Origin of the sequence: Bacillus sp. NPDC077411, from assembly GCF_044543425.1 — a bacterium.
In the GTDB taxonomy this organism is placed as follows: Bacteria; Bacillota; Bacilli; order Bacillales; family Bacillaceae_G; genus Bacillus_A; species Bacillus_A bruguierae.
The window spans coordinates 29,272-78,829 of record NZ_JBITWA010000018.1 but is presented as its reverse complement, the minus strand read 5'-3'; the positions used below and the strand labels follow the sequence as shown (position 1 = coordinate 78,829).

At 35.8% G+C, this 49,558-nt stretch carries 49 protein-coding genes and 3 pseudogenes; 11 read left to right on the top strand and 41 right to left on the bottom strand.

All coding sequences use genetic code 11. From position 1 onward, the window contains the following. Positions 1-387 precede the first annotated feature (387 nt). Entirely contained in the window at positions 388-807 is a 420-nt protein-coding gene (locus tag ACIGHG_RS19945) for a hypothetical protein (protein WP_396550167.1), read from the top strand. Between the two features lie 406 nt (positions 808-1,213). Here ACIGHG_RS19945 and ACIGHG_RS19940 read toward each other — a convergent pair whose 3' ends face one another. From ACIGHG_RS19940 to yqeK, 3 genes and pseudogenes are all read right to left on the bottom strand, one after another. Continuing rightward, positions 1,214-1,777, bottom strand: a complete 564-nt coding sequence (locus ACIGHG_RS19940) for a GNAT family N-acetyltransferase (protein ID WP_396550165.1) — start codon at positions 1,775-1,777, stop codon at positions 1,214-1,216. Between the two features lie 6 nt (positions 1,778-1,783). After that, positions 1,784-2,023 (bottom strand): annotated as a pseudogene (locus ACIGHG_RS19935) (aminoglycoside phosphotransferase family protein); the annotation flags it as partial. Between the two features lie 116 nt (positions 2,024-2,139). Beyond that, on the bottom strand, positions 2,140-2,751 hold the full coding sequence (gene yqeK / locus ACIGHG_RS19930) for a bis(5'-nucleosyl)-tetraphosphatase (symmetrical) YqeK (protein ID WP_396550163.1): 612 nt from the start codon (positions 2,749-2,751) through the stop codon (positions 2,140-2,142). Between the two features lie 274 nt (positions 2,752-3,025). Here yqeK and ACIGHG_RS19925 point away from each other — a divergent pair, with 274 nt between their 5' ends. Continuing rightward, complete coding sequence (locus tag ACIGHG_RS19925; protein WP_396550161.1) at positions 3,026-3,580, top strand: undecaprenyl-diphosphatase; 555 nt, start codon at positions 3,026-3,028, stop codon at positions 3,578-3,580. 292 nt (positions 3,581-3,872) lie between these two features. Here ACIGHG_RS19925 and ACIGHG_RS19920 read toward each other — a convergent pair whose 3' ends face one another. The 4 genes from ACIGHG_RS19920 to ACIGHG_RS19905 all read right to left on the bottom strand — a co-directional run bounded on the left by ACIGHG_RS19920 (position 3,873) and on the right by ACIGHG_RS19905 (position 7,861). Further along, positions 3,873-5,351 (bottom strand): serine hydrolase domain-containing protein, encoded by a 1,479-nt coding sequence (locus ACIGHG_RS19920; protein ID WP_396550159.1) that lies wholly within the window; start codon positions 5,349-5,351, stop codon positions 3,873-3,875. A gap of 6 nt (positions 5,352-5,357) precedes the next feature. Then, positions 5,358-5,870, bottom strand: a complete 513-nt coding sequence (locus ACIGHG_RS19915) for a hypothetical protein (RefSeq protein WP_396550157.1) — start codon at positions 5,868-5,870, stop codon at positions 5,358-5,360. Then, positions 5,867-6,208 carry a PadR family transcriptional regulator gene (locus ACIGHG_RS19910; protein WP_396550156.1) on the bottom strand — a complete coding sequence of 114 codons (342 nt, stop codon included), beginning with the start codon at positions 6,206-6,208 and terminating at the stop codon, positions 5,867-5,869. The genes ACIGHG_RS19915 and ACIGHG_RS19910 overlap by 4 nt, the downstream gene beginning before the upstream one ends. Before the next feature lie 339 nt (positions 6,209-6,547). Continuing rightward, positions 6,548-7,861, bottom strand: a complete 1,314-nt coding sequence (locus tag ACIGHG_RS19905) for a hemolysin family protein (RefSeq protein ID WP_396550154.1) — start codon at positions 7,859-7,861, stop codon at positions 6,548-6,550. Positions 7,862-8,655: 794 nt separating this feature from the next. Here ACIGHG_RS19905 and ACIGHG_RS19900 point away from each other — a divergent pair. Then, on the top strand, positions 8,656-10,137 hold the full coding sequence (locus ACIGHG_RS19900; protein ID WP_396550153.1) for a C69 family dipeptidase: 1,482 nt from the start codon (positions 8,656-8,658) through the stop codon (positions 10,135-10,137). Between the two features lie 183 nt (positions 10,138-10,320). Here ACIGHG_RS19900 and ACIGHG_RS19895 read toward each other — a convergent pair whose 3' ends face one another. The 13 genes from ACIGHG_RS19895 to ACIGHG_RS19835 all read right to left on the bottom strand — a co-directional run bounded on the left by ACIGHG_RS19895 (position 10,321) and on the right by ACIGHG_RS19835 (position 23,196). After that, positions 10,321-10,818 carry an 8-oxo-dGTP diphosphatase gene (locus ACIGHG_RS19895; protein ID WP_336474024.1) on the bottom strand — a complete coding sequence of 166 codons (498 nt, stop codon included), beginning with the start codon at positions 10,816-10,818 and terminating at the stop codon, positions 10,321-10,323. Between the two features lie 60 nt (positions 10,819-10,878). After that, entirely contained in the window at positions 10,879-11,667 is a 789-nt protein-coding gene (locus tag ACIGHG_RS19890) for a class I SAM-dependent DNA methyltransferase (RefSeq protein WP_336474025.1), read from the bottom strand. Beyond that, complete coding sequence (locus tag ACIGHG_RS19885) at positions 11,651-12,328, bottom strand: nucleoside deaminase (protein WP_336474026.1); 678 nt, start codon at positions 12,326-12,328, stop codon at positions 11,651-11,653. Before ACIGHG_RS19885 ends, ACIGHG_RS19890 begins: the two co-directional genes overlap by 17 nt. Before the next feature lie 28 nt (positions 12,329-12,356). Beyond that, entirely contained in the window at positions 12,357-13,148 is a 792-nt protein-coding gene (locus ACIGHG_RS19880; RefSeq protein WP_336474027.1) for a phosphotransferase family protein, read from the bottom strand. A gap of 163 nt (positions 13,149-13,311) precedes the next feature. Further along, complete coding sequence (locus ACIGHG_RS19875) at positions 13,312-14,028, bottom strand: histidine phosphatase family protein (protein ID WP_396550149.1); 717 nt, start codon at positions 14,026-14,028, stop codon at positions 13,312-13,314. 622 nt (positions 14,029-14,650) lie between these two features. Continuing rightward, positions 14,651-14,833, bottom strand: a complete 183-nt coding sequence (locus ACIGHG_RS19870) for a small acid-soluble spore protein H (RefSeq protein ID WP_336474094.1) — start codon at positions 14,831-14,833, stop codon at positions 14,651-14,653. A gap of 143 nt (positions 14,834-14,976) precedes the next feature. Then, positions 14,977-16,920 (bottom strand): AMP-binding protein, encoded by a 1,944-nt coding sequence (locus ACIGHG_RS19865; protein WP_336474029.1) that lies wholly within the window; start codon positions 16,918-16,920, stop codon positions 14,977-14,979. Positions 16,921-17,184: 264 nt separating this feature from the next. After that, positions 17,185-18,726 (bottom strand): acyl-CoA carboxylase subunit beta, encoded by a 1,542-nt coding sequence (locus ACIGHG_RS19860; protein WP_396550147.1) that lies wholly within the window; start codon positions 18,724-18,726, stop codon positions 17,185-17,187. 2 nt (positions 18,727-18,728) lie between these two features. Beyond that, on the bottom strand, positions 18,729-19,517 hold the full coding sequence (locus ACIGHG_RS19855; protein ID WP_396550145.1) for an enoyl-CoA hydratase: 789 nt from the start codon (positions 19,515-19,517) through the stop codon (positions 18,729-18,731). A gap of 4 nt (positions 19,518-19,521) precedes the next feature. After that, positions 19,522-20,433 carry a hydroxymethylglutaryl-CoA lyase gene (locus ACIGHG_RS19850; protein ID WP_396550143.1) on the bottom strand — a complete coding sequence of 304 codons (912 nt, stop codon included), beginning with the start codon at positions 20,431-20,433 and terminating at the stop codon, positions 19,522-19,524. A gap of 21 nt (positions 20,434-20,454) precedes the next feature. Further along, positions 20,455-20,670, bottom strand: a complete 216-nt coding sequence (locus ACIGHG_RS19845; RefSeq protein WP_090911426.1) for an acetyl-CoA carboxylase biotin carboxyl carrier protein subunit — start codon at positions 20,668-20,670, stop codon at positions 20,455-20,457. A 28-nt stretch (positions 20,671-20,698) separates the two neighbouring features. Next, entirely contained in the window at positions 20,699-22,036 is a 1,338-nt protein-coding gene (locus ACIGHG_RS19840) for an acetyl-CoA carboxylase biotin carboxylase subunit (RefSeq protein WP_396550141.1), read from the bottom strand. 14 nt (positions 22,037-22,050) lie between these two features. Beyond that, entirely contained in the window at positions 22,051-23,196 is a 1,146-nt protein-coding gene (locus ACIGHG_RS19835; protein WP_336474034.1) for an acyl-CoA dehydrogenase, read from the bottom strand. A 372-nt stretch (positions 23,197-23,568) separates the two neighbouring features. Here ACIGHG_RS19835 and ACIGHG_RS19830 point away from each other — a divergent pair. Together ACIGHG_RS19830 and ACIGHG_RS19825 are read left to right on the top strand one after the other, a co-directional pair. Then, a pseudogene (locus ACIGHG_RS19830) lies at positions 23,569-23,886 on the top strand (alpha-helical endospore appendage domain-containing protein); the annotation flags it as partial. Positions 23,887-23,997: 111 nt separating this feature from the next. Continuing rightward, a complete protein-coding gene (locus ACIGHG_RS19825; RefSeq protein WP_396550169.1) occupies positions 23,998-24,420 on the top strand; it encodes a proprotein convertase P-domain-containing protein in 423 nt (140 codons plus the stop codon). Between the two features lie 476 nt (positions 24,421-24,896). On the opposite strand, the gene ACIGHG_RS19820 is transcribed toward ACIGHG_RS19825, so the two are convergent. The 12 genes from ACIGHG_RS19820 to ACIGHG_RS19765 all read right to left on the bottom strand — a co-directional run bounded on the left by ACIGHG_RS19820 (position 24,897) and on the right by ACIGHG_RS19765 (position 34,780). Next, positions 24,897-25,550, bottom strand: coding sequence for a TetR/AcrR family transcriptional regulator (locus ACIGHG_RS19820; protein ID WP_396550138.1), 654 nt, complete (start codon positions 25,548-25,550; stop codon positions 24,897-24,899). 22 nt (positions 25,551-25,572) lie between these two features. After that, the gene (locus tag ACIGHG_RS19815) at positions 25,573-26,592 is read right to left on the bottom strand and encodes an ABC transporter permease (protein ID WP_396550136.1); all 1,020 of its coding nucleotides are present in this window, start codon (positions 26,590-26,592) and stop codon (positions 25,573-25,575) included. Further along, the gene (locus ACIGHG_RS19810; protein ID WP_396550134.1) at positions 26,589-27,320 is read right to left on the bottom strand and encodes an ABC transporter ATP-binding protein; all 732 of its coding nucleotides are present in this window, start codon (positions 27,318-27,320) and stop codon (positions 26,589-26,591) included. The genes ACIGHG_RS19815 and ACIGHG_RS19810 overlap by 4 nt, the downstream gene beginning before the upstream one ends. Positions 27,321-27,575: 255 nt before the next feature. Next, the gene (locus ACIGHG_RS19805) at positions 27,576-27,968 is read right to left on the bottom strand and encodes a GtrA family protein (protein WP_396550132.1); all 393 of its coding nucleotides are present in this window, start codon (positions 27,966-27,968) and stop codon (positions 27,576-27,578) included. 480 nt (positions 27,969-28,448) lie between these two features. After that, on the bottom strand, positions 28,449-28,658 hold the full coding sequence (locus tag ACIGHG_RS19800) for a hypothetical protein (protein ID WP_336474040.1): 210 nt from the start codon (positions 28,656-28,658) through the stop codon (positions 28,449-28,451). Positions 28,659-28,776: 118 nt separating this feature from the next. Next, positions 28,777-29,370: a DUF2441 domain-containing protein gene (locus tag ACIGHG_RS19795; protein ID WP_396550130.1), complete on the bottom strand. Its 594-nt coding sequence runs from the start codon at positions 29,368-29,370 to the stop codon at positions 28,777-28,779. Between the two features lie 308 nt (positions 29,371-29,678). Then, on the bottom strand, positions 29,679-31,100 hold the full coding sequence (locus ACIGHG_RS19790) for a sensor histidine kinase (RefSeq protein ID WP_396550128.1): 1,422 nt from the start codon (positions 31,098-31,100) through the stop codon (positions 29,679-29,681). Continuing rightward, the gene (locus ACIGHG_RS19785) at positions 31,101-31,814 is read right to left on the bottom strand and encodes a response regulator transcription factor (RefSeq protein ID WP_396550126.1); all 714 of its coding nucleotides are present in this window, start codon (positions 31,812-31,814) and stop codon (positions 31,101-31,103) included. It abuts the gene before it with no gap. A 182-nt stretch (positions 31,815-31,996) separates the two neighbouring features. Then, on the bottom strand, positions 31,997-32,347 hold the full coding sequence (locus tag ACIGHG_RS19780; protein ID WP_336474095.1) for a YxeA family protein: 351 nt from the start codon (positions 32,345-32,347) through the stop codon (positions 31,997-31,999). 22 nt (positions 32,348-32,369) lie between these two features. Further along, positions 32,370-33,101: an ABC transporter permease gene (locus ACIGHG_RS19775; protein ID WP_396550124.1), complete on the bottom strand. Its 732-nt coding sequence runs from the start codon at positions 33,099-33,101 to the stop codon at positions 32,370-32,372. A 12-nt stretch (positions 33,102-33,113) separates the two neighbouring features. Continuing rightward, positions 33,114-33,866, bottom strand: a complete 753-nt coding sequence (locus tag ACIGHG_RS19770) for an ABC transporter permease (RefSeq protein WP_396550122.1) — start codon at positions 33,864-33,866, stop codon at positions 33,114-33,116. Continuing rightward, entirely contained in the window at positions 33,863-34,780 is a 918-nt protein-coding gene (locus ACIGHG_RS19765) for an ABC transporter ATP-binding protein (RefSeq protein ID WP_336474046.1), read from the bottom strand. Before ACIGHG_RS19765 ends, ACIGHG_RS19770 begins: the two co-directional genes overlap by 4 nt. Positions 34,781-34,934: 154 nt before the next feature. On the opposite strand from ACIGHG_RS19765, the pseudogene ACIGHG_RS19760 reads away from it, so the two are divergent. Continuing rightward, positions 34,935-35,124 (top strand): annotated as a pseudogene (locus ACIGHG_RS19760) (Tn3 family transposase); the annotation flags it as partial. Positions 35,125-35,537: 413 nt separating this feature from the next. Here the strand turns inward: ACIGHG_RS19760 and ACIGHG_RS19755 are convergent. Continuing rightward, on the bottom strand, positions 35,538-35,987 hold the full coding sequence (locus ACIGHG_RS19755; protein ID WP_090911444.1) for a DUF6376 family protein: 450 nt from the start codon (positions 35,985-35,987) through the stop codon (positions 35,538-35,540). An 873-nt stretch (positions 35,988-36,860) separates the two neighbouring features. Here ACIGHG_RS19755 and ACIGHG_RS19750 point away from each other — a divergent pair. Beyond that, on the top strand, positions 36,861-37,295 hold the full coding sequence (locus tag ACIGHG_RS19750; RefSeq protein WP_336474047.1) for a hypothetical protein: 435 nt from the start codon (positions 36,861-36,863) through the stop codon (positions 37,293-37,295). Between the two features lie 151 nt (positions 37,296-37,446). On the opposite strand, the gene ACIGHG_RS19745 is transcribed toward ACIGHG_RS19750, so the two are convergent. Further along, positions 37,447-37,581 (bottom strand): YuzL family protein, encoded by a 135-nt coding sequence (locus ACIGHG_RS19745; protein ID WP_336474048.1) that lies wholly within the window; start codon positions 37,579-37,581, stop codon positions 37,447-37,449. A 183-nt stretch (positions 37,582-37,764) separates the two neighbouring features. Between ACIGHG_RS19745 and ACIGHG_RS19740 the strand changes: the two genes are divergently transcribed. Further along, positions 37,765-38,271, top strand: coding sequence for a DinB family protein (locus tag ACIGHG_RS19740; RefSeq protein ID WP_336474049.1), 507 nt, complete (start codon positions 37,765-37,767; stop codon positions 38,269-38,271). A 90-nt stretch (positions 38,272-38,361) separates the two neighbouring features. Here the strand turns inward: ACIGHG_RS19740 and ACIGHG_RS19735 are convergent, their stop codons facing one another. Continuing rightward, complete coding sequence (locus tag ACIGHG_RS19735) at positions 38,362-39,174, bottom strand: leucine-rich repeat domain-containing protein (RefSeq protein WP_396550119.1); 813 nt, start codon at positions 39,172-39,174, stop codon at positions 38,362-38,364. A 279-nt stretch (positions 39,175-39,453) separates the two neighbouring features. Then, positions 39,454-40,176 carry an SDR family oxidoreductase gene (locus ACIGHG_RS19730; protein ID WP_396550117.1) on the bottom strand — a complete coding sequence of 241 codons (723 nt, stop codon included), beginning with the start codon at positions 40,174-40,176 and terminating at the stop codon, positions 39,454-39,456. A 244-nt stretch (positions 40,177-40,420) separates the two neighbouring features. On the opposite strand from ACIGHG_RS19730, the gene ACIGHG_RS19725 reads away from it, so the two are divergent. The 3 genes from ACIGHG_RS19725 to ACIGHG_RS19715 all read left to right on the top strand — a co-directional run bounded on the left by ACIGHG_RS19725 (position 40,421) and on the right by ACIGHG_RS19715 (position 42,516). Further along, complete coding sequence (locus tag ACIGHG_RS19725) at positions 40,421-41,182, top strand: M28 family metallopeptidase (protein ID WP_336474051.1); 762 nt, start codon at positions 40,421-40,423, stop codon at positions 41,180-41,182. Between the two features lie 118 nt (positions 41,183-41,300). Beyond that, complete coding sequence (locus ACIGHG_RS19720; protein WP_336474052.1) at positions 41,301-41,492, top strand: hypothetical protein; 192 nt, start codon at positions 41,301-41,303, stop codon at positions 41,490-41,492. An 82-nt stretch (positions 41,493-41,574) separates the two neighbouring features. Then, positions 41,575-42,516: a zinc metalloprotease gene (locus ACIGHG_RS19715; protein ID WP_336474053.1), complete on the top strand. Its 942-nt coding sequence runs from the start codon at positions 41,575-41,577 to the stop codon at positions 42,514-42,516. Between the two features lie 294 nt (positions 42,517-42,810). Here the strand turns inward: ACIGHG_RS19715 and ACIGHG_RS19710 are convergent, their stop codons facing one another. The 5 genes from ACIGHG_RS19710 to ACIGHG_RS19690 all read right to left on the bottom strand — a co-directional run. Continuing rightward, positions 42,811-43,425 carry a response regulator transcription factor gene (locus tag ACIGHG_RS19710; protein ID WP_336474054.1) on the bottom strand — a complete coding sequence of 205 codons (615 nt, stop codon included), beginning with the start codon at positions 43,423-43,425 and terminating at the stop codon, positions 42,811-42,813. Beyond that, positions 43,394-44,983, bottom strand: a complete 1,590-nt coding sequence (locus ACIGHG_RS19705; protein ID WP_396550114.1) for an ATP-binding protein — start codon at positions 44,981-44,983, stop codon at positions 43,394-43,396. Before ACIGHG_RS19705 ends, ACIGHG_RS19710 begins: the two co-directional genes overlap by 32 nt. 181 nt (positions 44,984-45,164) lie before the next feature. After that, positions 45,165-47,135: an FtsX-like permease family protein gene (locus tag ACIGHG_RS19700; protein WP_396550112.1), complete on the bottom strand. Its 1,971-nt coding sequence runs from the start codon at positions 47,133-47,135 to the stop codon at positions 45,165-45,167. Positions 47,136-47,158: 23 nt separating this feature from the next. Beyond that, entirely contained in the window at positions 47,159-47,914 is a 756-nt protein-coding gene (locus ACIGHG_RS19695) for an ABC transporter ATP-binding protein (protein WP_336474057.1), read from the bottom strand. Positions 47,915-48,648: 734 nt separating this feature from the next. Next, the coding region (locus tag ACIGHG_RS19690) for a M20/M25/M40 family metallo-hydrolase (RefSeq protein ID WP_396550108.1) at positions 48,649-49,558 on the bottom strand (910 nt) is incomplete at its 5' end.

Here is a 49,558-nt window from a genome sequence, read left to right as displayed (position 1 = left end):
CAAAAACGCCATCCTTTCCTATGATTCTACAGAAAGAATAGCGTATTTTTTCATTTTAGGGGGAATTTTGTTTTGTTAGCTTGATAGCGATGGGATACCGCCAGCAAATTGAAAAAACCCCACACTAAGATCATGTCGAATCAAAAACGATATCTTTAGAAAAGGGAATTTGCAAGGAAAATAGGCCTCTTTGTATAAAGTGAAACTTCCATCAGTGGAGAGTTTTTTCATCTCCCACTGATGGTTAGTTGAACCAATCGGGGTCTTACTGTCCGTTAATACGGGATAAATAAAATTTATTTTACGAAAGATAAAAAATATATGTGGAATATGTATTCAAGGAGACTATGAAATCATAACTAAACATCAAGAACTGGAGGGTATTAATTGAAACTTTCAAAGCATTTATTATTTCTTCTCTTAACAACAATTGTATTTTCTAATCCCATCTGTTTCTCTAAAGCATTCGCCAGTGAACTTGAAAATGTTACAATAGACAAGGTTACTACTTTCCCCTACAGTATTAAAAACGGTTGGATATTCCTCCCTAAAACAGCTGGAACTCTAACTGTTAGTATTACAGCTAAAAATGCCAAAAGGATTAAATTTTATTTAATTCCGACAGGAACAGCAACTTATAATCAAAGAAAGTTAATTGGGATTTCTGAGGGTAAGAATGGTAAATTTTCATTTAAGTGGAACTTTAAAGAGGATCAAAATATTTTTCATCATTTCGCAGTGGAAGCAATAAATTCAAAAAATCAAGTAGCTACTACAGGTGTATTATTTAGTGTTACTAATGAATAAAAGGAGGGAAATCCCTCCTTTTATTTATCTGCTTTCTTTGTGAAAATAGGAGGTATTGTGCTTAATAAATCAGTTGGTTCTCCCTCATTTGCAGTGTTTTTCATGTATCAACCATGGATAAGCCTCGAAAATTATTATCAAAAATTCCTTGTCCCTCTTTATTCACACAATTTAATTGTTCAAAATTATAATCACTAGTAAATTCCCTGTTAATAGACCCTTTCTAGTGTCCTCTAAAAATGTTAATATTTTTTCGCACTTAAGTTGCTCGCTTATACATACTCAACCAATTGTTGTTACCTTGTACACTCAAAAATTGGACCTCTAGAAAAAATGAATACTCCCATCTAAAATGATATAAATCCAGATTAATGGTGATGTAGCACTACCTCAAAATACACCCTACTCATTTACTAAATATTATTGGCATATCATCAATACATCTTTTCCAAATCATATGATCATACCCATTACCCCAATAATCCTTCATTAAATAATCAGGTTCTCCAAATTTCCCCTTCCATACCTTCTGTGCATTTGTATATCCGCTATCTAAACAAAATTCTTGAATCCCCCTGCTTAACAAGGTAAGAAACATTGTATTTAAAAGTAGTTTTCCTATACCACGCCTTTGATAATGTGGATGTACAAACACGGTTCCTATCTCAGGTAAATCTTTTAATACTTTATTTGTGCAGCTGTTAATGAGTTCACTAGCTGGTCCATATTCAATTGTACCAATAACTTTGTTGCAATTTGTATCTGTAGCTATCAAAAAATATCGATTTTTTCCATTGCTATCAAAGTCACATTTCAAATATTCTTTCTTACTTTCAATTTCATTTTCTATATCATCCAGTAGTTCCGATAAACCTTCTCTAGCAAACGTATCTTTAATAGTTGTACTAAAAAATTGATTTAGCTCTTCAATGTCTTTCATTCGCGGTCTTCTTATCTCAACATTGCACATCGAAAGTCACTCCTCAGTTCTCCAAAGTTTTTTCATCGTTTGTCCTATAATAGTCGTTGCTTTTTCTTCATTTTCTATATGCGCAAGTGACATACCAGGTTTTATATATTCTAATAATAAAAATTCATAGTCAGAATCTGAATCAAGTAGTGGCACTACTCCTTCTCCTTGAAAATAACGAAGCGCTTCTATTTCGTTGTCCAATTCCTCATATGGTACACCGAGTTTTAACACAACTTCTTGTCCATTTTTCTTTCGAGCCCTTGAATCGTACTTGGCAGATTTTCAATCCATTGCTGCCCTCGTTCTCCGTGAACATCTTGTATGGTCGTTTTGAAAGATGAAGGTATGTGTAACATCGTTTACTCAACTTCTAGTTTCACTTTTAGATCAAAATAAGCATCCTCCAACCATGGATGAATAACTTTTAAATTCTCTCTTCGCTCCCATAAGTATGAAATGTATGCAAAACAAGCGTGTTCTAATGATTGCTCTAATGCTTCTTTTATTTCTACAATATATGGGGGTGTCCCGTTTTGATCCCATTCAATCTTATCTGCAACAAATAACACCATATCTATAGGTGTCGCATTTTTCCTTAATGTTGTATGACAGCTAATTGCATCTAATATTCCCTCATTGTTCACTTTGAAAATATCTTCTGCAATTCTTCTTGATATTTTCTGATGAATAATCATCGGAAGTATTCTTTCTTCTTGTAACACCTCAATTTGCATTTTTTCTGCTACTTGAATACGTTCATCATTTGGGATAATGGCACTAATATCATGGAGATAACCAGCAATCGCTGCTTCTTCTTCATCTAATCCAAATCTCTTGGCAATTCTTTTTGCTTCATTCGCGACCCTAACAGAGTGCTCATATGTGTGAGGTTTATTATATTGTTCTAGTATATGTTGAATATCTAGCTCCCAATCTCCTGTTAAAGAAATAGAGTGTATCATTTGGTTCATTCTATAATCCCCCTTAAAAATGCTTGTAATTATTTAGTTTTTATTCTAGAAATATAAAAAAATCCCTTCTCATTACGGTACATGAAATTTTTAAATAAAAATTATATAAAGCCATGTACACACTAACAAATGTATTTTTCTTTTTATTTGCTACAAAAAATAGAACTCCTATGTCATTTATTTTTACAATCCGTCCTTTAAACAATAATCAGTAATTGATATTATGTAAAAATAGAGAAATGCTTTATCAAATGTTAGGATGTGTTTTTATTCAATGGTTTTACAGTCTATCGATTATGAAATCTTTCAGTGGATCAACTCGTATGTTTATAAATACCCTTTTCTAGATAAAATGATGATTTTTTTCGCCGAGTATGCCCAGTACATTTTAATTGTTGCATTACTCGTTTTATGGATTACAAATAAAGAAAATAGAGTGACAGTATTTCAAGCTTTATTCGCATGCTCCTTAGCATTTACTATAAATAGAGTGATTGAACTGTTTTTCTATCGCGATCGACCATTCGTCTCGCATCATATTAAACAATTAGTTGATCACGCTGCAAATTCTTCTTTCCCGAGTGATCATGCTACAGCTGCTTTCGTAATTACTGTAACAATTTGGCTATGTAGTAGAGGAAATACATTTATGTGGATTATTTTTGGAATGGGTATTGCTTTTTCAAGAATTTGGGTTGGTGTACATTATCCTCTAGATGTATTGGCAGGGATGATCCTTGGAGTATGTACTGCACTACTTGTCCACTATCGAATTATGAAAATGAATCTTATAAACAAAATAACAAGTTATTCCTTATTTCAAAAATAGAAGCTGTTAGAAAATCTTAAGTAGTTCCGATAATGTGAAGTAATAACTAAATAATAGTGTCAACTCCCCCCCACTTAAACGCTAACACGTTTTGAAGTGGGGGCTTGAAAAAAGCCCTGGTTGTCTAGCCTCGGTCTTTCATGGACTCCGCTCGTAGGTTGCATACCCAAGTTTCTGAACATAGACTTATATGATGTAAAGCCCGCTATAATAGGATTTTGTACCCTTAGCGTACAATTTTTTACTTTCGGTGATGTGACCCCTGATAGAGGTCCAAAGGGACAATTCCTATTTAACTCATAGAAATTGTCCCTTTGGTTATTGAGCGTTCTTTTGATTGTTTAAATGAAATATATATTGATAATAAACCGTTCAAAGTTAAGAAGGTAACCATGATTCTAGTAAGTAGTGCAATATCAGCAGCAAATATTTTTATCGAATGCCATGGAGATCCTGTACTATAAATTAGTAATGGAATAATAGTAATAGATATAATTAAAAGTATAATTCCAGAGATACGCCATAAGCTTCTTTTACGAATCTTTCCTGATTTAACCTTTACTAATTGATAAATAAACATTATAAAAAGTAAGCATAATATTCCTATCATGGTCAGTTGTATAATAGGGTTGTATTTAGGTACATCAACAGGCTCTTTCCCATTTAAAATATTGATAATCCCTTGTTTCAGGTGTATAAGTGCCTCTTCTTCTAAAATATGATTTTTATTAGTAAGAATCACACCTCCCCAACCCGTTTCTGGTATAAAGAATACTTCTGCATGTGAGTCAGAAGTTGAACCTGAATGCCATAGCATTTCTTCTTTAGAATTTGGACTTGAGATTCTTACACCAAGACCATAATATCGATTTTCACCTGTTTGAACATAAGGCGATAAATAAAGGTTCATAGTATTTTTGCTTAAAAAATTGTTACTCTCGCGCTGACTAAGCAATGTAATATACTGGACCATATCTGTCGCACTTGCAGTTATGTATCCATATGGTGCTCCTCCATTATCATATGTTACTGAACTTTTTCGAGGGATCCCTAACCAAGACTGATATCCGGCTAAATATCCTTTTTCATATGCCGTATCATTTTCAGCTGCGGCACTCTTCATACCTAATGGTAAAAACACTTTTTGTTCCATGTATTCAGAGTATGGTTGATTGGTAACTTCTTCGATCAGAGTAGCAAGAATTAAGAAATTGGCATTACTATATTGATGCTTTTCTCCTGGTACGGCAGTCAGCTTAACTTTCGATAAACTTTCTACATTTTTCTTTATAGCACCCAAATCTTTAGATTCTCTATCTGATATAGATAAGCCAGAATAAGTACTTATCCCACTTGTTTGTGTAAGTAAATGTTTAATTGTTATTTGGGATGCTGCTTTTTTATCTTTAAGTGTAAACCATGGAATATACTTTTGGACCGGATCATCTAAATGAACGGTACCTTCTTCAATTAATCTCATTATGGCTAAGCCTGTTAATGATTTACTTATCGATCCTATTGTAAAGGGAGTTTCAGCGGTTACTTTTTCTTCAGATTCTCCCGTTACACCCCATGACTTAGAATAAAAAATATCATTCTTATGAACAATAGCAATAGAAGCTCCTGGAATTCGATGTTCTTCTAAAAATTTTTCGACATAGCTGTCTATAGTACTTTTAATATCTTGTTCGGCGAATACATGCGAGGTTGGTAAAAACAAAATAAACACATTAAATAATAAGCATACAATTGTAGCTTTTAGCATTTTCATTTTATTTCACCTGTTTAAATTTATTTTTCGTATATAAAACATTACAAACACGGAAACTAACAAAGAAGTAGAAAGGCTAATGAACATTAGTAAGAAGTTCCACCATGAATTATCTGATATCTGATAAAAGATATTATAATCGAACAAACTGTTAGTATTTAGTGGGTTAAAGGATTCTGTTAAAAACATTGACAGTATTAGTTGCAAACCGAGATAAGTAACAATTAAAGTAAATAGCCCTATTGAAAATAAAATTCCCGTTCTACCTTTGGATTTTCGTATGTTTTTTATTTCAGAATGAAGATCTATTCCATTAACCTCTAAAAAATCTTTGACAAATGTTGTTGCATCTCCTAATTCATTTATGCTATTTAGGCCGTGTTCACGAGATTCTTGAATATGCTCTAAAAGCTGCTGTTTAATATTCTTTCTGTGTTTTGAACTTATTTGATATTGCTTTAACTCATCGAGAACTTCGCTTAAAAATTGTTTTTCTTCGATGGTCAATTTAATATTCATTCCAATTGATCTCCTTTCAAACCATTTTGAAGTAGGGATTTTATATCCTTTTGTAATTCTAACCACTCATTGATTTTTTTTTGAAGATACAATTTCCCTTTTTCATTTATTTCATAATAAACTCTAACCTTGCCATTTTCCGTCATTTCACGGTAAGTATTAACCCATTCTTGGTCTTTGAGCTTAGTTAGAATAGGATAAATGCTGCCTACTCCTTTCAATTTTAAATTGTGTTCTTCTAATTCCTTCATAATTTCATAACCATAGCTTTTTTCCTTTGACAAAATAGATAACACACACATTTCTAAATGACCTTTAATTAAACTTGTTCTATCCATAGGATAAATTTAACAAAATATATACTTCTTTCAAGTATATATTTTAAATAAAAGTAAAATAGAATAAGGATCGAATATAAGTATTGATAAAAGCTTCCCTTTAATGATCCTTTTTGAGAGATGATACATAAGGATACCATCCACATTTTAACGAAAATATAAGCTAAGCAAAATCCGGCTCATTTTTTTCGTTTTGGAGAACAACCAAATTTTTAAGTTGATGGAGATTTATAGTGATCCCTGTATAGTTAAAAAGACATATAAAATACGCTCTCTTCTCCTATAACTCTTTCTTGTAAATTTAAGAACCATAACTTCTCCATAAATAAAAAGCAGCAACTATACAGTTGCTGCTTGCTCAATTTTTTTTGTTATTTCTACACTTTTGATTTGATGGGCATCTTTAGAAAGAACCTTAAATTCATATTCTTCACTTTTTATGGTCTGTCCTTCTTTGATATCATAATTCTGCATCATAATCCAACCACCAATCGTGTCAACATCCTCATCATTCATATGTAATCCTAGCAAATCGTTTAATTCACTAATGAGTACCTTACCTTCTACTAAGAAATGCTGTTCATTCATTTGCTGAATGGGCGGATGTTCATCTTCGTCATATTCATCACGAATTTCTCCTACAATTTCTTCTAGAATATCCTCAATGGTTACAATACCAGCTGTACCGCCATATTCATCATACAATACAGCCAATGGAATACGCTTCTTTTGCATTTGCAGTAAAAGATCATGTATCGGAATACTTTCAATAGCTTCTATTACTGGACGTGTATACGAGTGGATCGAATCGGATTCTTTAGCTTCTTTATTCAGGTAACGAATAAAGAAGTCTTTCACATTCACTATCCCAATGATTTCATCTTTGTCTTCTCCAAATACAGGATAACGTGTGTACTTTTCATGACGAATTATTTTTATATGATCTGCTAAAGAATTATCTACATGTAGCCCTATAATTTCCGTTCGAGGGACCATAATTTCTTTAGCAATACGATTATCAAATTCAAAAATATTATTTACATATTTATACTCAGCTTGATTAATTTCTCCGCGCTCATAACTTTCAGAGAGAATGAGTCGTAATTCTTCTTCTGTATGAGCCACATCATGCTCTGATGCTGGTTTTAAGCCAAATAGTCCTGTTATCATCCTTGCGGAGCCATTTAACAATCGTATAAATGGGTACATGATTTTGTAGAACCAGATAAGCAGAGGCGAAAGTAATAAAGTAACCTTTTCAGCCTTTTGAATCGCGAATGTTTTTGGTGCTAATTCTCCTACTACAACATGTAAGTACGTCATGATAATAAAGGCAATTCCTAAAGATAATAAACTTGTAATGTAAGGATTGATATTCCATTTATCAAATAAAGGGTGTAAAAGTCTTTCAATGGTTGGTTCACCTAGCGCACCTAGTCCCATCGCTGTCACTGTAATCCCCAATTGGCAAGCTGACAAATATTCATCCAGGTTTGTGGTCACTTTTTTAGCCGCCAGCGCACCCTTCTTTCCTTCTAATACAAATTGGTCAATCTTTGATCCTCTTACTTTTACTATGGCAAATTCTATTGCAACGAAAATTGCTGTAAAAGCGATTAAAACCACTACCATGATTAAACTTAATATGTTCAACTAATCCCCTTAGCTTCCCTGAAACTAAAGGATCCACCTCCTGATAATTTTTTCTCATTCCCTTAATACTGCTGTATACAACCTAAAATATTATTGTATATAGCTTAAATTCTCATAATTATTAGGGGTACTCTGAGAAAATTGAGGTAGTTCAGCCACCTATCCGAGTCACCATCCGATTCCAATAATGTTCCACCGCCTTGATTAAATTATCTATATGCTATCATGCAACATAAAGCGTCGTCAAACATTAAATTGTTTTTTTGAAAATTACATTAAATTCTAAGAAGCTTCTGTAATTCAAAGTTTTCACATCATAGATATACATAAAAAACCTTCATATTTATGTTGATGTCCCAAATAATTCTATTAGGGGTCCCAACGCATGCCCATCAACTTAAGAGCCCAAAAACACAAAAAAACGTTATCCTTTCTAAGCAAGCTAGATTATTAGAAAGGATATTTGAAACATAGCGGGATAAATTAAAATGATTTTATTGATCCATTCGTCCTCAGTAGAACTTTCCTCTTTATAGTCAGTCGTGAAAAATCTATTAATAAAGCACTTTTCTATTTTAATAATTTCGTTAGTTTTAGGATGAATAGAGCTTAGATACTTCATTGCCGATTTTATATCTCCTTGTAAACATAATGAATAAAATTCCTCTATTGAATAAATGATTTTGGACTAACTTTTTTCTATATGAACAATATGTGAAAGCGCTCACAAAATTATTATATTATGTTAGAATAATGATGAAATAAATCCAGAAATGTTAGAGGAGGAAGGCAAAATGAAGTTACATGGTATCAAAAAAGCAGGTGTAGCAGCAGCCATTACTACCTTAATAGTTGGAGGATTTGCTATTCCCGCAAGCGCTTGCACATCGGTTTTTGCAGGAAAAAAAGCAACCGTAGATGATTCGGTCATGGTTGCACGAAATGAGGACGTATCTAGTGCATGGTCGAAACACGTCAAGGTATTCCCTCGTAAAACACATAAATCAGGGGAAAAACTAAAATTTAAAACTGGACTAACAGTAGATCAACCAAAGGTATCCTATAAGTATATTGCAATACCAGACTGGGATCCTTCAAAAGGGCCTTTTGAAGAAGCAGGGATAAATGAATATGGAGTAGCTATTTCTGCTACAAATAGTGCTTATGCAAATAAAAAAGCAGAGGCATCTGACCCATTTGTGAAAAAAGGTGTTAGCGAATCGGTTATTCCAACCTTGATTTTACCACGTGTTAAAACAGCCCGTGAAGGTGCTGAATTACTAGGACAGTACATTGAAAAGTGTGGTTCTGCTGAAGCAAATGGCGTTGCGATCGCAGATAAGAATGAAATTTGGTACTTTGAGGTTGGAACAGGACATCAATGGGTAGCAGAAAGAGTACCTGATAATGCTTATTTAATTGTTGCAAATGGACTAAGAATCGATAATGTGAATCTTTCCGACACGAAAAACTTCATGGGCTCTAAAACATTAATTTCTCATGCAGTTGAAAAAGGCTTAATAACAAACAATGATAAAGATCATAATCAAAAATTTGATTTTGCTGGAACTTACGGTGATGTTGGTCAAAAATACAATACACGTAGAGAATGGTGGGGACAAAAGACATTTACTCCATCTATAAACCAAGGTGCTGAATTAACACGTTATCCATTATTTATGATTCCGGATCAGAAAATTACGCCAAAACAAGTGATGAAATTCTTGGGCTCTCATTATGAAGGTACTCCATATGATACTTCTACAAGTACAGGTAAAGATGAGCGTGCTGTTGGTGTAGATCGTACAGTGGAATCCCATGTTATTCAACTAAGATCTAATATGCCTGCTGATATTGCCAATGTTATGTGGCTTAGCCTAGCAAACCCGGAATATAGTGTTTATTTACCATTCTATCAAGGAACATATGACACACCAACTGCTTTTAAACTTGGTAATGACAAATATGATGATCAATCAGCTTACTGGGCTTTCCGTGCACCAGCTGCTTTAGCTGCAACAAACCCAGACACACTTGGAGTAGGATTGAAAAACTATTGGGGTAAATACGAGGATCAGTTATTTACAAAACAAAGTTCGGTTGAAAAAAAGGCTACAGAGCTTTATAAGGAAGACAAACAAAAAGCAATTAAATATTTAAATAAATATAGTAATGACACGGCTACAGATGCATTTACAAAAGCAAAACAATTAAGAAATGAATTAATTACGGATATTTCAAAAAAATCAAAAGACGTCTTCAACCCGGATTTATGATCTATAATCTATAAGAAATGAAGAAACTTTTGGGTCAGTCCTCACAGCTTTTAAGCTGCGGGACTGACCTCTTTTTTGATTGATCCATTCAGGCAATTATATAATAAGTTGATTTCCAATATTCACAAATAGGCTATCCCCCATCTTAGAGAGACGCTTAAAATGGGGAGTTTTCATTAAGAATTACACTTCATGCAGTAGCGATTGTTTATAATGTTTTTCCACCCTATTTAAAACAACATCACGCTCTTTGTCCCATACGGAATGCCACTCAAATGTTCCCGGTTCAAAGAATAGCGGAAACCTTTTTCTAAACCAATCTTGCATCGGTAAATGTAACGCATCTTTTCTATCTACCCATACTAATTCTCCTTCAGGCGGCTTTTCAAGTAGCTTTCCTTCAAAAGATGTTGCCAAATAATTAAACACCATATATCGCAACTTCGTGTTTGGCTCACAAAACTCGGTAATTCCTTTAAAGATGATGTCTTTTACGATTAAACCTGTTTCTTCATGTACTTCTCGGATCGCTCCATCTACAATACTTTCTGGAAAGTCGACTTTTCCGCCAGGAGCAATGTATCCTGGAAAACCTAAACGATCTGGTCGATTTATAAGTAAAACTTTATCTCCATCTTGCACCATACACATCGTTAACATTTTGCATTCAAAATGACTCATCAAACATTTCCTCCCTTATGTAGATTCATTGCTGAAAAATGTATTTTAAGAAATCCCTTATTATTTTTTTCTTGCTAAATACAACGCAACAAACTGTGGTTTTTCAATTTCCCCACCATGTTTTTCAATTACGCTATGAATACTATAAAACAATTTTTCTTTTACCTCTTGTGAAAGCAAACGATGGGCAGATTGAGTATGTAATAACGCAATATAATCATCACTTGTATATATATCAGTCCATTGATAGGTTTTTACAACTAAATTTTGAAACAAATTATGCCGTATTGTAAGATTTGTTCGTTCTTCAATTAGCTCTTCTGGCGTTGGTAACTTGTTAGGATGTAAATGCGGTGCATACTTTTCATAGCAATCTTCAATCTCTCGAAAAACATCTGTATCAGGTTGTATGTGATATGTCCAAAAGAAAGCCATTGTTCCATGTTCGCGCAGCAAATTTGCTACTTTCAGATAGCCAATTTCAGGATTAATAAAATGAAACGCTGTTGCTGAGACAGCAAGTGCGTATAATCCGTCCTGCTGATTCCAATTTTCAAAATCTCCTTGATACACATGTATACCATTCTCATTTTGGAATTTAGAAGCTGTAAATTGAGCTAATCGTTCTCCTAGCTCAATACAATCAATCTGCTTATATCCTAACTGGGCGAGTCCTTCCGTTGCTTTACCCGTACCACAACCAATTTCCAGAATTCGATCTTCCTTCTCGATATTTGCATACGTAAACAAATCTTGAAAAAGTTCCTTTGGATATGTAGGTCTTATTTTCTCGTATTCTTCGGCAATATCATCAAAAGTATATTTTCTTTCTTCAAAATTTACATCCACTCGTTTCTTCCACCTCTTTCTTAAAAACTTCTACTTCACTTATAATTTCATCCAAAATAATTGAAATATCTTTCTTTTCTTGTTTCGCTTGTACTAGTTTATTTGACTCATACCATTTTCGACCTATCGCAATTCCAATCGGACAATCTTGCTCCCACGTTTGTAGTAATCGGTCTACAGCATGTCCTCTCCGCAATACAAAATCTGTTTTCAGAACAAATTGTACGATTTCAAGTTCTTTGTACGGACCTAAAACCTTCATATTTTTCCCTTGTAAATAAGCATTTCCATCTTTCAAATTGGTTGCTCCGACCACCTTATCTCTTGCTGCATAATGAATATTTCTAATCCCAGACATAACAATAGCACCAAAACATAAAGGGCACGGTTCCATCGTAGAATACAATTCATATTCCTTTCGCATAGCGTTCGTTTCTAAATTATTTATTTTTAATATTGCATTAACCTCTGCGTGAGCAATTTTGTTATTACATATTTCATTTGGCACCGCTTCCGTCTCGTACACTGTATTTCTACCTTTTGAAATGATATTCCCACTTTCATCTACAATAACGGCACCAATTGGAAATGAATTGTTACAATACGATAACCATGCTTGATTAAAACATTCTTTCCATGGTTCAGATAATGTTTGCCACATATCAGATTATGCCCTCCCTTTATAAGTTTTAGAGAAAAGATATGACTTGCTTATACAAATCGTGTTTCTCACCTTCAGGTATGCCTTCTATTAATCTTGCTGCCATAATCGGTAAAAACCATAATTCTATGTCTTTCCACGTACCTTTTGATAAAGTTAAATACTCGTTTACGTACTCCTCACAAAATGCATGGCGCAGCGCCATAATACCTTGTTTCACTGGTTCTGGTATACTTGCTGGTAGATGGGCATGTTCTAATATAATAACTGTACGTGCTACATCAGCAAATGGATTCCCAAAGCCTGCTGTCATCCAATCGATAACAATCGGTCCCTGCTCTGAAATTAAAATATTATCAGGATGAAAATCCATATGGCACACTGCTTGATCCGTCGGTAATGTTGCGATATAGGTTGCGATCTTTTCTTTTTGCTCAGATGTAAATCGACTACAAAAATTTACATGCGAAATTAAAGTTTCACATATATCCGAAAATGCACTAGATTTCCGGCTATGAATTTGAAAATGTAATTCAGCAAATCTTTTTGCTTCTTTCCCTACATGCAATGGGTCTTTTGCTAGTAGCTCAGTTAAAGTTACACCATCAATTTTTTCATAAATAATACCCGTTCTATTTTGATAAGATATCTTACCCCCTACTTTAGGAACTGGTAATCCAAGATTTTGAATTTCTTGACTTGCAAGAAATTCTCTTTCAATAAGTGATTCATGAATACTATCATGAAATAGTTTTACAATTTCTTTGTCGTTCCATAAATAAATCTCTGCTGTATTTCCCGCTCCGATTTTTTCTTTCATTGATTCGTCCTACTTTCATTAATTCGTTATACATCTTCTATTTATTTCCTTTTCAAAGGCTGTTTTTCCTTCTTTATTCGACAAAATTCACACAAGAAAAAAGGCGAACCCTTACCCTCGTAAGAAATCCGCCTTTTTCTCATTCTATTACTTTATATATCCTTTATACTATTGCACTTTCTTTACCTTTTTCAACATAACTCATATCACCAACAGATTCGATTTTATACTCTCCATCTTTATAGTGAATTTTAGTTACACTTGCATTTTCTAGTCCAAGTTTTATTTTACTATTATCAATCATGTCTACTAATGCTGTGATTGCAATTCCATGAGATACGATTAAAACGTTACCTCCCCCATTTTTGGCAGTCTCTTCACTAATTTTATCAAGTTCTCTTTTTATACGGATAGAAAAGGTTTTCCAATCCTCAGCTTGCTTTGTATCGTCTGCCACTGCAATGAAATTCACAATTTCTTCAATAGATAACTTCATGAATTCCTTTGCTGATTTCACGCCAGCAACAGTTCCAATCATTTTTTGCATATTTTCATTCTTATCGCCTTCAAAAATTCCGAAATTTAATTCACGTAAGTCTTTCCTTTGTACAAGTTTTAACTTTGATTGCTCACTATATTTTAATACTAAGTTAGCAGTTTCAATAGCGCGGCCACTATCACTACTGTAAGCAGCAACAAAATGAATATCTTTTAACCCGTTTCCTAGATTTTTAGCTACTTCAACACCCGTTTCTACTAATGGAGAATCCGCCCAACCTTGCACACGCTCACTAGCATTTAACATTGTTTTCCCATGTCTAGTAATATATAACGTAACTGTATTATCTAGTGTGTTACTACTCTGTTCTATCTTATTCATTACTTTCTCCCCTTTTAGAATATAGCCTATCTGTTTAAATTACTGGATTTCATAGACCAATAAATTGAAATTCAACTTAATCCTCAATTGCTTGAGGCCTTTTATAATCAGTGCTAACTTGTATTCTTTTACAATTATACCATCCATAGAGTTAGATTTTCCATTCTGTACGCTAACGTGATACAAGCGTTATCATCCTGAGATTTTCTATTGAATTCACGTAGTTATGTTCTTACAACAATAAAAAGAGCGAAACCCTATCTTATCAATACAGGATTTCACTCTTTTTTATAAAGTGAAACTTCCGTCAGTGGGGGTTTTCTTCATCGCCCACTGACGGAAGGCCCGCCCAATCGGGCTTTTACGGGCAGTTATCCCCCGCCTATCTTCTTTAGAAAAGCGGAAGCGGCTCGCCCAGAATCGCAGGACGTTGGAGCCCGCGACAGAGAGGCGCTTTTTGCCTCGTCCGAGGGGGCGAAACGACCGGAGATTCTAGCCGCTAGAGCTGGACAATACTTCTCTCTGAATCTTGAGGTGGGGAGCTTACTGCCCAAAAATAGCGGGATAAACAATCAGAACTTATTCTAAAGCTACGGCTATTAAACCTTTTCATATAACTTTGTTATGAATGCTCTATTAAGCTGGATACAGAAACCTCTTGTTCATTATTCGGTTCACTGAGCGGATAAATTCTTGCTATTTCGTTCGTTTCATCTACATTTTGAATGTAAATTTGAACCCCGTTGTAGGTTACATTAGCCATAACTGGTGAAGCGGCAATCTCTTGTGCACGTTGTTTATTCATCATTATAACCTCCTTTTTCGTCTAACAATTATAATATTGACTTCCATTCTCTCAAATATTCTTGTTATTTCATATTAAGTAAAGTACTCATAACCACAAACTAAAAAGCAAACTTCCTATATGAAGGAGTTTGCTTTTAAAAATCACCGTTGTTTCTGAGACTGTATCCCTTGAATATATGCCACAACCTCAGGATTCACAAGTGAAGATAAATCTCCAAGTTCTTTTCCTAAATACGCAGCTTTTATAACGCGGCGCATCACTTTTGAGTTACGTGTTTTCGGCAGATCTTCGACAACATGAATATCTTTCGGGCACAATGCTTTCCCAATATGAGAGTTTACTAGACTTAATAACTCTTTTTTCAGTTCTGGTGTAAACACAGTACCCTCACGTAACACAACAAAACAATGACATACTTCGCCTTTCACTTCATCTGGAACTCCAATTGCCCCAGCTTCGATGACATCATGGTGTTTTACAAGAATGGATTCATACTCCGCAGGTCCAATGCGTTTTCCAGCAATATTTAACGTATCATCAGAACGACCTGTGATAATATATTGTTCTCCATCATATAACACCCAGTCACCATGCACCCATTTGTTTTCAAAACGAGACCAGTATGTATTTACATACCGATCGTCTTCTTCCCAGAAGCTCTTCGTCATACCGACCCATGGCTTTTCTAGACATAATTCTCCGACCTCATTTTGAACTGGTACACCGTTTTCATCTAATACAACAGCGGCCATTCCTGGTAGCGATGCATTAAAACTAATTGGCGCGATTGGTTTAATGAGGACATTTCCAAAAATACCACCAGAAATTTCAGTACCACCAGAGTAGTTACAAATTGGGACCCTTCCTTTGCAAACTGTTTCAAAGAGCCACATCCATGGATCTGGATTCCATGGCTCACCTGTTGAACCGATTACTTCCAAACTATGTAAGGAATGCTTCTCCACCCATGAATCGCCTTTTGCCATTAATGAACGAATTAACGTTGGTGAAATACCAAGGTGCGTTACTTCATAACGATCAACCATTTCCCATAAACGATCTGGTTCTGGATAATCAGGAACACCTTCATATATAACCATTGTCGCACCGTTAAGAAGAGAACCAAATAGTAAAAACGGTCCCATCATCCAGCCCATATCAGTAATCCATAACACACGGTCGCCTTGTTTGACATTCATACCAAAACCAGCATCAAATGCTGCTTTTAACGGAAATCCTGCGTGCGTATGCACCGTTCCTTTCGGCTTACCTGTTGTACCAGATGTATAAATAAGCATAAGCGGGTCGTCGCTTTTCATTTCTTCTGCGTGTGTAAATGGTTTGTCTTTTTCAAGAACACTCCATGAAATATCATAATCCTGCGGTGTAAACTCATTCCCCGCATGACGAACAATTACGACTTTTTCAACACTTGGACAATGCTCACATGCTTTATCTACTTCTTCTTTTAAAGAAACTGTTTTACCGCGGCGAGCAAATCCATCTGCGGTAATAATCATTTTAGAGCCTGCTGCTTGTACACGCGTCATCACTGCATCTGAAGCAAATCCTGAGAAAATAGGAGAAATGATTGCGCCAATTTTCATAACAGCTAACATGGCAACTACTGTTTCTGGAATCATTGGCATGTAAATGGTTACACGATCACCTTTTTCGATTCCTAAATGCTTTAAACCGTTTGCAACGCGGCTTACCCAATTGTCTAGTTCCTCATATGTAAATGATTTTGATGTACCGTTTTCACCTTCCCAAATAAGCGCCTGCTTTGTTTTCGTATCATCTTCTGCAATCCAACGAGATAGTGCAGATTCTACAACATTGCAAGTTCCATCGACATACCACTTAGCAAATGGCATACCGTTTGCTAAGTCTAACACTTCTGTATATGGTCGCATCCATTGATAACCTACAGCACGCTCTGCTGCTTCCCAAAACCACGCTGGATCTTCAATAGACTTTTCATAAAATGTTTCATAATCATCATAACCAAGCGATTGCATCCATTGATATAAGCGTGTGTTTGCTTTATATTCCTCGGCCGGAAACCAAACTGCTTGCTTCACGATTTGTCCCTCCTTCTGTTTTGAAAAGGAAAGCCCTTTAACAGGGCGCTCTCACTAATATATAAATCTATTTTGATGTTTCAACATATAAATCACTACTATTCAGAACAAAAGTGACCTGCACTTGTTTTCTCTCTTTGTTTTCGCACCGCACGTGGCAGGAAGAGGCCCTAACCGCTACTATACATAGCCAGTCCCTCTCAACCATTTAAAAAAATACTTTTCTTCCTTTTTTCATAAAGTGGCTGAATAGTTACTTCACTTTTATACTGGATAAACTGGATGTTTACGATCTGTAAATACTTGATATTTACTCATATACATATCAAAACGTTGCTTTAATTCAGTGCGTAATTGGTTTGGGTGAACAATACCATCAATAACCATTTCTGATGCAAGACGATAAATATCAATATCTTGCTTATACTCTTCACGTTTTTGCGCGATAAAGCCCTGGCGCTCTTCTTCTGGTAGTGCTGCAATTTTATTTGCATACACTGCGTTTACCGCTGCTTCTGGTCCCATTACCGCAATTGAAGCCGTTGGAAGAGCAAGGCAGCAATCAGGTTCAAACGCAGGGCCTGCCATCGCATATAAACCAGCACCGTATGCTTTTCTTACAACGATAGAAATTTTCGGCACAGTTGCTTCGCTCATAGCGGAAATCATTTTCGCACCGTGACGAATAATACCAGCTCGCTCTACCTTCGTACCAATCATAAAGCCTGGTACATCAGCTAAGAATAAAAGCGGAATGTGGTAAGCATCGCAAAGTGTAATAAATTTCGCTGCTTTATCAGCAGAGTCATGGAATAATACGCCGCCTTTCATACGAGGCTGATTCGCAATAATTCCAATTGGCATACCATTCATACGTGCAAATCCAGTAATAAGTTCTTGTGCAAATAACTTTTTCACTTCAAAGAAGGAGTCTTCATCAATTACACGTTTAATTAAATCGTGCATATTAAAAGGTGCATTTTGATTTTCTGGGATAATTTGTTCTAATGTTTTTTCGAATTCTTTCGGTTCTTGAGGTTCTGTCATTGGAGCTTTTTCTAAATAGTTGCTTGGAAAGTAAGAAATATATTGACGTGCTTTTGAAATTGCATCTTCCTCTGTTTTGCAAAGGACATCTCCGCAGCCAGATACAGAGCAGTGCATACGTGCTCCGCCCATCTCTTCTAATGTCACTTTTTCACCGATGACCATTTCAGCCATACGAGGCGAACCAAGATACATAGATGCATTTCCTTCGACCATCATCACAACGTCGCAGAAAGCAGGAATGTATGCACCGCCTGCAGCAGATGGACCAAATAGTAAACAAATTTGCGGCACCTTTCCTGATAATTTCACTTGGTTATAAAAAATGCGCCCTGCCCCGCGTCTGCCTGGAAACATTTCAACTTGATCTGTAATACGTGCGCCAGCGGAATCGACAAGATAAAAAAGTGGTACACGTAATTTTTCAGCTGTTTCTTGAATACGTAAAATTTTTTCTACTGTACGAGACCCCCATGATCCTGCTTTTACAGTAGAATCATTTGCCATTACACAAACAGTGCGTCCATTTACTTTACCAGTTGCAGTAACAACTCCATCCGCAGGCAATCCTTCTCGTTCACAGTTTGCAAATAATGCATCTTCTACGTACTCACCGTTATCAAACAAAAGCGCAAGACGCTCACGAACAAATAGTTTTCCTTTTGCTGTATTTTGCTCATGATATTTCGGTGCACCGCCTTGCTTTATCGTTTCTACACGCTCTTCTAATGTACGAGATTGTTGTTTTTGATCTAGCATATTCATTCCCCCTTATAAATCGGCTTCCGTTTTTCGCGAAATGCTTGTAATCCTTCTAAGCGGTCTTTCGTATGAATAACACCTTCGTACGCTTGCTTTTCCATTTGTAAACCTGTCTGCAAGTCTACTTGCATCCCATTTGTAATTGCTTCTTTCGCACGGCGAACTGCAATTGGACCGTTCGCTGCAATTTGCTTGGCAATTTTAATTGCTTTTTCTTCTAATTCTTCAGCAGAAGTAACATATTCAACAAGTCCGTATTCCTTTGCTTCTACAGCCGAAATACGTCTTGCTGTATAAATTAATTCTTTTGCGCGTCCCATTCCAATTAAACGCGGGAGACGCTGCGTCCCGCCAGCTCCTGGAATAATTGCAAGCGAAGTTTCTGTTAAACCAAGACTTGCTGTTTCCGAAGCGATTCGAATATCACAAGCAAGACTTAATTCTGTACCGCCGCCAAGCGCAATTCCATTGATAACTGCAAGAACAGGTTGTGATAATTCTTCTACCATATCCATAGTAGAGCGAATCATTCCAACTGCATCACGCACTTGTTCTTCGTTCATATTGGCACGTTCTTTTAAATCTGCCCCTGCACAAAATGCTTTTACCCCTGCCCCTGTAATCATTACGACACGGACATCATTTTCTTCGTTAATACGACTTAGTGTTTCTTGTAGTTCTTCTAAAAGAGCAAGTGATAAAGCATTTGCTTGCCCTTCACGATTTAATGTCACTTTCACGATATGAGGTGTTACGTAATCAACTGAAATATTTTGCAGCTGTAACATGGGATCACCTACTCACTGTTTTATGTTGCAAAGCGCGGTACACATGACTCGGAATCTGCGTACCTAGCTTGCTTTGAATAAATTTTGTTGCTTGTAATAGCTTTTCTTCATTTACATTTGTTTGTACACCCAGTTTATGAAGCATGTGAACTAAATCATTTGTTGCGACGTTTCCAGACGCACCTGGTGCATACGGGCATCCACCAAGACCACCGCATGAACTATCAAAAGTTGTAACACCGCATTCCAATGACTTTACTACATTAGCAAGTGCCATGCCGTACGTGTTATGGAAATGCATCGCAAACTTAGAAGAATCATATTTTGGGAGTAAGTGCTCTAGTACACGCTCTACTTGCGCTGGATTTGCCACCCCGATCGTATCCCCAAGTGATACTTCATAAATGCCATATGAAAACAATTTGTTACAAAGTTCATCAACCGTATGAACGTTAACTTCGTCCTCATATGGGCAACCAAATACAGTTGATACGTAACCACGTACCTTTTTCCCAGAAAATAATGATTGTTTCGTTATCTCTTCAATAACAGAAAGTGCTTCATCAATTGATTTATTAATATTTTTCTTATTATGAGTTTCACTAGCAGATAAAAAGACGTTCACCTCATCTACATCTTGCAACAGCGCCCGTTCCAAACCATTTTGATTTGGAACGAGAGCTGCATATGTAACGTGCGGTTTCCGCTCAAGCGCAGCAAACACATTTTGTGCATCGGCTAAAGCAGGAATCCATTTAGGGTGAACGAAAGATGAAACTTCAATATAGGAAAGACCTGCGTCTGCCAGCATATGAATCCATTTCACTTTATCTTTTGTACCAACAATTTTCTTTTCATTTTGCAAACCATCACGCGGCCCAACTTCTTTAATAGAAGCAAAAGAAGGTAATTTCAATCGATTGCACCCCGTTTCTCACTATTCGATTTCTACTAATACATCTCCCTCATTAACAAAATCGCCTTCCTGCACAAGAATTTTCATAACGGTGCCAGCTTCTTCTACAGCGATTGGAATTTCCATTTTCATAGATTCTAAAATGACGACATCCTGATCTTCCTCTACTGTATCTCCTACACCCACTACAATTTTCCAAACGTTTCCTGCCATCGATGCATATACTTTTGTCATCATTTATTTCCCCCTTTAAATTTCGTAACCTTTATTTTTTCACAAGCTGCTTCGTTACAAAGCTTGTTGTGTAAATACCACTCTGGAATACTTCATCTTCTAAGACTTGCAGAAGCATCGGCGTATTTGTTTTAATACCCTCTACTTTTAGTTCTTCTAATGCTGCTTGTAGCTTTTGGATTGCTTCTCCTCGCGTTTCCCCATGTGCAATTACTTTTGCAATCATCGGATCATAAAACGGAGTAATTGCTACACCATCTTCTAAGAAATGATCAATGCGCACTGATGTTGGAAGAGACAGAGAAGTAATTTTCCCTGGTGATGGGAAAAACGTTTTTGGATCTTCAGCATAAATGCGCGCTTCAATGGCATGACCACTACGCTTTACTTCATCCTGTGTAAACGAAAGGGTTTCGCCTGATGCAATTCGCAATTGCTGCTCAACTAAATCAAGACCAGTAATTTCTTCTGTTACCGGATGTTCTACTTGTAATCTCGTATTCATTTCTAAGAAATAGAAATTTTTCTCATCATCAACAAGAAATTCAATCGTTCCTGCATTTGTATAGCTGAGTGCTTTCGCAGCTTTCACTGCAACCTCACCCATTTCTATGCGCGCTGCTTCATCTAAAAATGGAGATGGCGCTTCTTCAATTACTTTTTGATTACGGCGCTGCACCGAACATTCACGTTCCCACAAATACACCGTATTCCCTTGTTTATCAGCAAGCACTTGAATCTCAATATGATGCGCATTTGTAATCAATCGTTCCATATACATTTCCCCGTTTCCGAAGAAATTCTTTGCACGCGTTTGATTACTTTCAAACGCTTGAGTGAGCGCTTGTTCAGTTTCTATCACTTGCATACCAATACCCCCGCCGCCAGCGGATGCCTTTAACATAAGTGGATAACCAATTTGGCCTGCAATTTCTTTTGCTTCTTCAACAGTTGGAATACTAGATGAAATACCAGGTACAATAGGAACTTCAGCCGCTAACATTGCTTTGCGAGACTCAATTTTGCTTCCCATCTTTGCAATCACATCTTTGGAAGGACCGATAAAGACAATTCCTTCTTCTTCACAACGCAATGCAAATGTTGTATTTTCTGACAACAATCCATAGCCTGGATGAATTGCCTCTACTTTTGTTTCTTTCGCAATTTCAATGATCTTTTCAAGATTTAAATAGCTTTCTTGAACACGTGGACCACCGACAAGATGTGCTTCACTTGCCATTTTCACATGAAGGGCAGATTCATCAGCTTCTGAATAAATTGCCACTGTTTGAATTCCTAGTTTTTCACACGTCTTTATAATACGAACAGCAATTTCACCGCGGTTAGCAATTAATATTTTTCGAAACATAGTGAACCCTCCTCTTAGCGACATCCTAAATGTCTTGAAATAACGAGACGTTGAATTTCAGAAGTACCCTCACCAATTTCTAATAGCTTTGCATCACGAATATGACGCTCTACTTCATACTCACGCATATATCCGTAACCACCATGAATTTGCACAGCTTGGTTAGATACACGGCTTGCTGTTTCAGATGCAAAAAGTTTTGCCATCGCAGCTTCTTTTCCGAATGGTTTATCATTGTCTTTTAACCAAGCGGCTTTATGTACCATATTGCGTGCTAATTCAATTTCTGTTGCCATATCTGCTAATTTAAATTGAATTGCTTGGAAGTTTGATAGGGAACGACCAAATTGTTTGCGCTCCTTCGCATATTGCAGTGCACGCTCAAATGCAGATTGAGCAATCCCTACTGCTAATGAAGCAATGGAAATGCGACCACCATCTAACGTATATAAAAATTGCTTAAATCCTTTATTTATATCTCCAAGAATATTTTCCTTCGGTACACGAACGTCATCTAAAACAATTTCACATGTATTAGAAGCACGAACGCCCATTTTGTCGTACGGACTAGAAATTGTTAATCCTTCGCTATTTGTCGGTACGATAAAAGCAGAGATACGTTTTTTACCGCTTTCCTCAACACCATTGATAGCGGTTACAATAATCGTATTTGCATACTCGGCATTTGTAATCCAGCACTTCTCACCGCTAATTACATATTCATCACCATCTAATACGGCTTTCGTTTGTGTGCCGCCAGCATCAGATCCAGCATTTGGCTCCGTTAATCCAAATGCACCAAGTGTCTTACCAGATGCCATTGGAACTAAATATTTTTGTTTTTGTTCTTCTGTACCAAAATAATAAATAGGAGAAGCACCTAATGAAATTGTCGCCGCATAACTTAACCCTGTACCACCACAAGCGCGGCCAATTTCTTCAACTGCTAGTGCATACGATAACGTATCGCCGCCAGAACCACCGTATTCTTCAGGGAATGGGATTCCTAACAAACCAAGTTCGCCCATCTTTTGAAACGTTTCATATGGGAATTCTGCCGTTTTATCATAATACACAGCCTTCGGAGCGATTTCCTTTTCAGCAAAGTCGCGCACCATTTCTTTAATCATTTGTTTTTCTCTAGTAAGAGTAAATTCCATTTGTCACACCCCTTATCGAATTCGTTATTTCGACAGCACGTGCGTATATAGTACAAACATTACTCTAAAGAAGAATGAATAATAGTAAGATAATTGCTACAATTCTGTCACAATTTAATTGTAAAACAGAATCTGTACTATTGCACAAAAAAATTCCTACATTGTTCTACAACAACATAGGAATGAAAAAGTCGAATTATGCAGTTTTTTGTTTAATAATCTCTATCTTTACATAAAATAGACTCTTTCTAGACGTTTGTCCGTTACCGCTATTTACCTATTTGCATTAACTATAATGTGAAAATAAAAACAAGGGAGACCCCTTCACGAAATCAGATGATTCGACGGTTTCCTAGAAAGGATGAATGTATCTTGTCTTTTCCAAACATACCAAATATTACACCTACTATTTCTATTTCTACTGCGCAGACGATTCCATTACTTTTAAGCTCCATTGCCCTAGAAGAATTAGCTTTAGCTCACATTATCAATGCTGAGGCTGAGAAACTTCAATTTGTTTTAGGAACATTACCACCAGGAAGAACTACGCTTTCTCCTCCGGTAGTTACGATATCCAATCTGCTTGCTGTCGACTCAAGTGTACAAAGAACTCTTCGTGATGTCATCAAGAAGGAAATGCTACTCGAGTTCAAATTCGAAAATGTTCTGGATTTATTAGCAACATTACCAACATCACCACCAACACCACCATGTACTCCAACAACATCTACGTTCTCTAATCCCAATCAAATAGCTATACCTGATCAAGGAAATGCCTCACCATATCCATCAATTATTAATGTGACAGGCTTAACTGGTACCATTAGTAAAGTAACGGTGACACTAAGTAATATGAGCCATACCTTCCCTACTGATATCGACATCTTGCTCGTTGGACCGGGTGGACAGAATGTTCTTCTGATGTCAGATGCAGGTGCCGATTTGGATATCAATAATGTCACATTAACATTTGACGATGATGCGTCAGAGTTCCTACCAGAGAATGCTCAAATTGTTTCCGGCACGTTCAAACCGACCAACTATGGTTCTGGTGATACCTTCACAGCACCTGCACCTAATCCACCTTATGGATCCTTATTAAACGTCTTCAATGGGACGAATCCAAACGGTACATGGAATCTCTTTGTAACGGATCCATTCTCTCCTGACTCAGGTATTATTGCCGATGGTTGGTCATTGACCATTACTACTACTTGTCCTTAGAGGATCTTGAAACGTCTTTACAATTGAATGACACTTAAATCAAAAAATCAAACTTCAAGTCGTACTAAAAAGTTGTTCTAATAAGAGTACAATGTTTGAGTTTCTCTTTATGTAATATACACTTTTAAAAAACATAAAAAACCCCTTTTTTTAGGGGCGGACGAAAGCGTCTAGCCGTATATAGAAGCGGTCAGGTCCTTTCCCTGCCACATGCGAGGTTAAAACAAAGGGAGCAAGCAAGTACGGGTCATGTTGTATTCTGCATAGCATCAACTTGTATGTCAAAAAATAAAAATGAATTTATATAGACAAAATAAGTCTCTACTTTATATTCATAGAACTGAAAGCAATCTAACATTAATAGCAAAAGAAAAAGGCTTTAGAGAAAAATAAAGCCTCTTTCTTTTGCTCAAAGTGTTCATAAAAATCTACCTTTTCCAGAATCTGCGTTTTTCAACTAAAGCTTCTAGATACGATTACCTCCGAGGTGTTAGCCCGTATAAAATGAATTGAACGGTAGACTCGATTTCAGCCTCATCATCCCACTTTTCTTCTGGTAGTAATAAAAAACGAGTTAAAATTAAGCCAATAACAACTGATATGGTAAATCGCAATACTGCTGGTGTTGGAATTTCAATAATTTGTCCTTGCTCCTGAAAATGATTCGCAATTTTTTCAAAACGAGAGTAAATTTCCTTTGCGAATAGTTGTTGGATTTCATCTTTCAGTTCAGGTTGAAACGGTACTTCTTGAATTAAAATTTTCAGCATCGGAAAATGCTTTCTCGCAAATTCAAAGCGATTCCGAATAACCGTACGTAAAAAGTTTTCATATGAATCATACGTATTGTCAAATATTTCTTTCACAAAAGTTTGCACAAAAAATGGTGCAGCAAATTTTGTTAACGTTGGCATCACAACCGCAAACAACAAATCTTTTTTCGTTTTATAGTAGCGGAAAATCGTTCCTTCTGCTACACCGGCACGCTTCGCAATTTCACTCGTTGAAGTTGCTGAATATCCTTTTTCACTAAACATGTCTACTGCTGCTTCTAAAATACGCATTTGCCGTTCGTTGCGCTTATCTGTCCCTGTAGCGGCAATTAATTCTTCTAACCAATCCTCTTTCATGATAGGCTCCTTTTTTCTTCCATTATATTCTTCTATGCTTCTTCAAAGCAAACACGTTACCGAATGTAAACACAATCGCAAATAATAATAAAACACCAAGATCACCAGCAATTTCGCTAAATCCTTGATTTCGAATCATAACTTGTCGCATCGCATCTGCACCGTATGTTAATGGAAATAATTTTCCTAATAGCTGTAACCACTTATTCATAGACTCAATCGGAAATAAACCTGAAAAGAAAATTTGTGGTACGATAACCAATGGGATAAACTGAATCATTTGAAACTCATTGTTTGCATACGCTGATAAAAATGTTCCAAGCGTTAATGCTGTTAATGAAAGCATACATGTAATAAGTAACGTCAGCCACGGTGAACCTGCAACATATAAATCAAGAACATACACAGAAAAACTAACAATTAGGACGGATTGGAAAAACGCAAAAATACCGAATCCAATAATATAACCCGCAACAATCTCCCAGCGCCGAATTGGGGTTGATAATAATCGTTCCAAAGTACCGCTTAAACGCTCCCTGACAAATGAAACTCCTGATAAAATAAAGACAAAGAAGAATGTAAAGAAACCAATTAATACCGGACCTAATCCATCAAACATCGTAAAATCAGCTGAGCCGTGTAAATAAGAAGCATCTGGTTTCATCACTGCCGATTCTGGTTTTTCCATACTCTTTTGCAAAACTTGCATAACCGTACGATTTTTCGATGAATCACTGCCTTCTAACGTTACTTTCATCTTTCCATGATCTACAGTAACCATCGCATCAATTGCTTGATCTTCTAATTTTCTATGTGCCTTGTCTTTATCGTACTCATAAATAGAAGCATCTTGTTTTTTCATTGCGTCTACAATTGGTGCCGGTACATCAACTAAAGCAATATGAGGTTTGTAGTCTTTTTGTGTAAATACAAGTGAAAGAAGCCAAAGAAGTAGCATCGGTGCTCCGAACATAAGCGCAAGCGATCGTTTATCTCGGAAAAATTGACGAATAATACGGATAACAACTCCAAATACTCTCATCGTTCCATCGCTCCTTCCAATAAAAAGACATCTTCAATACGTCCAGATGTTGTTCGTTGTTTTAGTTCTGCTGGAGAACCAGTTGCAATCAACTTCCCTTCACGAATTAAGCCAAGACGTTCACAAAACTCTGCTTCATCCATAATGTGCGTTGTAACAATAATTGTTGTTCCTTGTTTTTTCAGCTCATAAAACTTATCCCAAATTGATTTTCGTAAAACCGGATCGATACCGACAGTCGGTTCATCCAAAATAAGAAGCTTTGGTTCATGCAAAAGTGACATAGCAAGTGATAAACGCTTCTTCATTCCACCTGAAAAATGTTGCACTTGCTTTTTGGCATCCTTAGATAACTGCACAAGCTCAAAAACTTCAGATATACGTTCTCTCTTTTGTTTTCCCTTTAATCCATACATTGTCGCAATAAAATCAGCATTTTCATAAGCGGATAGTTCATCATACAATGCATCAGCTTGCGCCATATATCCAATTTGTTTCATTCCATTCAAATTTGGCATAACCGTTTGCAGTGCAGTTACTTCCCCTGATGTTGCTTCGCTAATACCAGCAATCATTTTAATAAGTGTTGTCTTCCCTGAACCAGACGGACCGACTAAACCAAAAATTTCAGCTTCGCGGACAGAAAATGAAATATCTTGAATCACTTGTTTCTTTCCAAAGTACTTGGAAACATGATTAAGCGTTACAGCCTCGTTTATTAGAGACATAAACTTTCCTCCTCTTCACTTTAATGAGTGAGTACTCACTTTTATTTTAAACTGATATTAATATATGTCAAACGTTTCTTTTTGTTGTTCGTTACAAACACCTTTTCTTTAATGCTTGTTCTCTTCAACAAGAAAACTCAACAAAATAAAAAACGAGATGAATTTCCATTAGAATCCAAGAAATGCAGAATAAAAAACCGCTTTAAAATAAAAAAATTCCTCAACATAAATGCTGAAGAATTTTTTATAATAGTTTTACATAGCAGCTTCTTTTTTTGTAACTAATATTTTTTTTGATATTGCAAATGTAAAAGGAATTGCAATTACAGATGATAGTAAAGGTGCAATATCTTTGTTAAAATTCAATACATCAACTAAAATATAAATACTAATTGTCGTAATGATAAAGTTTACAATGTAAGTTAACGGAAACTGGAAAAACTTCTTTAATGTTACTTTTGTTCTATACGTAAAGTATGTATTCATAAAAAAAGAACCAATCATACTCACGATAAAAGCTATACTATGTGCTGTTAAAGTATGAAAATGAAAAGCATGAGTAAATAATAAATAAAGTAGCCAATAGTTTAATGTATTCATACATCCTACCAAAACAAATCTAGCTATTTGTTTGTAATTATTGTTCATTGTCACCCTCCCTACGCGCAAACCAAACCATATTATACCATATAAAGGGATTTCTAACATATGAAAGTTATAGTCGTATAGATTGCATGCTTAATACAAGGTTATCGTAATCCAATATGTATCGAGAGTGCACGGGAGAACTTTTTAATTTTTAATAAGCCATTGGAATAAATAAGCATAATTCCAATGGCTTTTTTACTTTACTACGTTACATAGCAAACTCATGAAACAATAAGATTAACTACGTTTTTGCTTCTTATTTGATGGCTTCTAATTCTATATAAATTAAAAAACTAACATAAAACCATTTTTTTAGATGGTCGAGAGCATCTGGTCATGCGTAGAAGCGGTCAGGGCCTTTTTCTGCCACATGCGCAGTGAAAACCAGAGATAGCAAGCGAGTACAGTTTCCTTTTTCTCTGCATAGCAGCAACCTATATGTCGAAAAATTAAAGTGGATTTATATAAATTTTCCCCATACTATTTTTCTCCTCTTAAAATAGCTTTTTTTAAAATAAAATAAGTAATAGAAAATAGTAAACAAGTAGCTATTGTACCAAAAGTTGCAATCGAAATTTTACCCGCCATTGTTTCGTTTGGATCTAATGCATTTGGTAAAATTGTACCAAATACAGCAAGACAAGCCATTAGAATCATAATGTATTTTAAGATTTTTATTTTCCGATTCATATTGATTCACTCCTCTATTCCTAAACAGCAATTTCTAAAGATTCTCCTAATGTCCAAAGAGATACCAATCTCTAACTTGTAATTTTTTACAAATAAATATATGAGACTTTTCTAGAATCTAAGCTGAGAAATCATTAATAATTTCTACCACTTCAATTGTTCCGTTAATCAAAAACTCGGGAAGCTCATTTTTCACATTACCCTTCCAATATTCTCTAGCTTGTTCAATTTTTTGAGAGAAAGGAGCCCCATCTTCCTTTGGTAAAAGATTTCCATCTCCCTCAAAAGAATTCCCAATAACTCGAAGTTTAACAATCTGCAAAACTTTCCGATTGTAAGAATCAAATAATTCTTTCCATTTCAAAGCGTCTTCATAGCTTTTCGCAGCGTATAAGCAAGACAACCTTGAAGGATACTCCGGATATTCTTGCAGTCTAACCATTTCTACTATTACTTCTCTAATCGCTCTGATTGTTTGGTCTACATATTTAATAGCTACTTCGGTATTTTCTTTATTCAAGTTCAAGCCTTTATCTGTATAATGACTTTGTAAAATCTGAATGAAGTCCTCACCTTTAGAATTCAATTGTTCCCTCTCAAAAAAGAAGCGATATAAGGTATTGTTTTGGTTCTTGTTAAAGTTAATAATCTGCCCAAGACTCATTTTTTTCCTAGTAACAATGTGATAAACATACAAGTCGTTCTCTTTCATGGCCTGCCTCCTATTGGTGTTCATTGTGTTGGTTATATCATACAATACACCATATTATACCAACGAATAGGGGCGATAAGGGAGAATTTTCCGCTTAATGGGGTAGCTCAAGTTAAGATTTTGAAGCCCTTCTATAAAAAAGCTGCACAGCAAAATTATTAAAATAAGCGGCTTGTCTAAATTATGTATACTTCAAAGCATTTCACCATATATAACCTTTTTAACGTATTTCCAAAAGAAGTTCCCATCTCTAAACGCGTGACGGGCAAGAGCCCAGCAGTAAGGTGTGGTGGGTAGTTGACTCGTTTCTATTCACTTCCAGGTGCTTTTTTATTGTTTTCTATTTTAGAATGTACAGGGAATTCCATGACAGCTTTTAGACCTCTTTGGTCCTTGTCGCTTGCAAGAATAAGACGGCCGTGATGGGCCTGCACAATCCTTGCCACCATCGGAATCCCCAGACCGTGACCTTGCTGAACAGTTCGCTTTCTCCTTGATGAATAAGGTAATTCGGTAATCTCTGTCAATTTCTCCTTCGGGATTCCCCGTCCATTATCCCTTACGATAAGGCGATATTGGGAACGGTCCTTGGATAGAGAGGTTTCTAGTATGATTTCACAGCCCTGCGGGTTATGAAACACACTGTTTTGGACGAGATTACTGATTGCCCGAAGCAGCAATTTCTCGTCCCCAATAATTTGAACTGCTTCAACAGTCAGGTTTAAATCAATGTCATACTGGTCATCCAATCCATTATTCAAAAAATCGGTGGCAACTTGTCTCGCCAAAACTGATAGCCGGATGTACTTCAAATGCAAAGGCTGCATTTCATACTCGAGCATGGAGACTAGGTTTAGGTCGCTTACAAGTGAGCGCAACTTCTCACCCTGATGCCGGATGATACCAGCCCGATGCCTCTGCTCCTCCGGCAAATCCAAATTATCCTCCATTTCGCTTGCATAGCCGAGAACAATCGAAAGTGGAGTCCGGATATCATGAGAAATCCCGGCAATCCAGTTAGAACGTGCTTCATCTCGTGCCTTTAACGCGGCCGTCTTATTTTGAAGCTTAGCCGACGCGGCATTCATGCTCTGAGCCAAATCACCGAATATACCTTTGGAATCCAACTGAACTGCTTCCTCTCTAGCAAGATTGTGGACTCCTGACACAAGAGGACGTATCCCTCTTATGAGACGCATGCCAATCACGACAGAAATTAGCAAAGTCACCCCAAAATTAAAGAGCAGCAGCAGCACGAGCCGCAGGGGTATCGATCTTAACCAATCAGAAAGAAAATCGAATTGATACTTCCAGTGGCTTTCCTTTGGATACCCCACTACGATTAGGCCGTCCTCATGTTCCAAAATATAGACAGGATATTTCAAAAGATAATAACGTGAGAACTTGGCTACATCGACTAGATTGTAGGACCTTGGAACATCGTTAGGCAGATGGTAATCCCATTGCACATGGCCATCTGCATCGAGTAGCATGGCCCATGCATGGTTGTGCTGCAGAAGCTTGGCAGCGTGCTCGTCCAGACGATAGCCGGTGTCCTGCTTCCCCAATCCTTGAGCCACTTGCTTAAGCACACCTTCCGGGGACGGGCGTTGATTAATTTCCTTGAATACCAGCGTGCCTAGCAGTACGAAATTAAAAATAAGCAGAAATATCGAAATAAAGATGGTCGTCGTGGCAAACCGGCGTAATATACGAATAATTCCTTCCACTCAATGATTCTCCTTCACCAGCAGTTTATATCCCAGTCCCCTGACGGTGAGAAGATGGATTGGTTTGGAAGGATCCATCTCGATTTTTTCACGGATCCGCCTAATATGAACCGTCAAAGTATTTTCATAACCGTAGCTGTCATCTCCCCAAACGGCCTGACATAGGGCATCGCTTGTAACGATTCGCCCCTGATTTTCATACAACTTCACAAGAATGGCATGCTCCTTTGCCGTTAATGGCATCTCCTTCTGATTCCTGTGCACGACAGCGCTTTCTAGATCAATGATCTGTTCTCCTAATCGGAAGACAGATAGACGCTCCGCCACGGAAGAGGAGTAGACCCGCTTCAGAATTGCCATGAGCCGCAATACCAGCTCACGCGGCAGGAACGGCTTCACAATGTAATCATCTGCCCCCAAACCTAGTCCGAGCAACCGGTCTTCATCCTCGCCCCGTGCGGAGAGAAAAAGGACTGGCATGTCCGAGAACTGCCTGATGGAAGACAGAAGTGAAAATCCGTCACCATCTGGCAGCATGACATCAAGAATCACGATATCTGGCTTGCCGGTGTGGCAGAATGACAGAGCTGAAGCGCAGTCGGCGGCAGTGTAAATGCGGAAAAAGCCCTCTTTTCTTAAAAATCTTTCAATCATTATTCTGATTTCCGGTTCATCATCTACAATTAATATTTTTTTGTCTTTTAAATTTTCCATCCTGCATCACCTAATTTTATTATACATGAAAAAGGAAATTATTTACGTTTCATTTCATACTCACCTGAACTTTTAATACAGGCTGACGCACAACCTTGACACCCTATTTTAAAGCCTGTAAAGTTACATTATTTTCTTAACTTGATGGCTATGGGACGTCTCCTTCTTCTTTCAGATCCTTATTATTTCCGATACTGCTGTTGCACCGCCTTAGGTAGCTTTATGAAGTTAACCTCTTCCCAGTGCGTGACGCCCCGAAGCAGTGTATAATATAGCTGGACGTAAGCCCCCTCTCTCAATTGCTTTCCGGCCGAAAAACTAAGTTTTTTCTTCTTCCCTTTCTCATCGTAGGCAGTCAACTCATAGTCATAACGCCCATTCTCCTTCTGAACGCCGGCGCCAGTTATCTCTGTGTAGTAGAGGGTTTTTCCTGCATGATTGTCAGGTGTAAGCTTCTCCGGGGTGAAGAAAAACATCCACAAGCATGCCCCAATCACGATGATGAACCCAAGTACTAACAATATTTTTTTCATCATAAATTCCTCCTAAGCTCAATCAGGATGAGACAATGTCTTTATTCTTCAACCGTCGGATTGACATCAACAAAAAAATAATAACGAAAGCCATATTGATCACCCAAAACAGAAAGTTCTGTATGTTAGTCAACTTATTCTGGCTCATTACACTCATGCCAATGTTGAGTAGTGAGAACGGAAAAAATGCTCCCAGCTTGGCAATGTACATACCCAGACCGATAAAAACCCCGCACAGACTGATACCGATAGGCGTAGCAAAGCGGCGGATCCGCAGCGACAGTCCCAATTGCAAAGCACTAATGGACAAAGAAGCATACCATCCACGTATCGCCCATCCTATAGTCTCTATAGGGAATGGTCCAGGTATAAAGAACAGGGTACCTGTAAGCCAGTAGAGTCCTATGAATAGCCCTTGCGCAAACAAGATTAAAATGCTAACGATAATCAATTTGGAAATAAACACACTGGCAACTGATACAGGAGAGGTCATAATCATATTCCAATTTTGGTTTAAATGTTCCAGTCTACATATGTAGGAACAACAGATGGCAATCAGAATAGGTAGAAAAAAAACACCGTAAAACAGGCTGACCTGGGTCCACAAGCTGTACCAACCATTTTGCAGGACGTCCTGGTTCATATAATAATTCGCACAGCCAATCAGCAGACTTATAATAGGAAGTACAGCAAGTACAAGACCAATCCGGGAATGGCGCAGTTTGAGCCATTCAACAGAAATACTTCGTTTCATCAACTTCCCTCCTCAGATTTCCTGCCGGGTTACATGGATGCTTCCGGCGAAGTAGAACAGAACGGTCATAATCAGCGCAGCCACTACAATTCCCAAGCTTACCGGTTGTACCATATAGGTGCTTGCTGACTCAGCGTATAGATAAGTAACCGGGCTGAGATCCAAATAATAAGACCAAATAAAAATATGTCTCGTAACAGCTGGGAATAATCCAGCAGTCATTCCTATGAAGCCACCCAGCATGCCAAAGCATAGCGCAAAGGCCTGGTTTTTGATGGAAAAAGAAATCCATTGCTGAAGTGCTGTAACAGCGAGAGTCGTCAGTAGGGTACCCCCAATGAACCGAATTAGTAATTCGATAGGAGGAGCACCGGGAAAACCCTTTATTAGTCCAAACCCAATCATGAATACGGCCTGTGCAAAGATACCGTACAGAAGCAGACTATTGGCGCATATATACTTTACTGCGTAGAGATGCCCGCGTCTCACATTGGTAGCAACAAGCATTTTCCAAGTCGCCCCCTTATGCTCCATATCACAAATACGTGAGACAACAATGGCTGAAATAATCGGCATAAAAAGCCCATTCATAGAGGATATACTAAAAAAAATCGATTCCCAAACGGCGTTATCCGGATTGCTAGCAATTGCCCGGCTAATAGACATAAAGGCCCACAGCATCTCCACGACAAGGAATAATATAATCATGAGCCATATTTTTTTGCGACGGATTTTGAAGTATTCCAGTCCTAATATTTTGATCACAGGCTCCGCTCCTTTCCTGTCAACTCCAGGAAAATATCCTCCAGGCTTTTCTTCTGCTCCTCGATTCGAATGACAGAGATTTTTTGTTCAACAAGCAATCTGTTCATTTCCGCCACTTCCGTATCCCGAAGATTGTCGAACTCAAGCCTGCTGCTGCTTTGGAGCGGACTGTAACCTTGAGTGAAAAGTAGCTGCTCCGCTTTGGCATTGTCTCCGGTTTTTATACAAATGGTGTTTCTATTCTTTTGCCGCAGGCTTTCCATACTACCCTGGAACAGCAGATTTCCTTCACTGATAATACCTACTGAAGTAGCAATCTGTTCTATCTCCGAGAGTAGGTGGCTGGAAAGCAATATGGTTATTCCATAACGTGCGGGTAATGATTTGATAAGCTCCCGGATTTCACCAATGCCCGCGGGATCAAGACCGTTCGTCGGCTCATCGAGAATCAGTAGCTTTGGAAATGCGAGCAGAGCCATTGCGATTCCCAGCCGTTGCTTCATTCCTAGTGAATATTGTTCAGCTTTTTTGTTTTTCTGATTTTCTAGTCGTACGATACGAAGCGCTTCATGTACATTTTTATCTGGTACGTTCCGCAAGCGCTGCATGACCTTCATATTCTCAAGCCCTGTCAGATGCCCGTAGTAAGAGGGAGATTCAATCAGCGATCCGGTACGTTGTAGAATGGATGAGCGATGTTTGCTTAGGCTTTCCCCGAAAATTTTAATTGTCCCTTCAGAAGGCTTGATGAGTCCTAGCAGCATTTTTAGCGTGGTTGTTTTCCCCGCTCCGTTTGGACCCAGAAACCCATAGATTTCTCCTTCCTGAACATAAAGATCCACTTTATTTACACGATTAATAGCCCCATACATTTTGGATAGGTTTTGCGTTTGCACAATAGCCGAAGCACTCATATGAAAAGTCAGCTCCATTCAAAATTTTCAGATGTTTCTCTTCGCTTTCAACTGTAATGCGTCCACCTTTCCACAGTCTAAAGAGAACCTTACATCAACCTTAAATCACTTACTTTGTATTAAATTCTTAACTAGTTGTTGATTTAAAATAAAGTTTGATGACGTACTCCGTTTACCCCATTCTATTCGAAAGTGAAAAGTGTCTGGGGCGCGAATCCTATGGAAGGCAAAATAAATTAGCTGCTGCTTTACGTGAAATGAGAAGAATTGAAAGGACCAATTTTATTTTTGATTACATATCTAGTAAAGTCTTACAGTGTCGTATTCAACAAGGATTAAGTAAAGTGAAACTTCCGTCAGTGGGGGTTTTCTTTATCCCCCCTATCTTCTTTGCTTCCCTCTGAATCTTGAGGTGGGGGTCTTACTGCCCACGAATAGCGGGATAAAGGTGAAGCAATGAATGGTCTTACCAAAGCTCTATTCTTTTGGGGACGAGGCGAATTACGAGATAGAGGATTGCAAAGTTAGATTCACTCAAACCACTTAGCCAATGAATGAAAGCCGATTCTTCCTTAGCCTAGGAAAAATCGGCTTTTTTCATGTCCAAATTTACTTAGAGTATGTTTTTTGGAATTCATTAACAGAACCCCTATTTGGAGTATCGTTTTTTATATACAATAATTGGTGAATAACTGATTGTTATACCTTCAAACTAAAAAATTCCGTTATACATAACGGAATTTTTTTCATACTATATTTACTGACCTAAATTTTGAATCTTATCTTTTAAGTCTTGAACTTGTTGAATTGTCTGCATAAGATCCGAGTTTTTGAATTGTTCTACATCCATTTTTCCTTCTTCTACCTTTTTCATAGTTGTATCAATTAATTCATTTAACTTTTCATTATATCCAACAATTTGCTGATGCATATCCTTTGCTACATCAGGAGGTGTCAATTCATTAAAAGCTGGAATATCCTTTTGGATTTCTCTGAGTCTAGTTTCTAATTCTTTGCGGGCAGCACCATCGTTGATTGCTTTTTCTACTAATCCCGGCGCTTCATTTGCAAACGTACTCACTTCATTAACATAGTCTATTGCCTTTTGAGCATAGTTAATTGAATTCTTACCTTCTTCAATCATAGAGCAGCCTGTTAAACCAATTACCAGCATACACATGAATAACAAAGCTTTTTTTATCGACATCTCTTCATCTCCTCTAAATTCGTACAAATCCACCTATTTATTGTTAACATTTAGAAAGTAAACGTCAAGTAACTTCAAAAAGTATAAATGACAATTTTAAAATCATCTTACAATTATCTCATTCTATTATATTTTTTCTAGGTGTGTATTTCTTATGCTTTCATTATCACATCGAAATAGTATATAAACTATCTAATAACCTTACATCAATATGACAGTTTTGTAAGGTTTTATAAGTAAAAATATAAAAAGAGCTTATATACAGAGGTAGTATCACATGCCCAGAAATAAAGTTTAATTAAAAGAATGTCATTAAACCTTATTTGTCTTTTCTTGTGAATGTTTATAAAATTCCTATAAGAAATCTCGGTCCTTTCTATGATTCATATGTCACTAAAGCACCCATTCGTTAAAGAAGGCTGGAACTATCGCCACCATTCGTTAACGGTAATTCTATGTGATTTCCCATTTTTATCTATAATCTCTACAAGACAATCATTTTTTCTTTCTTAATAATAACCTGCAGCACAAAAGATACTTCCCTTCCCACACCTTCTGCTCTATATGTTACTTTGGAATAAAGTTTGATTAAAACAAGTTCTTCTTCAACAAACCTACATTCGATTTATCCCATTCACTTAAATTGGGATATTATCCTTGATGGGATAAGCTATCCCTTATTAATCAAGAGTTTTCAATTTAGGGCTCTTCGATGCTTCATTAAAATAGTCTCTGTGTTTACTGCGTATAATGTTATTTTAACTGGAAATACATATAACATACATCTGTAAGCTTGCCGTGTGCCAAGGGTACAAGCAAAAATATAACATATTCATATAATATAACAATTTAAAAGAAAAGAGGTGCTTATGATTGGCTAAAAAGGATATTCTATTTGCTTTCGCTGAAAAAAGTAATATACAACTTAATTTACCACAAAATGGCGGATTAACTGTTCTTACAATCCCGGCTTTTGATGCATCAGGGTTTACTGTTAAGTTAGAAGCGATGGCAGAGGTAGTAGTTCAGAATGCAACTCCTGATTACACCGTTGCTATGGATATAGTTTTACTTCGTAATGGAATTGACATAGCTCGAACAAGTGAGGTCAATGTAGGTAACGGTCTACAATATATTACAACTCCTAATATAACTTGGGTTGATATACCTCCACCTGGAACTCACACTTATGAACTTTTTATAACGATAAGTACTAATCCGTTTGTGGATGAAAGATTTGTTCTCACTCGTGCATTAACTGCGACTCTATTCCCACCTGATAATGTTCTTCCTTCGGTATCAAATTGAATCTAAAGAAAAGACGATTGTATACGAACAATCGTCTTTTCAGACTACAACTATTTTTTAACATCTAAAAAAGGCATTGGGATTAATAAACATAATTCCAATGCCTTTTTCACTTTACTACGTTACAGAGTAAACCCATGAGAAATTATAATTAACTACGTTTTTGCTTCTTATTTGATGAAGGAACTTTAGCGGAACCTGTTTCGCGCGTAGTCGTTCCTTGCCCTTCAACTTGTGAAGAGCCAAGACCTGCTCTAGAAGGATCCTGTTTAACTTTTCGACCCACTTTGCTCACCTCCAACGTTACTTTTTGCTTAGATGCGTGAAACTATGCAGAATAAGGTAATAGACTCCCTTTCCTTTTCATAAACTGCTTTTTCATAGTTTCTAACAGGAAACTCATAAACCTTGGTTGTATATATAACATAAGCTTATATTTTAAAGGCAAATGAAACGGGAGGAATTTTCAATGAAACATCCTGTCTTACAAGTTTATGATTATCACGTTTGGGCAAACAAAAAACTCTTTGAACACTTAAAGACATTACCAGCAGACGTTTGGTCTACAAAAATACAAAGTGTCTTCCCTTCTATTTCGCAAACATTTATGCATATGTATATTGCTGATACAATCTGGCTAGGTACTTTATTAGGCAAACCTTTTGATGAAGTGAAGACATCTGCAATACACCTTTCAGAAAAGATAAAAGATACAACTATCAAGGAAATGGAACAACTATTTTTAACTTTATTCGAAGATTATCAAGAGTTTTTCGCCCATGAAGAAAACTTAGAGAAAGTCATTTCACCTGAACATCCTCACTTTGGACGATTAGACACGAATGTCTTTGAATTGGTTCAACATGTTGTGAATCATGGAACATATCATCGCGGGAATATAACGGCTATGTTAAGACAGTTAAGTTATACAGGAACTTCGACTGATTATATTTTTTATTTGTATGCAATGAAATAATAAAAAAACAATTATAAATGGTCTGTTTATAAGTAAAGTGTTTCATTCTCTACTCATAAACAGACCATTTTAGTTGAACGTAACGAAAATCTATTTAGGATTTTTTATGTACATAGCAGCTTTATATTTCTCTTGAAACGCTTTAAATTGCTCATCATATTTCTCAAGTTTTTTAATATCTAGAATTGCGTTTAAAAATGGTTTACGTTTACCAATTACCATAATATCTTTTCCATCAATTGAATCATTTAATTTTACATAGGGATGAAAATAATCACATTTAGTTTCAGGTAATGCAACAGATAACTTTGCATATTCCTCTGTAGGAAATTGATTAGATATTTTTATTTCCAGTAAATTTTTTAAACATGTTACAGGCTCTAAAGATCCATCTTTGACCCGTATATTAGTTAAACTTAAATATTTAAGATTAACCAATTGTTTAAGAGGATCAAGTGTATTAATTTTTAAAGCGTTCCCTATACCACCTGATAGTTCTAATTTGTTCAGTGTTTGACAATATTGTAAAGGCTCAATATCATTTAATTTCTTAAAGTCTTCAATAGACAAAGATCTCAAATACATATTTTTAGATAAATCCCATAGTTTAGCTGCTTTTGTATTCCAACACAAATTGATTTGTTCAACATCTGAAAGCAGCTCTAGTGAAGTTAAATCTTCAACTCTTATTTCATATACAAAAAGAATTTTAGGTCTTATATATTTTAAAATTAAATCAAACTGGGTTTGATTTATCGAAAACAACCACAGCTTTTCAATATTAGAAAATTCTTTTAAACGCTCTAAATTTTTTGTTATTCCTTGTATAGCAATTTCATTAGGAATCTCTTCTAATTCATTTAAATCTTTAATAAAATCTGGCTGTTCTCCAATAGGAAACATTCTTGCTCCTCCAATAATTAGATTAATCACTTGTTTAAATTGATTTTATAGAATAAATATGTAATTCCGTCAAACAAGTTTGTTACGCTAACAATATCATACTAACTATTAGAGGTGAATTAGTAGTTTTATATATGAATCCCATAAGGGCTACAGAGTAAAACCAATCACCTAATGTACTGATGGATAAAACAAAAAAACAAGTTTCTAAATGGCACATTATTCTCTAATAAAGCTCGATATGTTATAGAAGAGTTTTTTGTTACTCTATGCAACTTCTTATTCATTAGCACCACTCATTACTTTAGGACAAGTAAGCGACTTCCCATTATCATTAGATGTAATGCTAAGCATATACGGTACAGCGACATGTGACCAATCCTCAGCTGTTGGAGAACTCGATACATACTCTGGTGCACATGATTGTAACATTGAAGTATGAATGCCTCCGCCTGGATCTAGCGCCACTACTGCCAGTTCTTTTGGTAATTCTAGTGCCATGGATTGAGTCAACCCCTCTATCGCAAACTTGGAAGCACAGTACGGTGCAAGTTTAGCTTCGCCAGATCGTCCCCAACTAGAGCTAATGTTGATAATGATACCTCGTTTATTATGAATCATAGCTGGAACAAATGACTGTATCACATTGACTGCACCATTCACATTGATATTCATAACATTTGCAAACTCTTCTGAAGAAATAGTCCAAAGATCCGCATTTTTATTCACAATAGAAGCATTATTAATAAGTAAATCTGGCGTACCGTATCGCTGAAGTATATGCGCTCCCCAAGCACTAACAGCTTGATTATCTGAAATATCTACAGATTGAAAATCATGTTTGCTGTCAAATTGGCTCCTAATTTGCTCAATTTTATCTTTAGAACGACCACATCCAGCAATGAACCAGCCTAGTTCAGAAAAACGATCAATTAATGATCGACCTAATCCTTGAGTCATTCCAGTGATTACTACAAGTTTTTTATTTTTTTCTCTAATCATTTGATCCCCCTCGCTTTCTGAAAACTTAGCTATTTAAACTTATTTTACACTTTTTTAATAACGGATACTTGCTACATATTGACTAAACTTTTTACAACTTTAGTAGTAAATTACTCGGCTCTATTTTTTAATAAAGAAATATTTTTTCCAAATAATGTTTGCATAAGCGAATAATCGTGTAGACAAAATAGAATTTGAACAATTGCTTTTTGAGAAACGCATATAGAAGGAGGTGAAATATAAAGTGGTAGTCACTGCACATGCTAATCGTAACAATCACTCCTCAACTGCTGCTCCTATACAGTCCCTAGTAAATCAGGTAAGTGAAAATCAATTCCAAGCATATTTAACTCATTTGGTTTCTTATCCAACAAGATTTTCTACCAGTTCTTTTTATAAAGATGCAGCAACATGGGCTCGTGAGAAATTGAATGAAATGGGATATACAACTAGTAGTGAAACTATACCTATAAATGATAAAAATAGCCAAAATATTATTGCTGACAAAATGGGAACAAATAATGGTACAAAAAATCTGATTATTATCACTGCACATCTTGATTCAGTCAACCATGCTGGTGGTCCTTCATCTAATGCTCCTGGAGCTGATGATAATGGAAGTGGTAGTGCTGGACTCCTTGAAATTGCTCGTGTATTTAAGGACTTACCAATACAGCATGATCTTCGTTTTATCCTTTTTGGAGGAGAAGAACAAGGTTTACTAGGTAGTAAACAATATGTTGAGAATCTCACTACTCTTGATAAAAATCGAATTCAAGCTGTTATCAATATGGATATGATTGGTACATTAAACACGTCACCACCGACAGTTCTAATTGAGGGTTCACCGTTATCAAAAGAGACGATTGATGGATTAAATAATGCTGCATCTCTATATACAAAAATTAATGTGGAAATATCTCTTAATCCTTTTGATAGTGATCATGTTTCTTTTCTTAATAAGGGAATCCCCGCTGTCTTAACTATATGCCTTAAACCCCAATGAGCACACAGCAAACGATACCCTTGAGCATATTCATTATCCACTTGCACTAGATATTCTACGAATGAATGTAGCTTTTATTGCTTCTCGAATTACAAATATATGATGAAGGAGATTTTTTATGGACGATTATACCAAAGACAAAAAAGCGAACATTTCAATAGAAGAATCAAAAGAAAATCCACCTATGAGACGCACTTGTGCAACTATGGATATGCACAATAAATTATTAGAAGAGTCGGAAGAGTACAGAAAAGAAAGAGAAAATATTGAAAATATGACTGAAGAGTATATTAAAAATAAAAATAAATAAACACTTCTATCTTATTTTTGATATATAAATATCTGCTATATGATTACTTAGACCTATAATACTAATTAAAGGAGAATTTATTATGACAAATCATACGAACTCATCTGAAAGAACAAATACACCTGCTACCCGCAAATGCGCAACTATTGAGATTCACCATAAATTACTTGAAGAGTCAGAACAATATAGAAATGCACGTATTGAAATTGAAAGTATGACTAATGAATATTTTAATAGTCTGCGCTTAGAAGCAGAAAGAGCAGTTGTGAAAATTCCTGTTGTAGTTCACGTGGTATGGAATACAGATGAACAAAATATTTCTGATGAACAAATTCATAGTCAAATTGATGTTTTGAACCGTGATTTTCGTGCAACTAATCCTGATATAACAAACGTGCCCTCTGCATTTAAAAATTTTGTAAGCGATGCTAAAATCGAATTCTTTCTTGCTACAAAAGACCCTAATGGAAACCAAACAACCGGTATTACTCGTACACATACAACTGAGCAATCATTTTCTGCAGATGATAATTCTGTTAAATCAGAAAGTACCGGTGGAATAAATGCATGGCCTACCGATAAATACTTAAACTTATGGGTATGTAAGCTAAGCGGGGGTGTTTTAGGATATGCACAATTTCCTGGTGGTCCATCTGAAACAGATGGAGTTGTTATCACATACACAGCATTTGGCACCACAGGTACTGCGACAGAACCTTTCCATTTAGGACGAACATCTACTCATGAAATTGGACATTGGTTCAACCTATTTCATATTTGGGGAGATGATAATGGCGCTTGTACTGGTTCAGACAGAGTTGCTGATACACCTAATCAAGGAGACCATAATTTCGGAAAGCCAAAATTCCCTAACATCTCTTGTAATAACGGGCCAGATGGTGATATGTTTATGAACTATATGGATTATGTTGATGATGATACTATGGTAATGTTTACAAAAGATCAAGTAGATCGTATGGATGCATGTCTTGCAGGACCTCGTTCATCTTTTCTTAAGAGTTAAGACAGGTATACAACTTATTAGCCTTACAGTTATGATATTTAATTATTAGAAAACTGAGTTCGTGGCGCAAAATACAAGCATTCATTTCTTATAGCTATGAACTAAATATGACAGGAACTGTATGAACTGCGTTAGCGATTTGCACTTGAAATCGCTAACGCAGTTCAATTCTCTAAGTTTGTTGTAAGTCATCGTGCTGATGAATAGAGTAACCAAAATGCGAACGTAACTTTCTCCTTTGTGATTGTCACATCCGTTTTTGGGGTTTAAAGCTATAAATTTAACTAACTTTTTTTAATAATTAGGCTGAATATATCCTAATTTTATTCCCTTTGTTACAGCTTCTAACGAAGATGAAACATCCAGCTTATCAAATATGTGTTGAATATGGTTTGAAATGGTGCGTTCACTAGCATATAAGATAGAAGCAATTTCTTTACGCTTACATCCATCACATAGTAATTGTAGAATTTGTTTTTCACTATCAGTTAATTCCTCAACATGATCCGTAGACATTGGAAAATAATAAGTACCCTTATTAACCTCAATTAAAATTTGCAACAACTTATCTGGCATAATGTTTTTATTAATAAAACCACTTACACCGATTTTTTGAGCTTCATACCGATAAACAGGTAAATCATAGCCTGTTAATATAACTATTTTCGTGTCACATTTGCTATCTAAAATATTTTTTGCTACGCCTAAACCATCTTCATTACTAATATTCCTTAAATTAATATCGATTAATGTAATATCTGGCTTACACTCATTGATGAATGCAGTAACCTGTTCAATACTTTGTAATGAGTAAAAATGATCTATTTCAGGATAATCTTCCAAGGCTATCTCTAAACTTTTTGCAAATAAAGCGTGATCATCTATTAATAAAATATTCATAGGAATCATCTCCTTTCATTGGGATAAGAATTGTAATGCACAAACCAGAAGGATTACATTCTGAAATGGTCATTTTACCGTTTAATAAAAACAGTTGTTCTTTAATAGAATTCAATCCTCTGTGATCATTACGAACGTACTTTTCATTATCCACTAAGCCTATACCATTATCTTTTACTATAAGTTCTATTTCGTCATTTTCTTGTTTTAAACTCACAACTAGCTTTGAACATTTAGAATGTTTGAATGCATTTGTTACCAATTCCTTTAACATTCTGTATATAACAAGCTGATAGGGTTCAACTAAAAATAAATTTTCACTACAATTAAAAGATATATCAATATTTTTCATTCCATATTTTTGCTGTATCATTTCAAGCAAATTACTATAATTTTCTTGAAATGTAAGTGTTTTTAATAGTGTTGGATAGTACTCTTCCATTTGTACTCGTATAGACAAATTTAAGTGATCCAACGTTTTTACTATAATTTCATGAATCTCCTCTTTGTTAGATTTATTCATCATATTTTTAACAGCTAAAACATCTTGCAAAATTTCATCATGCAAATAATTAGAAAAATCACGTTTCAACTTTTCCTCTTTCGCTATCTGTACGAGATTATAAGCATAAGAGCTGTCTGACATAATTTTTGGTTCTTCTGTATCTGAATTAACAATCGTTTTTTTTATGTCTTTATATAATAACGTGAAATGAAGCAAAACAAACCAAAAAAGCGTATGTATAATGATGAAATAGGCAATCATATTAAACCTAAACAATATCCCAAGGGAAATCATACAAACAAGAATAAGGAAAAGTATCAGTCCCCTTTTACCTTCCTTTAAAAGAAAATACTTCTTCATAAATATATGGTTTTTAAAAGCAACAGCATGAATACTGAATAAAGGAAAAAGAATCATGATATACCACCCTAGATTGCTTAAATATTCGGGGTTTTCTGCAAAGAAGGCAGCATATCCAATAAAGAAAAAAATAAGAACAGCAACAGATCTAAGTAGATGCTTTTTTTCACTTTTTAAGATAAACATGATTCGTCTTCGATGTTTCAAAAATAAGAAAGCAATACAAATAAAACTTAAAACGAATTGACATAAAAATAGAATGGCAAACATTTTATCGTTTATCAATTTCGCAACCAATGTTAATAAACATATAATCTGTAAAATCCAGTCTTTTTCTTTTTTATACATATAAGTAGAATCTTGAAAAAAGAAAAAGAGAAAAAACTGTGCTGTCTGATATAAAATCACTACACTAAGCAGCGTACTTAATGTATAAAAAATTTGTATTTCACTAAGTGTGAATAAAAACTGCCATGAAGCAAGCATTAGCAAATTAGAAAACTTCCATAAAGCTATATTTTCTTTCATGTTTACAAAACCAATGTAAGCTCCGTAAATAACCATAATCGTTATAATTGCTAATGGAAGCAACTTTGCTGTTCCTACAATATTATGTTGCGAAAATTCATAGCATAAAAAAATAATTATACAAAGTTGGTTAATTAAAAGGATAATTTGTTTTTGCTCATAGTACTTTTTCATAAACTCACTTACCTTTACTAGCTTAAATACATATAAAGCTAATGCTAGTTTACTATCATTAGCCTTATATATATCGATTTTAATTTTCCGACATATAAGTCGCTGCTATGCAGAATACAACATAACCGCTACTTGCATGTCTAAAATGCCGTTTTTAAAATTTGTATTTATATAAGAATTTTTATTTTTTATTGTCAAAGATAATTTTATAGCATGCTCGCTTTGTTAACAAATAATAAATCATATATACCAAAGTGAAAATAATTACCGCAAAAAGAATAGGGAATATAAAGGCACTGCTTTTTCCTAATAAGTCATCCATTAAAGCCGTTTTGTAAGCTATCAGTGCAAAAATACTATGCGCTAACCCTAATACGTATGGGATGCTAAATAACGTAAGAATCTCTTTACTTATTATTCTTTTTATCTTTTTCTTGTTATACCCCATTCTTTTTAAAGTGATAAATTCATTTTTGTTTGACATCATACTCGAAAGATTATGGAAGTAGAGAATACTCCCCGTTGCAATAAAGAAAATGATAGTAACAAAACTAATGAGCAAGAATGTTGAACTATTCTGCTGAATAATGTAATCATTTTTTTGATAACTACTTGTAAAATAAATATTATTTTTAAATAGTGGAGCTAGATTCTCATAAACTGTCTTATTATCTCTCATATCAACTCCATTAAAACTCATCATCGTTGTTTCTTTATGCCCTAAGGTTTTTATCTCTTTATATAGTTGATCTGAAATGACAAGGGTTCCTACACTATTTGCAAAACCAATTGGATTGAGTAATGTAGTGTCTTTTACTTTTATATCCATGTTATTTGTAGTTGTTAAGTTCAAAGTATATAATTTCCCTTTATCTAGCTTTTCTTTTTCAGGGCGATATTTTACTAAGATACTTTCACTTTTAGTTAAATTCTCAAAGTCTACATTTTTACCTTGCATATTTATTAATTCTTTATAATCCGACTCGGACATAAGATCAAATCCATGTTCTTTCTTTGCACTATATTCTTTAGGTAAATTTTCAGAAGAGGCTGTTACATGAATAATAGTTGTTTCTTTATATTTCATATTTTCTTTACCAACAGTATCTTGTACAATTTTAATTGCTTTAGCGGCCAATTGTTTATCTTCCACTGGAAACTCGATAGCTGACGGTATGATTCGTTCCGTAGCAGCAACAGGATAGTAGAGAGTTAGTAAAGTAGAACCGAATATAGCCAAAGTTCCTGCAACTAATAAAGTTAACAAAATTAAAGTTTTTGCCTTCGAACGGATTTTAAATATAAAATTTGGAATAACAATAATATTGGCTTCCTTATAAAACCAGCTTTTCTTTTTCTTCAATTTTTGAATAGCATATGGTAAAAAAGAGTGAATAAAGAAAATTGTGCCTAGTATTACACTTAACATTGTTAAAAGTGCAATTGGTGAAAATCCTATTGTTTTCCAGAATGATTTCGTTCCTCTTGTAATATCGATAGCAAAGAAATAACCAATTAAAATCAAGAATAATCCAAGGAATGAGAAAGCTGTATTGATTCTCACCTTCTTTTCTTCCTTTTTTTCCATACGTACCAAAGCCAGTAAGGAACTTTTCCGAAGAATGATCCAGTTAGATAAAAATAAAGCAAGCAAAACAGCAAATATAAAAACAAAAGTGAATAGTACCGCACCAGAATTAATAAGTGGCACTTCAGAAGTATCAATTTGTAATTTTAGTACTCTGACTATCACTTCGACAATTCCTTTATGAGCAATCGCACCAAAAGCAATTCCTACAATTAGAGCAGCAGAACAAATTATACTATTTTCAAAAGTTAATAATTTTAGCATTGTTGATTTTCGATACCCTAAGAGCGAATAAATTCCAAGTTCTTTCATTCTTTTTTTCATAAAGAAAGTATTGGAGTATGACATATAGAATAGTACAAATGTCATAACAAAGATTGCCACCGTTCTCGACATGATTTCTACTCTACCATCAGACGAAATCTTTTCCATGATCATATCGTTCATGGAAAAAGAAATAAAGGAGAAAAACACTATCAGCACAAAAGCTACTGAAACGAAATAGAACGAATAGAAGGAAAAGTTATTCTTCAGATTCTTTTTTGCTATTGTTAATAATCCCACAATCATGCCTTCCTTTCATACTCTTATTTATATCGATTTTCATCAATTTTAGCGATTTCCTTTACTATCTCTTCAAAAAATTCTTTTCTCCCCTGTCCATTTCTTCTCAATTCTTTTATGATATTTCCATCTTTAAATATTAGAATTCTACTTGAAAAACTTGCTGCATAAGCATCATGGGTTACCATTAAAATCGTTGTATGAAGTTCCTCATTTACTTCTCTTAATTTTTGAAGTAGCTCCGTTGCAGAGTTTGAGTCTAATGCTCCTGTCGGTTCATCTGCAAATAAAATACTAGGCTGTTTCGCAATTGCTCTTGCTGCTGCAACCCTTTGTTTTTGTCCCCCTGAAAGTTGACTAGGGTACTTAGATAATTGTTCGAATATCCCAAAACGCTTTGCTAAACTATTTATAGATGATTCAATTTCTTCTGGAGATTTATGTAATAAAGTAAGTGGTACAGCAATATTTTCCTGTACTGTTAAACTATCGAGCAAGAAATACTCTTGAAAAATAAAGCCTAAATGCTCTTTCCGAAAATCTGCAGATTTATTATCATTAAGTTTTTTAATATCGATGCCCTTTATCAAAACATCTCCATCTGTAGGCGTATCGATGGTTGATAGGATATTTAATAAAGTTGTCTTTCCAGATCCAGAGGCTCCCATAATACCAACAAACTCCCCAGACTCAATATCAAAAGATACTTTATTAAGTCCAGGTAATTGATTCTTGTTGTATATCTTTGTCACATTTTTTGCAGATAATAGTGCATTCATTTTATTTGCTCCTTTCAATTTGTTTACATGTTAAGTTTATTCTTTAATATATAAAAAAACATGAGTAAAAAACGCAATCTTCTATTCATACACCTGTATGTTTTTTAAAAGATTGTAAAAGGACGCAATTTAAAAAGTCGACATACCCCTTTTTTTAGGCGGACGAGAGCATCTGGCCATGTATAGAATCAGTCAGGGCCTTTTTCTGCCACATGCAAGGTTTAAAACAAAAGGAGAAAGCAAGTAGAGATCATGTTGTATTCTGTATAGCAACGACTTATATATTAAAAAACTAAAATAGTTATATATAGCTAAAATAAAGTGAAACTTCCGTCAGTGGGGGTTTTCTTCATCCCTCACTGACGGAAAGCCCGCCCAATCGGGCTTTTACGGGCAGTTGTCCCCGACCTATCTTCTTTAGAAAAGCGGAAGCGGCTCGCCCAGAATCGCAGGACGTTGGAGCCCGCGACAGAGAGGCGCTTTTTGCCTCGTCCGAGGGGGCGAAACGACCGGAGATTCTAGCCGCTAGAGCTGGACAATACTTCTCTCTGAATCTTGAGGTGGGGGTCTTACTGCCCGTTAATGCGGGATAAAATTAGGATCAAAACAAAAATACAGTATTCAACAAATTACAGAAGCTAACAAAAGTAGTTGAATTGTTACTCATAAAAAAGGGCTGTCCACAAGCCAGTTACACTGACTTATGAGACAACCCTTTTTCATCTCAAACATATTTAAATCAACGACTTCGTTTCCCGCAATACTTCAATAAAATACTCCCAGTTATTCACTACAGAAGGAATGCTTACATGCTCATCTGGTGTGTGAACATGAAACATATCTGGTCCGAGTGAAATCGCATCTAGTCCTGGAATTTTCTCCATAAATACACCGCACTCAATTCCTGCATGAACCGCAAAAACCTCTGCATCTGTACCATATTTTTCTTTATGCACTTTTTCAAATAAACTGCGAATTGAAGAATTTGGATTGTATGGCCATTCTGGATACTCAGATTCTTTTTCAAACTGAGCTCCCACTACTTCTGCGATATGCTTAATTTCATTTACAATATGTTGTTTTAAGCTTTTCACAGAACTTCTTACTTCATTTCTTAATTTAATTTCATTATGTAACATTTCAACAACACCTAAGTTTGTAGAGCTTTCCACTAGTCCTTTTATTTCCATGCTCATACTTTGAATGCCGTTAGGGATTAAAAATAATGAAGAAATAAGTTGTTTTTGCGTTTCTTTTGCAAATACATTTTCAATTGTTTCTTCTAATTTTGTAAGAGAAACATATACGTCCGGGTCCACAGCGCGTAGTTCTTCTTGTAAAATGCTTGTCCACTCTTTCACTTTCTCTTCTACTTTTTGCTCATCACTTTCAGAAAATAAAATCGTTGCTGCACTTTCACGCGGGATTGCATTTGTTTTTAATCCACCATGAACACCGCTCATAGAAAACGGAATTTCATTGGATAAATCATAAAGGACTCTGCCTAAAATTTTATTGGCATTTCCTCTTTCTTTATCAATTTCCATACCAGAATGTCCACCTTTTAATCCACCTACAAAAAGACGATATGGTAATACGTTAGCTGGCGTTTCTTCCCAAACAATAGATATTGTTTCAACTGCT

What these genes read in the sequence shown, in the direction of transcription:
- ACIGHG_RS19940 (WP_396550165.1), bottom strand. Translation starts at nt 1,777, where the DNA reads ATGTGCAATGTTGAGATAAGAAGACCGCGAATGAAAGACATTGAAGAG.
- yqeK (WP_396550163.1), bottom strand. Translation starts at nt 2,751, where the DNA reads ATGAACCAAATGATACACTCTATTTCTTTAACAGGAGATTGGGAGCTA.
- ACIGHG_RS19925 (WP_396550161.1), top strand. Translation starts at nt 3,026, where the DNA reads ATGGTTTTACAGTCTATCGATTATGAAATCTTTCAGTGGATCAACTCG.
- ACIGHG_RS19920 (WP_396550159.1), bottom strand. Translation starts at nt 5,351, where the DNA reads ATGAAAATGCTAAAAGCTACAATTGTATGCTTATTATTTAATGTGTTT.
- ACIGHG_RS19915 (WP_396550157.1), bottom strand. Translation starts at nt 5,870, where the DNA reads ATGAATATTAAATTGACCATCGAAGAAAAACAATTTTTAAGCGAAGTT.
- ACIGHG_RS19910 (WP_396550156.1), bottom strand. Translation starts at nt 6,208, where the DNA reads ATGGATAGAACAAGTTTAATTAAAGGTCATTTAGAAATGTGTGTGTTA.
- ACIGHG_RS19900 (WP_396550153.1), top strand. Translation starts at nt 8,656, where the DNA reads ATGAAGTTACATGGTATCAAAAAAGCAGGTGTAGCAGCAGCCATTACT.
- ACIGHG_RS19895 (WP_336474024.1), bottom strand. Translation starts at nt 10,818, where the DNA reads ATGAGTCATTTTGAATGCAAAATGTTAACGATGTGTATGGTGCAAGAT.
- ACIGHG_RS19885 (WP_336474026.1), bottom strand. Translation starts at nt 12,328, where the DNA reads ATGTGGCAAACATTATCTGAACCATGGAAAGAATGTTTTAATCAAGCA.
- ACIGHG_RS19880 (WP_336474027.1), bottom strand. Translation starts at nt 13,148, where the DNA reads ATGAAAGAAAAAATCGGAGCGGGAAATACAGCAGAGATTTATTTATGG.
- ACIGHG_RS19875 (WP_396550149.1), bottom strand. Translation starts at nt 14,028, where the DNA reads ATGAATAAGATAGAACAGAGTAGTAACACACTAGATAATACAGTTACG.
- ACIGHG_RS19870 (WP_336474094.1), bottom strand. Translation starts at nt 14,833, where the DNA reads ATGAATAAACAACGTGCACAAGAGATTGCCGCTTCACCAGTTATGGCT.
- ACIGHG_RS19860 (WP_396550147.1), bottom strand. Translation starts at nt 18,726, where the DNA reads ATGCTAGATCAAAAACAACAATCTCGTACATTAGAAGAGCGTGTAGAA.
- ACIGHG_RS19855 (WP_396550145.1), bottom strand. Translation starts at nt 19,517, where the DNA reads ATGTTACAGCTGCAAAATATTTCAGTTGATTACGTAACACCTCATATC.
- ACIGHG_RS19845 (WP_090911426.1), bottom strand. Translation starts at nt 20,670, where the DNA reads ATGATGACAAAAGTATATGCATCGATGGCAGGAAACGTTTGGAAAATT.
- ACIGHG_RS19840 (WP_396550141.1), bottom strand. Translation starts at nt 22,036, where the DNA reads ATGTTTCGAAAAATATTAATTGCTAACCGCGGTGAAATTGCTGTTCGT.
- ACIGHG_RS19835 (WP_336474034.1), bottom strand. Translation starts at nt 23,196, where the DNA reads ATGGAATTTACTCTTACTAGAGAAAAACAAATGATTAAAGAAATGGTG.
- ACIGHG_RS19820 (WP_396550138.1), bottom strand. Translation starts at nt 25,550, where the DNA reads ATGAAAGAGGATTGGTTAGAAGAATTAATTGCCGCTACAGGGACAGAT.
- ACIGHG_RS19815 (WP_396550136.1), bottom strand. Translation starts at nt 26,592, where the DNA reads ATGAGAGTATTTGGAGTTGTTATCCGTATTATTCGTCAATTTTTCCGA.
- ACIGHG_RS19810 (WP_396550134.1), bottom strand. Translation starts at nt 27,320, where the DNA reads ATGTCTCTAATAAACGAGGCTGTAACGCTTAATCATGTTTCCAAGTAC.
- ACIGHG_RS19805 (WP_396550132.1), bottom strand. Translation starts at nt 27,968, where the DNA reads ATGAACAATAATTACAAACAAATAGCTAGATTTGTTTTGGTAGGATGT.
- ACIGHG_RS19800 (WP_336474040.1), bottom strand. Translation starts at nt 28,658, where the DNA reads ATGAATCGGAAAATAAAAATCTTAAAATACATTATGATTCTAATGGCT.
- ACIGHG_RS19795 (WP_396550130.1), bottom strand. Translation starts at nt 29,370, where the DNA reads ATGAAAGAGAACGACTTGTATGTTTATCACATTGTTACTAGGAAAAAA.
- ACIGHG_RS19785 (WP_396550126.1), bottom strand. Translation starts at nt 31,814, where the DNA reads ATGGAAAATTTAAAAGACAAAAAAATATTAATTGTAGATGATGAACCG.
- ACIGHG_RS19780 (WP_336474095.1), bottom strand. Translation starts at nt 32,347, where the DNA reads ATGAAAAAAATATTGTTAGTACTTGGGTTCATCATCGTGATTGGGGCA.
- ACIGHG_RS19775 (WP_396550124.1), bottom strand. Translation starts at nt 33,101, where the DNA reads ATGAAACGAAGTATTTCTGTTGAATGGCTCAAACTGCGCCATTCCCGG.
- ACIGHG_RS19765 (WP_336474046.1), bottom strand. Translation starts at nt 34,780, where the DNA reads ATGAGTGCTTCGGCTATTGTGCAAACGCAAAACCTATCCAAAATGTAT.
- ACIGHG_RS19755 (WP_090911444.1), bottom strand. Translation starts at nt 35,987, where the DNA reads ATGTCGATAAAAAAAGCTTTGTTATTCATGTGTATGCTGGTAATTGGT.
- ACIGHG_RS19740 (WP_336474049.1), top strand. Translation starts at nt 37,765, where the DNA reads ATGAAACATCCTGTCTTACAAGTTTATGATTATCACGTTTGGGCAAAC.
- ACIGHG_RS19735 (WP_396550119.1), bottom strand. Translation starts at nt 39,174, where the DNA reads ATGTTTCCTATTGGAGAACAGCCAGATTTTATTAAAGATTTAAATGAA.
- ACIGHG_RS19730 (WP_396550117.1), bottom strand. Translation starts at nt 40,176, where the DNA reads ATGATTAGAGAAAAAAATAAAAAACTTGTAGTAATCACTGGAATGACT.
- ACIGHG_RS19720 (WP_336474052.1), top strand. Translation starts at nt 41,301, where the DNA reads ATGGACGATTATACCAAAGACAAAAAAGCGAACATTTCAATAGAAGAA.
- ACIGHG_RS19715 (WP_336474053.1), top strand. Translation starts at nt 41,575, where the DNA reads ATGACAAATCATACGAACTCATCTGAAAGAACAAATACACCTGCTACC.
- ACIGHG_RS19710 (WP_336474054.1), bottom strand. Translation starts at nt 43,425, where the DNA reads ATGATTCCTATGAATATTTTATTAATAGATGATCACGCTTTATTTGCA.
- ACIGHG_RS19705 (WP_396550114.1), bottom strand. Translation starts at nt 44,983, where the DNA reads ATGAAAAAGTACTATGAGCAAAAACAAATTATCCTTTTAATTAACCAA.
- ACIGHG_RS19695 (WP_336474057.1), bottom strand. Translation starts at nt 47,914, where the DNA reads ATGAATGCACTATTATCTGCAAAAAATGTGACAAAGATATACAACAAG.